Here is a 57,671-nt window from a genome sequence, read left to right on the forward strand (position 1 = left end):
TCCCATTCCGAACCCGGAAGCTAAGACCCAGCACGGCAATGGTACTGCACCCGGAAGAGTGTGGGAGAGTAGCACACCGCCGCCACAACACATTGAAAGGCCTCTGATGACAACAGTCACCAGAGGCCTTTCCTGTCTTGCCCGAATCACAGCCCCCAGGACACACGGAAACCCAAAACAGTCCGCCACACCCACCACTCAGGCTTGAAGATTGCGCCTCCTCGTAAAGGTAAGCGCCAAGTAATCGAATACGGTTGAGCAGAATATGAAAGGCAACCACGTACTTAAGCTGTCTGGCACTTAGCCAGTCTGCAATTTGATACTCGAAAGCACTGATTCGGACACTCTGGCCTAATATGCCGCCTGTTGCTTATGGCCCGGAAACGTAAAATGACAACAGACAAATCAGTCCCGTAAACACGTATGCGGAGAAAGCGGATGAGCATGGGCAAAAGAATCATTCTTATAGGAGCCACCGGCAGAGTAGGTGCATTGACCCTTGAGGACTTGGTCGAAGCCGGCCATGAGGTGGTAGCCTGCGCACGAGGAGCTTCGAAGATCCGGGCAAGCCGACAAGTGGAGTCCATGACCTTGGATCTACATGACCCGCTTGCCCAAGTAATAGATGCCTTCCGCGAGATGCATGCGGACGTTGTTGTCTTCACCGCAGGCTCGCGCGGCAAGGACATCAATCAGATTGATGCCCTGGGAGCCATGAAGACCATAGAGGCCGCCAAAGCAGTCGGCATCACCAGGTATGTCATGCTGGGAGCCATGTATGCAGCTGACTGGCTGCGTTGGGAGCAGCCCCAAGTCAAGCCTGCGATAGACGCCCTCGCCGATTATTACGTGACCAAGAACATGGCTGACCAGTACCTGATCAGTTCCGGACTGGACTACACCATCATCGAGCCAGGAAGCCTGACCGAACAGGACGGCACAGGAACCATTCATGCAGAGCCCGACGGCCCCGGACCCATACCGATTGCGGATGTTGCACAATCCCTTGCCGACTGCGTCGACCTTCCCCAGACCGTCGGCAGGATCTACAACATCATCGGAGGCAGCACGCCTATCAGACAGGCCCTGACCGCAAAGCAGTGACAGAACCCGCTAATTATTCAAGAACAGCTCTGACTTGAAACCACGGTGTGCACAGCAACGGGTAATTGCACCTTAGTTGGAATGCTTGCACTGCAGATCGCGCGCTGGCATGCTGCGTACCTGTAATCTTTGCGAGGATGAGGTGGCTTGGAGACAGGGCGAATCTTAAGGAGGTCGTTGATGAACATCACCAATTTTCGGGATCTGGGTGGCATGCGGACCATTCATGGCCGCCGGGTCCGCACCCACAGGTTCATCCGGTCAGGACAGCTGGTGGGTCTGGACGAAGATACGAAGAGGGAACTGGTCGACCGCTACCGGGTGACACAGGTCGTGGACTTCCGCCGGCCCTTTGAGAGACAGGAAAGTCCTGACGACAGGATCGATGGTGTGACCTTTATCAACATTGATCTGCTGGAGCAAAGTGGTACCAACGGCGCCAGCCTGGACGATTTCGCCTCGCTGGGTTTAGCGGATCAGGTGAACGGCCACATGTTGAATGTCTACCATGACCTGGTCATGAGTCCTGCGGCTCAGCGGGGATATGGGAAGTTCCTGCGCATCGTCGTGGACAACATCCAGGGGGCCACTCTTTTTCACTGCTTTGCCGGCAAGGATCGGACCGGGTTCGCCGCGGCTCTGGTGCTTTGGCTGCTGGAAGTGGACGACGACCAGATATTCGCGGACTATCTGAAGACCAACCAAGAGAGGGTCGCGGCCAACAATCAACTGCTGGACCAATTCCGCGCCAAAGGCTTCGACCAGGATTCACTGGATGCACTACAGATTGCGCTCTGCGTCAAGAAAGAATACCTAGCCCATGCCCAACAAACCATGGTCGAGTCCTACGGGGATGTCTTCACCTATGCCCAGCAGGCTCTAGGGTTCGGACCGGACCATGTGGAGGCACTGCGCAGCAACCTGCTGGAGTAGCCGCACAAGGCTGGAGGTAGCCGGTACGGGTAGACTCGAGCCTAGACGTCAATTGCGAGGAGGGCATTGTGCGATACATGAACTTAGGACGGTCAGGATTCCGGGCCTCCCGTGTGGCCCTGGGGGTCATGCGGATCGATCAGAAGAGCCGCGAGGAAGCGCGGACCATTGTGGAGACGGCCATGAACGCAGGAGTGGACTTCTTCGACACAGCAGACTGCTACCATGCCGGGGCCAGCAGCCGAGCCCTGGGACAGGCTCTGAAGGATCTGAGCGTAGACCGTGACAGCGTGGGCATTCAGACCAAGTTCGGCATTTTCCGCAACCCGGACAGCGATCAGATCACCCGCTACGACTTCTCCAAGGATCACCTGCTGAAGGCCCTGGATGAGGAGCTGGTCAACCTGCAGACCGACCATGTCGACTTCGTACTGCTGCATCGCCCCGACACCCTGGTCGACTTGGACGATCTGGCCGAAGCCTTCAATGAATTGCAATCCAGTGGAAAGGTTCGGCACTTCGGCGTCAGCAACGTCAACCCCATGCAGGTGGAGCTGCTGCAGAGCGCGGTAAGCCAGCGCCTGGAGGTCAACCAGCTGCAATTCGGCCTGGGACACACCGGCATGGTCGACCAGGAGATTCATGTCAATATGGGCGACGATCCCAGCCTGGACCATGATGGCGGTCTTTTGGCCTATTCACGGCTGAAGTCCATGACCATTCAGGCGTGGAGCCCCTTCCAGACCGGATACTTTGACGGAGTCTTCCTGGACAATCCCCGCTATCCCGAACTCAATGCAGAGTTGGACAAGTTGGCTCAACAGCATGGGGTAACCAAGAGTGCTATTGCTGTGGCTTGGATTCTGCGGCATCCGGCTGGCATACAGGTGCTTCTGGGATCCATGAACCCTGAGCGCATCACCCAGATGGCGGCTGGTGCGGATGTGGATCTGACAGCCCAGGAATGGTACGACCTCTACCTGAGCGCCGGTCACGACCTGCCTTGATCCGTGCTCTAGAGTCGCTCGCGTCCGCCCGGCTTTAACTGTTTCGGATTATGAGGGATTGCGCCCTGCCAGTCTGATCTTGTACCATTCGGATGTGTCATCTGGCAAGGCCTGCCCGATCGGGCATTGGGCGCTATGAGTGCAAAAGTGCACAGAAGGATAGTCAGATTGGTTTCGAGGTAGTCATACTCTGTCATGCATTATTTCACCCCACGACGTTGCGCTGCTACGTCCAAGATCATGTATCACGATCGGGCCAAGGCCCAGCAGGCCGCCGACCGCAGCATGGTTGAACGCAACGTTCTTCTGTGGGTCTACCGTTGTGATTACTGCGGAAACTGGCATCTGACCAGCCATGAGCCGGGCTCCTACCAGCGTATGAGGGCGGGCTCGCGAACTCTGAAACCGTATAGCCGCAAACGTGGGTATAAACCTCGTCGTCGGTAGGGGCAGTCATTGCCTCTGCAGCTCCAGCGTTCGACTTGGCATTCTTGATGATCGCCGAGTTGGTTCAGACGGCCCCAGGCAGCAAGATCGGATTCCGCTGATCTCGCTGCCTGGTGCCGATTGGGCTTTGTTTGTTCACCACTAGGCTGCTGAACTAGGCTGGTGAACTTCTCAGGTGAGCCTTACAGTTGTCTGGCCAGCAGGGACTTCATTGCCTAGCAGGCTGGGTCAAAGCCCTGCCGGCGGATCGAATCCAGCATGGGTTCATGGCCGGAGGCAGGGTTGCGAACCTTGTCAGTCATCATGGCGCTGAATGAACGGTGGGGATCATCCAGGTGCCGGATGTCGCGATAATAACGTGTGACCGTCTGGTCGAAGTCGGCCAAGGCATCCTTCATGTCTGCATCATCGTCGGCCCGCTGATAGGTGTTGGTGAAGATTTGCGCCTGACGAGGCATCCTGGGCTTGGGATCCGGATCCTGGGCCGGATGGCCAATGGCAAGACCCAGCACCGGGTAGACCAGCTTGGGCAACTTCAGCAGATCGATTAGTCTGTTCGTATCATTGATGACACTGCCCAGAATGACTCCGCCCAGGCCCAGGGCGTTGGCTGCGGTCTCCATGGCGTGCAGGGCCAGGACCGCATCATTCTGGGACTGCAGGAAGACATAACCGGAGTTGAGCAGGGTGGTATCCGGATCCAGATCATCGTCGAATCGTCGGACCAGATCGGCATTGCGGCGCTGGTCGGCGAGGAAGATGTAGAGTAACGGGGCTTCGGCGACGTAGCGCTGATGGGCCATATCCGCGATAGCCAGCGCCTCATCATGATCCGTGACCCTGATGGCCGACCATTCGTGGAAATACCGGCTTGTCGCTGCATGCTGGGCCGCCTGCTCCAGCAGGGCGACGGTCTGGACGTCTACCGGTTCGTCAGTGAATCCGCGGATGGAGCGCCGTTCAAGCAAGGTCCGTATGGTGGGATTGTCGGCCGGATTTGCGGTCGGGGTTTTCTGTGAATTTGATAAGGTCATTTTGACATTCTGGCCGTCAACGCCTGCCAATGCAAGACCTTGTCGTCAAAATCACGCAATCAGCGTTATCAGACCCAGCCTGGTTATCAGTCAGCGTCCCTTGCTTTCAGCGCTGGTGACGACGGTCGATCAGAGCCTGGGAACCCCGCTCGGACAGACCTGAGACCAGGGCGGTGACGGCTGCCGACAGAACGCCGAAGAGAAGACCGGCGGTAGCGCTCTCCTGATCCTCTTCGGGGCTGTCCACGCCTCCATTGCGCTTGCGGACCAGTCCGCTCCAAAAGGCCTGGAAGAGCTTGCCAGCCAGCAGTGCGGCGATGCTGGGAAGCACAAACTTGACCAGTTTGTCTATTAGCGATTCCGGGTCAGATTCAATCGAGTTACGCATGTCATTCACCTTGCTATCCACCTGATGAAGCATGCCGACCACTTGGTCGGCCATCCTGCCAGGTTCCCGTCCTGAGTCCGTCATAGGTTCATTATCCCACACGCAGGGAGCTTGGGGCGTGACCGGACCTGGGGTTAAACTGCCATCTATGTACATTGCGAATGATACGTCGGGCAATGATGCCTCGGCCAAAAGCGAAGGCTACGCTGTGCTGCTGCGGCATGGTCAGACAGTTTGGAGCGAAACCGGACAATATACGGGGCGCACTGATATCCCTCTGACTGACCAAGGGCGTGAACAGGCCAAAGAGGCAGGTCAAAGGCTGGCCAAGGCCTTCCCCAATGGGTTTGACCCCGACTGCATTTTTTCCAGCCCCCTGCAACGAGCCAGGCAGACAGCCGAGCTGGCCGGTTTCCCTGATCCGGCGCCGATGGATGAGATCCTGGAGTGGGATTACGGTCCGGCCGAAGGGCACCGTCCTCAGGATGTGGTGTCCAGCCTTGGACGTGATTGGAAACTGTGGATCGATGGTCCGCATGCTTTGGGCATCGATGAGCTGACTGGCGACCGGGTGGCCAATCTGTCCTCGGGCAGCCCAGTTTCTGTGCACGTAACTCAGGGCGAAAGTCTGGATCAGGTAGCTGCCCGTGCGCGGGGGGTCGTCGAATGGCTTGAGCCCCTGGTGTGTTCGGGGCGGCATGTGCTCCTGGTGGCGCACGCCCACATCCTGCGCATCCTGACAACGCAGTGGCTTGACTTGGATCCCCATAAGGCCCAGTTGTTCAGGATGAATACGGCGCATTACGGTGTTCTTGGCATCTACCAGGGCAAGCGCGTGCTTAGACAGTGGAACGTGTGATCAGGTTGAATATTAGTTTGTCTTAGTCGCGACTTGCTGTCGGCGCCCCAACGTGGCTCTTTTCCCGATACGAACATAAGAAATACTGCCATGCCTACTCCTGAGGCCTGGGAGACTATAGCCGTGGGAGAGGACTCAATGCTGAATATTTGATCTATCTGGCTTGGGCTTTGTGCCATCTTGACGACGGTGCGCTCCGCCTGGCTGGCTCGGCAGGCACAGCAAAAGCATTGACCAGTTTTTGCGCGCTGAGAATGGCGTGCAGAAACATGTATTTCAGTAATCGCGAGGGCAATGTTTCCAAGCCTCAAACAGAGGATATTGCGTTATCGATTTGAGGAAAGAGTGGCCTTGTCATAGCTCATGGGCGTATTTAGCGGATCATGATCGCATCGGATCTGCATAATGACGTGCCGTTTTTGCAGTCGATGATGACTGGGCGAGTCCCCCCGTCAAAATAACGTACCGATCTAGAGAGTTCTTTAAGATATTATGCAAACGTTTGTATAAAAGAACACATTTTTTCTTGTAAAATAGTGGAAGTGAATTATTAAGGGCAATTAATAAGCCTAATTGAGAGACAATATAAAATGCTAGCGTTTGCAATTCGATCGGAAAAGTGGGAAATTATGAGTACAGGCGGTTGATGAAGCTTAGCTTGATCTGTGCCGCCGCGTAAGTGATTGCGGGACACCTCGCGATCTAGAGGAAAGGTTCAAAGATGAATAATACGGTCAAGACGGCCATAACTGCGGCGGTGGCTACAGTCATGACTCTTGGAGCCGTTGCCGGGTGCGGGGCCTCCGGAACTGCTGCCAAAAGTGATCAAGGGAAGGTGTATTTCCTCAATTCCAAGCCTGAAGTTTCGGACAGTTGGAAGAAGATTGCCGATGAGTATACCAAGCAGACAGGTGTTCAGGTCACGGTGGAAACCGCGGCTTCGGGAACTTATCAGCAGTCACTGAAATCCGAGTTTGCCAAGTCTGAACCGCCTACACTCTTTCAGCTCTCTGGGCCGGTGGACATGGAGACTTGGAAGGATTACACGGCTGATCTGACTGACACGGCAATCTACAAGCAGATGAAGGATCAGACCCTCGCCTTGAAATCTGCAGAAACCGGTAAGCCAGTAGGCGTGCCCTTCGTTATAGAAAGCTATGGCTTGATTTATAACAAGGACATCCTGGACAAGTACACCAAGACCAGCGGCGCAGCGGTCAAATCCGTCAAAGACATTAACTCATTCGACAAGCTCAAGGCTGTTGCTGATGGGATGCAGAAGCACAAGGACGAACTGGGTATCAAGGGAGCATTTACTTCAGCCGGTTTTGACTCGAGCTCCATCTGGCGGTATGACACTCACTTGGCCAACATGGCGCTTGATAGAGAATTCAAAGATGATGGAATCACGCAGGAGCCGGCCAGCATTAAAGGCACCTACCTGCCTCAGTTCAAGGACATTTTTGACCTGTATCTAACGGATTCGACCACTCCGCGCACGCAGCTCAGTGGCAAGACGAATGATGATGCGAACTCTGAATTTGCCTTGGGGGACGCTGCATTCTATCAAAACGGCACTTGGGCCTGGACTGATCTGCAGAACGCTGGGATGGATGCCGACAAGGTCGGTATGATACCCATCTACATGGGTTTGCCCAACGAGCATGAGCAGGGATTGGCGACCGGTTCTGCGCAGTACTGGTGCTTGAATAAAAAAGCCGATGCCAAGAACATCAAGGCTACCGAGAAGTTCCTTGACTGGATGATTACTTCAGAACAGGGCAAGAATGCCATAGCCAAGGATATGGGTTTCACCACCCCGTTTAAGACTTTCAACAAGGTGAAGACCGATAACCCTCTGGTCGCCGCTATGCAGAAAGACTCTGATTCCAAGCATGAGCGTGTGGGCTGGAGCTTCACGGTTGCGCCTTCGGAGCGTTGGAAGGATGATCTCGGAAGCGCCATGCTTGAATATGCCCAGGGCACTGCCGGCTGGGATGGTGTCCAGAAGGCCTTCGTAGACAATTGGGCGAAGGAGTATCAGGCCAACAAACACTGATTCGTTGTAAGGAATGGTCTCAGCGCTGGAGCGGAGCGGTGGACGACCGGAGAATCAATGTGGGAAGGATCAGCTCATGCGGATTCTCCGGCTTCTTTCCCTCGATAAGCTGCAGGGTCTTCTTGGCAAGCGAAACAGCCATTTCATAAGGCTTCTGCCGAATGGTGGTCAGGCCGATATCCTCTGCGAATTTGCTGTCGTCATATCCTATGACGGACATGTCTGAGGGAACGGCGATGCCGAACCGCTGCAGCTGGAAGATGAGTGGTATGGCCAACGAATCTTCCTGACCCGCTATTGCGGTGGGTCTGGTTTTCAGGCTTTCCAGCTGTGCCAGCACAACACTGGTGGGGTTTTCGGTTGCCGGGGCTGCCAGGACCGTTGGTTTGATGTTGGCAGCTCTGCAGGCGCTCAGGAACCCTTCCAATCTGGCTTGAACGCTGAAACGAAGCGAAGCGACAGGAGTTGATCGTACATATGCAATATGAGTGTGACCTAGAGCTATCAGATGATTGGCCAACAGCATGCCACCATTGAAATCGTCAATGCGGACCGAGGCCATGAAGCCCTTCTCCTCCGTAACGTTGAGACTGAGAATCGGCACGTTGATGCTGGCAAGACGAGAAACCTCTGAGGCTTCAATGTCGAAGGAGGTGACGATGACGGCATCGACGTTGCGCTTCACTGGTAATGCTTCAAAGAATTCTCTTCGTGCATGGCCACTGGTGATCTGGCAGATGGAGATGTCATACCCATTGCGAGAAAAGACCGCGTTGAACCCTTCCATGATGGTCGAGTTGAACCAGGTGCTCAAGTGGTCGTTGATGAGCACCGCCACCCGTAGGGACTGGCCTGATTTGAGCGCGGTCGCGGAACGGGAAATCGAAAAGTTCAATTTTCGTGCAGTTGACAGCACCCTGGAACGCGTGCGCTCGGAGACCAGTTCCGGCCGAGTGAATGATCGAGAGACGGTGGAAACGGAGACATTTGCTTGTTTGGCCACGTCCTGGATTGTGGATTCCATGGATAACTCCTCGTCAAAGCTGAGCCAAGACCAGCTCCTGCAATTGAATGCTGTTGCGGTGCTCAGATATCTGATGATAGCGCGCTCGATTGAAATACTGTCTGTTCCGCTTATGTCGTCTTTGGTTGTTGCAAGGAGCTATCGATGTGTTGAAAACGATACTGGAGCTGTCAATTTGCAAAGGAGCAAGCGTATGTGTGCATCAATGGACGTGTCGTCCCGAATGAGAGGGCGGGAATGATGATTTCGATGGTTGGTCGGTCGATTCGTAGGTGGTGGGGGTTGTTTGTGTTGCCTACGTTGTTGGCGTTTGTGGTTGGTTTTGTGGTGCCGTTTGTGATGGGTGTGTATTTGAGTTTTTGCCGGTTCACGACGGTGGTGGATGCCCGGTTTGTGGGGTTGGGCAATTATGCGGCGGCGTTGTCGGATAGGGAGTTCTGGCATGCGATGGTGTATACGGTGGCGTTCACGGTGGTGACGACGGTGGTCATCAATGTGTGTGGTTTCGCGGTGGCGTATATGCTGACCAAGGCGATCCGTGGGGCGAATGTGTTCCGTTCGGTGTTCTTCATGCCGAATCTGATCGGTGGGATCATCCTGGGGTATATCTGGTTGCTGTTGTTGAACGGCGTGCTGCAGCATTGGGGTCGTTCGATCACGTATTCGGGGGTGTATGGCTTCTGGGGGATGGTGCTGTTGTATTGCTGGCAGCAGATCGGCTATATGATGATCATTTACATTGCCGGTCTTCAGGCGTTGCCTGGGGATGTGGTGGAGGCCGCTTCGGTTGACGGGGCCAGCGGCCGTCAGATCCTGTTCCGGATCACGTTGCCGTTGATGATGCCTTCGATCACGGTGTGCACGTTTTTGACGATGACCAACGGGTTCAAGATGTTCGATCAGAATCTGGCGTTGACCAACGGGGCGCCGTCGAACACGTCGGAGCTGTTGGCGTTGAACATCTACCGGACCTTCTACGGGCGTACGGGCTTCGAGGGTGTGGGCCAGGCGAAGGCGGTGGTGTTCTTCGTGATCGTGGCGGTGATCGCGGTGGTGCAGAACAGGCTGACGACCAGCAGGGAGGTGTCGGCATGAGCGGCAAGGTGAAGCATTCGGGGCTGTGGACTCTGTTCTTTGCTCTGGTGTCCTTGTTGTGGGTGTTCCCGATCGCGCTGGTGGTCGTGAACTCGTTCAAGAACAAGGCGTATATCTCGCGCAACGCGTTCTCGCTTCCCACGGGCAGGACGTTCGTGGGTCTGGAGAACTACCGCAGGGGTGTGGAGCGGACGAACCTGCTGGCCAGCTTCGGCTGGACGGTGGTGGTGACCGTGGGTTCGGTCCTGCTGATCCTGGTGTGCACGTCCATGTGCGCCTGGTGGATCGTCAGGGTCAACACGCGGGTGGCGAGGTTCCTGTATCTGCTGTTCCTGTTCAATATGATCGTGCCGTTCCAGATGGTGATGTTCACCCTGTCGAAGATGGCCGACATGCTGGGTCTGAACACGCCGTGGGGGCTGTGTGTGGTGTATCTGGGGTTCGGTGCCGGCCTGGCGGTGTTCATCTTCACGGGCGTGGTCAAGGGCATCCCCCAGGAGCTGGAGGAGTCGGCCATGATCGACGGGGCCAGCATCCCGCGCACCTTCTTCGGGATCGTGGTGCCGATCATGCGTCCCTCGATCGTGTCGGTGGCGATCCTGGAGGCCATGTGGATCTGGAACGACTTCCTGCTGCCCTACCTGACCCTGGACATGCGCCGGTTCAAGACCATGAGCATCGCCATCCAGTACCTGAAGGGCGGGTACGGCTCGGTGGACATGGGCGCCATGATGGGCTGCCTGGTCCTGGCCATCATTCCCATCATCGTCTTCTACCTGATCTGCCAGAAATACATCATCAAAGGCGTCCTCGCCGGCGCCGTCAAAGGATAAACCAAAATCTGGTACATACCAGATTTTAAAAGGGCCTCGCAGCAATATGTGGATTACTGCGAGGCCCTTTTGCTGACTTGTGCTCAGCGTCCTTTGTCCGTTATTCCTGCACTGTGCGAACTACCCAAGCGGTTGTGTCTTGGGGAAGCGAGCCGTCCTCGGCTAGGTCTCCCGATGTGAGCACAATTCGTCCTTGTGGAAGGGGAGTCGGCGTCTGCGAAAAATTAGTCAGACAGGTCAGTTCCGCAGGCTTAGAATCGACAAGTGCCTTGCGTGTGTAGGAAATCCGGCCGTCTGTGGCAGATAGGGCCGTGACTTCCACGTTGCCTGTGGGGGTCAGCAATGTGGCTCGTAGATTAAGGGCTTTCCGATAGAGGGAGAGCATCGAGGTCTTATTGCTCTCCTCTTGATCAACAGCAAAGTCTTTGAACCAGAGCGGCTGCGGAAGATGGGGGTCGCTGGCTGGCCCTCCATCCTTGGTATGAGAGGGGGAGAACCCGAAGGAGGCCCCTTCTCCAAAGGTAGGATTCCACTTTGCGGGGGCAGGTGTGTCTCCGGCGACCCAGGGCAAGGGGACTCGGCACCCATCACGGCCTTTTTCGCTGTATTTGCCGCGGGTTCGGTGCGCAGTCGGATCCTCCAGACGGTCCCAGGGAATATCAGGAACTTCGAACAGGCCAAGCTCCTCACCCTGATAGATGTATACAGAGCCAGGTAATGCTGCTTCCAGGGCGAATCCTGCGCGTGCCCTGCGCGTGCCCTTGGCCCGATCCTCGAAATAAGTCTGCCCGTCTCGAAGGATCCAGTCCTTGTCAAGCTGATGATAGGTGGAGCTGTCCACTTGGGGCAGCGCGTATCTGGTAGCTTGTCTGACCACATCGTGGTTGCTCATCACCCATGTTGTGGTCGATCCCGAGTCCTTGGCGGATTGCAGGCCTTCGGCAATGGCGGTGTACAGGGCCTGGCAGTCCCAATTAGCCTTGGCGAACTCGAAGTTGAAGACCTGCCCCAGTTCGTTCTCGGATGCGTACAGATGCTGGTGCTCAGGCACGACCCAGGCTTCTCCGACTGCGAAACGGTGAGGTTCAAATTCGTTGAAGACCTTTCGCCATTCCTTATAGATGTCATGTACTTCGGGTCTGTCCCATAGCGGATGCTCATAGTTGTGATAAGTGGACTGTTCCTGGACGGGCCATTTGTCCAGCTCGAACAGAGGGCGGCTGTCCAGATCCTTGGCCAGCCCATGGGCCACGTCAATTCGAAAACCGTCCGTGCCATGATTGGACCAGAAACGGAATATGTCCTTAAAGGCTTCGTGAACTTCCTTGTTCTTCCAGTTCAGATCAGGCTGCTCTTTGGCGAATATATGCAAGTACCATTCGCCGTCGTCAACCTGCTCCCAGGCAGGCCCTCCGAACAAGGACATCCATCCATTGGGTGGCAGTTCTCCATTCGTACCTCTGCCCCGGCGGAAGATGTATCTGTCTCGTTCAGGGGATCCCGGAGCTGCACGCAGGGCATCCTGGAACCATTCGTGCTTGTTTGACGTGTGATTGGGAACAATGTCCACGATGACCTTGAGTCCCATGGCATGAGCTTTGTTGGCCATTTCGTCGAAATCAGCCATGCTGCCCAGGCGTGGGTCGACGTTGCGGTAATCCATGACATCATAACCGCCGTCGGCCAATTCCGATGGGTAGAAGGGTGACAGCCAGATGGCGTCTACGCCCAGGTCTCGCAGATATTCCATTTTTTCGGTCACGCCTCGGAGGTCGCCAATGCCGTCGCCATTGACATCCTTGAAACTGCGCGGATATATCTGATATACAACTGCCTGCTTCCACCAATCATCGTTCATGTTGTTGTTGGTCATGCACATCTCCTCCTCGAAACAGGCCGTCTTATTGATCAGCTTTTATATGACAACGATAGCAAAACCATTGGTCATTGGTTTTCGGCTTTCGAACAGCATTTATGAGAGCTTATTTCAGCGCTAAGATGAGTCAAGGCGAGCTTTGAAAATGCGTAATTGCAAACGTTCTCATTACCATCAAATTGATCCATCTCGGTAATTTAGACGCAGTGGGAATAATATTTGCCAGAAGAAGTTGAGTGATGTAGGCTCAAGTTTCGGAGCGGTCATGATGGCTGCTTGCCCGGGCCGACGGGAGCCGGCCATCGGGACCACGAACGAAGCGCGAGCGGAGAACGTGAACGATGAGGTGCAGGGTCAGGCCCTACGCCCCGATTTCATCAGGAGGTAATGAGTATGGCACGTGCAGTTGGCATTGATCTGGGAACCACCAATTCCTGCATTGCAACCCTGGAGGGCGGCGAGCCCACCGTAATCGTCAACGCTGAGGGCGCGCGGACCACGCCGTCGGTGGTGGCGTTCAGCAAGTCCGGCGAGATTCTGGTCGGCGAGGTGGCCAAGCGTCAGGCAGTCACCAACGTTGACCGGACCATCAGCTCGGTCAAGCGCCACATGGGCACCGACTGGTCCGTCGAGATCGACGGCAAGAAGTGGACCCCTCAGGAGATTTCGGCCCAGATCCTCATGAAGCTCAAGAGGGATGCCGAGTCCTACCTGGGCGAACCCGTCACCGACGCGGTCATCACCTGCCCTGCATACTTCAACGACGCCCAGCGCCAGGCCACCAAGGATGCCGGTAAGATCGCCGGTCTGAACGTCCTGCGCATCATCAACGAGCCCACTGCTGCGGCTCTGGCCTACGGTCTGGAGAAGGGCAAGGAGGATGAGCGCATCCTGGTCTTCGATCTGGGTGGCGGCACCTTCGATGTCTCCTTGCTGGAGATCGGCAAGGACGACGACGGCTTCTCCACCATTCAGGTTCAGGCCACCAACGGCGACAACAAGCTGGGCGGCGATGACTGGGATCAGAAGATCATCGACTGGCTGGTCAGCGAGGTCAAGAACAAGTACAACGTGGATCTGTCCAAGGACAAGATCGCTCTGCAGCGGCTCAAGGAGGCTGCTGAGCAGGCCAAGAAGGAGCTGAGCTCCTCCTCGTCCACCAGCATTTCCATGCAGTACCTGGCCATGACTCCTGACGGGACCCCAGTCCACCTGGACGAGACCTTGACCCGGGCGCACTTCGAAGAAATGACCTCCGACCTGCTGGGCCGTTGCCGCACGCCTTTCAACAACGTGCTGCACGATGCCGGCATTTCGGTTCAGGACATCGATCACGTGGTGCTGGTCGGCGGCTCCACCCGTATGCCCGCCGTCAAGGACCTGGTCAAGGAACTGACCGGCGGCAAGGAAGCCAACCAGACCGTCAACCCCGATGAGGTCGTGGCCGTCGGCGCTGCCGTGCAGTCCGGCGTCATCAAGGGCGACCGCAAGGACGTGCTGCTCATCGACGTGACCCCGCTTTCCCTGGGCATCGAGACCAAGGGCGGCATTATGACCAAGCTGATCGACCGCAACACCGCTATCCCCACCAAGCGGTCCGAGGTCTTCTCGACCGCCGAGGACAACCAACCCTCCGTGCTGATCCAGGTCTACCAGGGCGAGCGTGAGTTCGCCCGCGACAACAAGCCTCTGGGGACCTTCGAGCTGACGGGCATCGCTCCGGCTCCGCGCGGCGTCCCTCAGATCGAGGTCACCTTCGACATCGACGCCAACGGCATCGTGCACGTCTCCGCCAAGGACAAGGGCACCGGCAAGGAGCAGTCCATGACCATCACCGGCGGTTCCGCCCTGCCCAAGGACGAGATCGACCGCATGGTCAAGGAGGCCGAGGCTCACGAGGCCGAGGACAAGCAGCGCCGTGAGGACGCCGACACCCGCAACGCCGCCGAGTCCGCCGCCTACCAGACCGAGAAGCTGGTCAACGACAACAAGGACAAGATCTCCGACGAGGTGGCCAAGGAGGTCACCGACAAGGTCAACGCTCTGAAAGAGGCTCTGAAGGGCGAAGATATGGACAAGATCAAGAACGCTCAGAGCGAGCTGATGACCTCTGCCCAGAAGATCGGCCAGGCCCTCTACGCCCAGCAGGGCTCCGCTGACGGTGCAGGCGCTCAGGGCGCTGCAGGTGCCGCCGGTGCTGCCTCGAGTGCAGGCTCCTCTTCGTCCGCCGATGACGACGTGGTGGATGCCGAGGTTGTGGATGACGACGACAAGAAGAAGGACGGCGAGTGACATGTCGGCCTTCGACAAGGATGATGCCGGGCCGCTGAAGGGCGACCTGGCCGCCGCCGGCGAACCGGACGGGAACGAGGCCAAGGCCTCTGACACCGCCTCGACGCCTGACCAGGAAGCGGCTCGCGGACGTCACGCCGACAAGAGCGCAGCAGACGAGAGCCAGGCGGCTGGCCAGACCTCGTCGGATTCCTCCGCCAAGGACGCTTCGTCCGCCGATGCTCAGGCTGACGACAAGACTGATTCTGATTCGGCCAAGGAAGACGGCACCGACAAGGAATCAGAGGGTCTGACCCCTCTGGGCCAGGCCAAGAAGGAGGCCGCCGATTATCTGGAGGCTCTCCAGCGCGAGCGGGCCGAGTTCGTCAACTTCCGCAACCGTGCCAAGAAGGAGCAGGACATCTTCCGCCAGCACGGCATCGTGGATGTACTGACCGCCCTTCTTCCGGCCCTTGATGACATTGACCGGATCAAGGAGCACGGGCAGATGGACGACTCCTTCCAGGCTGTGGCTAAGAAGATCGACAAGACCTTCGAGAAGTTCGGCGTTGAGAAGTTCGGTGAAAAAGGCGAGGACTTCGACCCCACCAAGCATGAGGCCATCCTGCACAAGCCGGACCCCGAGGCCACGAAAGAGACCGTTGACACGGTGGTTGAGGCGGGCTATCGGATCGGCGACCGGGTGATTCGGGCTGCCAGGGTAGTGGTGACTTCGCCAGGGCAGTAGCAGGGACGGTGATTGCGGACCTTCCGCAGGCTGAATCGACGCCTTCGCATGCGGCGGCTGGGTGGGTTATGGTCCCGCCTGCCGCCGCACGCGAAAGGGCGGATTCCAATTCCATATATTCGTAGCTTATGAGGAAAGGAGACATGGATGGCTGAGAATGAATGGCTGAGCAAGGACTATTACAAGGTCCTTGGTGTCTCCAAGGACGCCAGCGAAGCGGAGATCACCAAGGCCTACCGCAAGCTTGCCCGCAAATACCATCCCGATCTCAATAAGACCAAGGAGGCCGAGGAGAAGTTCAAGGATATCTCCGAGGCCTACGACGTGCTCAGCAACAAGGAGCAGCGTCAGAAGTACGATGCCATCCGCCAATTCGGCATGGGGGGAGCCCGGTTCGCCGGCGGCTCCGGCCAGGGTGGCTTCAACACCGATGCATTCTCGGACATCTTCGGCTCCATGTTCGGCGGGGCCGGGGCGCCGGGAGGCACCCGCATCCGGTTCGGCAACGGTTCAGGACAGCCCGATTTCGCTGATATCTTCTCCTCCTTCGGCGGAGGGGCCGGTGGTGGCGGCCGAACCACCTACCAGGAGACCAGGCCCAGGCCCGTCAAGGGCGAGGATCGCAACTCGAAAATTGGCCTGTCCTTCCGTCAGGCGGTCAAGGGGGCCACGGTCTCCCTGAGCGTGGGTGGCAAGCGCTTCAAGACGCATATCCCCGCTGGAGTTCACAACGGCCAGAGGATCAGGCTGGCCGGCAAGGGTCGGCCTGGCAGGGACGGGGGCGCCAATGGCGACCTCTACCTGCAGATCAGCGTTCAACCCAGCCAGCGGTTCACCATGGAGGACAGGGACCTGGTCATGACCCTGCCGGTGACGGTATCCGAGGCAGCCCTGGGAGCCAAGGTTCAGGCACGGGACATCGACGATCAGGTCGTCACCTTCAAGATTCCGGCTGGCTCCTCCAGCGGCGACGAGATTCGCATCGCCGGCAAGGGGGTTCAGGACCGGCGCGGCAAGGGCGACCTGGTGGGGCGGCTTGAGATCCGTATGCCCAGTCGGTTGGGTATGGCCCAGAAGAAGGCCATGCGTGACTTTGCCAAGTCCAGTGGCGACTTCGACGAGCAGATCGCCGGAGAACGCATGAAGATATGACGATCCGGATGCCGGACCAAGTCGGAACGAACAGCGGAGAGGAGTGATGATCATGGTCAGGGTGGATCCCGAGACCAGGCGGATCTATCTGGCCTGCGCTCGCGGTCTGGTGGCCGGGCGCATCAGCCTGGATGATGCCGACGATGCCGGCTTGGACATTGAGTTGCCGGTCTTCAGCGTCGGCCAGGTCGGGCAGTTGGCCAACATCCATCCGCAGACCCTGCGCCAATATGACCGGTTGGGTCTGATCGTGCCGGAACGGACCGAGGGGGGTGCGCGGCGATACTCCCTGCGGGATCTGGACCGGTTGGGTCAGGCCCAGCATCTGAGCCAGGACGAGTCCATCAACCTGGCCGGGGTGACCAGGATTCTGGCCCTGGCCGAGGAGAATCGTCAACTGAGGCGCCAGCTGCGCCGCTCCCACCAGTCACAGGGGTCCAGCATGTTCGCCGCCGCTGCCGACGGCCGGGTTGTCGAGGTCAGGCGGTCCAGCAGAGCTCGGCTCTGGCGGCAGGACACGACGCATGACGAGGCTGATCCGACTGATTCCAAATCGCTGATCGTCTGGAGCGTACGCTCCTCAGGTAGGTGAGGGGCCTGTGCTATGTTGTACAGGTTGGCCGCTCGCCCAAGAGCTGCGGCCGATCGTCGCCTGAATGCTTCGAGTACGGGGAAACCGCTTGCGCGAAATTCGTCATTCTCTGCTTTGCACGCGGCCTGCGAACTGTCGACCGACAGTACCGTTTCTTCCCTGTTGTGAAAGGTCATTGTGACTGATTCATCCATGTCCGATTCCGATTCGTCCAATTCCGATCATTCTGCCGTAGACCCTATGACTTTCGACCAGCTGGGGGTGCCTGAGCCCTTGGTTCGCGTCCTGCGCAAGGACGGCAAGACCAGTGCCTTCCCCATTCAACGGGACACCCTGCCTGATGCTCTGGCTGGCCGCGACATTCTGGGACGGGGTCGGACCGGTTCCGGCAAGACCCTGGCCTTCAGCATCCCTCTGGTGGGTCGACTGGCTGCCGGCGAGGGAGGACGTGCCCGTCATGGCCGCGGAGGTGGCGCTAGTCCAGGCAGTCTGCCCCACCCGCGCGGTCTTGTCTTGGCTCCTACCCGCGAGCTGGCCAATCAGATCGATGAGGTTCTCAATCCGCTGACTCAGGCCTACGGCATGCGGACCTGCACCGTTTACGGCGGTGTAGGTCAGGGCCGTCAGGTCGATGCCCTTCGGCGCGGGGCCAAGATTGTGGTGGCCTGCCCGGGTCGCTTGGAGGACTTGCTTCGCCAGCACAAGCTCAGCCTGGAGGATGTGGAGATCGCCGTGCTGGACGAGGCCGACGAGATGGCTGATATGGGCTTCCTGCCTGCTGTGGAGCGGATTCTGGCCCAGGTTCGCCCGGGCGGTCAGCGCATGCTCTTCTCAGCCACCCTGGATCACGGTGTGGATGCCGTGGTCAAGCGTTTCCTCAAGGATCCCAAGATTCACGAGGTGGATTCCGCCACCCAGCATGTGGATCTGATGACCCACCACATCTTCCGCACCACCCAGGCTGCCAAGCATGATCTCGTGCGCAAGTTGGCCTCGGGCACAGGACGGCGGATTCTCTTCACTCGGACCAAGTTCCAGGCCAAGAAGCTGGCCAAAAACCTGATCGACAATGGCATCCCGGCCGCACAGCTGCACGGCAACCTTTCTCAGAACCAGCGTGATCGCAACCTGGGGGCTTTCTCCCGGGGCGAGGTGAAGGTCCTGGTAGCTACCGATGTGGCTGCCCGCGGTGTGGACATCAGCGATGTGGACCTTGTGGTTCAGGTGGATCCACCAGCCGATCCCAAGTCCTTCCTGCATCGGTCAGGGCGTACGGCCCGGGCCGGCCGTTCCGGCGACGTGGTCACCCTGGTCCTGCCTGACCAGTGGCGCGACACCAGGCGGATGCTACGCATGGCCCATATCGATGCCAAACCGGTTCAGGTGACCGCCGATTCGCCCGAGGTTACCGAACTCGTAGGGCCCGTGGCCAAGCCGGTGCACGGCTGGTCCTTGCAAGCCGAGCAACCGCAGGCCTCGGGGGGCCGTTCTGCCCGTGGAGGCCGTGGCGGCCGAAGCGGACATCGGAATCGTTCCCGGTCAGACAGGCATTTCGATCGCGACGGCCAGGCTAGGGCTGCGGGCCGGGATCGGGACCGTCGGCCTTACCGTTCCCGGCGGTCAGGTGACCGACCGGTATTCGATCGTGAGGATGGTCCCTTGGACGGCCGGACCAGAGGCCATCGTCATTCCGGCAGCAGCGAGCGGACCCATGGTCACGACCATGGCCGTGGCAACGGCCGTGCTGGATCTCGTTTTGACGCAGACCGTCGCGGGTTCCGCCGCGGTCATCGTCATCATCGTCGCGATGACAACCCCTTCCGCTCTGCCTCCAAGCGTTGATCCACTGATGGGCGTGTTTTTAGTAATACGTCCATCGTGGTTGTCGGCTTCGATGAAGCCTCTCTGAGGTTTGACGAGGAATTGCAGTTCAATCTGACCCTGGCCGTGCGCCAGGGTTCTTGTTTTTAAAACTGCCTGATTGATCCTTGCAGAAGAGCGATTGCGATGTAGCGAAACAGCATAGAAAAGAAGAAAAAAGTATCTCGACACTGTGGAGCTGAGGGTAGTCGAAACCCCGACCTCTTCGATGCGAACGAAGCGCTCTACCAACTGAGCTACAGCCCCATTCGTTGCCCGACCGTAGCCGAACAACAGAAGCTTACTTTAACGCGTGCCCTGGCCAAACGCAAAATATCTCAGGCCAAGTATCAGTCTGCCTTGGCGCTGGTTTCTTCGGCGGAAGCCTTCTTGCGGCCGAACTTTGCCTTGAGCAGGCCAATGACCGTGGGCAGGACCGAGATGACCAGGATCAGGATGATGACCAGCTCGAAATGCTGCTGGACTGCGGGGATGCCGCCGAAGAAGTAGCCCAGGAGGGTGAAGAGACTTGACCATACCAAGCCGCCTAGCACACTGAAGGGGGTGAAGCGCCGCCACCGCATTCCGGAGATTCCCGAAATGAAAGGCATGAAGGTCCTGATGAAGGGGAGGAAGCGTCCCAGGACCACGGCCAGAGGGCCCCACTTGTCGATCAGGCCCTCGGTCTTGGCGATTCGTTCGGGGGTCAGTGACTTCACGCGCCCTGAACGGACGATGGCCCGGCCGAAGAAGTGCCCGATGAAGTAGTTGCTTTGATCGCCCAGGATGGGGGCCAGCCAGACGACGGGCAGGAGCACGTCCAGGGCCATACCGCTGGATGGGTCATGGGCGAAGACGCCGGCGGCGAAGAGCAGGGAGTCGCCCGGCAGAAAGGGCATGAAAACCACGCCTGTTTCGATGAAGATGATCAGGAAGATGAACCCGTAGGTCGGCACCAGCCCCATGGCGATCCAGCTCGCGATGGCGCTGCGCGGATCCTTGAGCAGGTGTATCAACCAGTTGACGAACCCCATGAATCGTGTTCCATTCCGTCGATGTGTGCTTTTCCGAAACCGAGACATACTTTAACAAGCTGGCCTTGGCACCCGGCACTCCCCGGTCTGATTCCTTGCGAGGACAACACAACCCATTGTTGCCGGACTTATCGGCAGTCGGCCACGGTCCTGTCGTCGGCCCACCTGTGCGAAGATAGGCGGGAAGGGTCACACAATTGAGGAGTGGACATATGGTCAATGACGAACGACTTGCCTTCCCTGAGGACTTTATCTGGGGCACGGCAACGGCATCCTTCCAGGTGGAGGGTGCGGCGCACGAGGATGGCAGGGAAGACTCCATCTGGGACGTTTACTGCAGGCAGCCAGGAAAAATAGCGGATGGATCCAATGGCGATGTCGCCTGTGACCAGTATCACCGCTACCCAGAGGACATTGCTCTGATGAAGCGGATGGGGGTGGGAGCCTACCGGCTGTCTGTGGCCTGGCCTCGTATTGTGCCCCAGGCAGGTGGCGCCATCAACCAGGCTGGCCTGGACCACTACCGGCGGGTGCTGGACATGCTGTTGGAAAATGACATCAAGCCTGTCGTCACCCTCTACCACTGGGATCTGCCCCAGTACCTGCAGGAGGCTGGAGGCTGGGCCAACCGCGACACCGCCCAACGATATGCCGACTATGCAGCCGTCCTGGCCAAGGCTCTGGGCGATCGGGTGCAGACCTGGACTACCCTGAACGAACCCTGGTGCTCGGCCTATCTGGGCTACGGCAATGGCGGCCATGCTCCAGGTATCTGCGACTACGGGCAGGCCCTGGCAGCGGTTCATCATCTGAATCTCGCGCATGGGCTGGGAGCCCAGGCCATCCGTGCTGAACTGGGTGACAGGGCTCACATATCGGTGACCCTGAACCTGCAGGTCAATCGGGCTGATAGCGACGATCCGGCGGATCTGGCGGCCAAGACCCGGGCTGACCTGTTCGCCAACGAGGTCTGGCTGGGCCCCATGCTTGCCGGCACCTATGATCAACGCATCCATGATGCCGCCGAGGGTCTCACTGACTGGAGCTTCGTCCGTGACGGTGATCTGGAACAGATCCATCAGCCCTTGGGCGTGCTGGGCATCAACTATTATTCAACCAACCACGTGCGGGGTCGAAGCGGCGCTGGTTCCGAGCGCAACCCAATGCCCGCCCAGGATATGGTCGAAACTCTGCCTCCCCAGGGACCGTTGACCGCCATGGGCTGGAACCAGGAGCCTCAGGGGCTGACCGACCTGCTTATGGAAGTCTCCGAGCGTTTTCCCAAGCTGGATCTTATGATCACCGAGAACGGGTCCGCCTGGGAGGACCAGGTTAGCTCGGATCCATCCTTCCCTGGAGACAAAGGGGTGCACGATCCCCAGCGGGTGGCCTATCTGGAGGAGCACCTGCGTGCTGTGGCCCGGGCCATCCATGAAGGGGCCCGGGTGACCGGTTACTTCGCCTGGTCCCTGCTGGACAACTTTGAGTGGGCCCTGGGCTACACCAAGCGTTTTGGGCTGATCAGGGTCGACTATGACACCCAGGAGAGGATCTGGAAGGATTCCGGTCTGCGGTACGCACAGATCATCCATGATCGTGCAGTCTGAGCAAGGCGGCATACAAAGGTTACTGCAAGGCGGTCGGGCATCCCTGTCCGGCTGCTTTCTTTGTCTTAGATCCAGCTGGACAGCCACATGTGCATGCGCCAGAAGTCATAGGGGATGGGCATGGCGGTCCACAGCGGGTAGAAGAAGACGGAGGTCAGGCCTAGCAGGGTCAGGCCCATGATCATGGTCTGCCGGTAGAGGATGCTGTCCGAATTCTGCCGTAGCCAGTTGACCACATAGCAGATTGCCAGGATCATCCAGGGCAGGATGACGATGGAATAGAAAGTGAAGGTGGTCCGGTTCATGTATTGGATCCAGGGCAACCAGCCGGCCAACATGCCTGCCAGCACTCCCCAGATTCGCCAATCTCCGTGCTTGACCACGACGGCGATGAAGATAGCCAGGATCATGCAGATGCTGCCCAACCACCAGGTCAGGGGATTGCCCAAGGATGTGACGGCGGCCACGCAAGGGGAGTCCTTGGCCAGTCCGCACAGGCCGGGGAAGCCTGTGATCTTCTGCCAGTAGAAGCTGGTGGGCCTGATCTGCAGGGGCCAGGTCAGGGGGTTGGCCATGTATGGGTGGCGGGTATGCAGGGTGGTGTGGAAGTGCCACATCTGCCGGTGGTATTCAGCCAGGGACCGCAGTCCCTCCGGCAGCCAGGTCAGGCCCTGGCCCGGGTGCTGGGCCGCCCAATTGTGCATGAAGGAATCGCTGTGCAGGAACCATCCCGTCCAGGAGGCCAGATAGGTGCCTGCCCAGACAGGGATCATAAGCAGGGCCGCCGGCAGTCCGTCCCTGAACACGGCGCTCTGCAACCAGGATCCGTATCCTGCCTGATGGCGCTCCCAGCCATCCCAGAGCACCGAAATCAGGGCGAAGACAGCGAAGAAGTAGGCGCCTGACCACTTGGTGCCGGTGGCCAGGCCCAGGAGCAGGGCGGCTCCTGTCCGCCACCAGGACCAGGCGATGAAGGGGCCGGTAGTGGCCACAGGCAGTTCAACGCGGCTGTTCTGTCCTTGCTGTCCCTGTGGCTGAATGATCTTCACCCGGTAGTGCAGGCGGAAATCAGCCTGATCCTTGGCCCAGGATTGTCGCAGCCTGGCTCGAGCCCAGTCCCGATGGCCCATCAGACACAGCCAGGCTCCCAGGACGAAGATCATGACGAAGTTGTCAAGCAGGCCGGTACGGCTCATAACGATGCCCAGACCATCGATAGCCATGAGAAAGCCGGCTGTCAGGGCGATGGGCAGGTTGTGGAAGAGGCGCAGGGCTACTCGGCAGAGCAGCAGGATGGCTATGGTGCCCGCCAGGGCAGTGGCCACCCGCCAGGCGAAGGGGTTCCCGGCTCCACCGAACAGTTTGAGACCCAAGGCGATGCACCACTTGCCCACCGGCGGATGAACCACATATTCGGCCTGGGGCAGCCAGTCGCTTGTATGCCCCTGGGCAAAGATCTGGTCAATGGGAAGGTCAAGGGGGCCGGCTTTTTTCGGCCAGTTGCGCGGCTCGCCGGTCATCAGCATAGTCCAGGCGTCTTTGACGTAATAGGTCTCGTCAAAGACGATGGCCCGAGGGCTGCCCAGCCGTACAAACCGCAGAAGCCCGCCCAGAAGCGCCATGAGTATGCAGGCTAGCCAGCTGCTCTGCCGTCGGGAGAACCGAGGTATCGAGATCCCTCGTTTAGTATGGTGACCTTTGGGCTTGCTGAAGATGGACAGCATGACAGGGCGACCGGACCGGTGGGCGGCGTGCCTGCCGTGTCTGGAGGAGCGATGCTGCGAAGAAAGCCCTGCCAAAGATGTCATCACCCCTAGATTAGGCCATACTGAAGGCATGAGCAGCATGAATGGCCGGAGCGATGGACATATACAGGGTGGAGAAAGCCATGCAGGGTCGATTTCACCCGGTGTTTCACGTGGAACAGTGGTGCTGGCGGCCACGCCTATAGGCAATGTCGCCGATGCCTCGACACGCTTGGTGGAGCTCCTGCAGTCGGCGGATCTGGTGGCAGCAGAGGACACGCGGCGGCTCTATGATCTGGCCAATCGTTTGGGGGTGCGCGTAGGCGGCAGGGTTATGGCCTATCACGATCATAACGAGCGGCGAATGGCCGATCCCATCCTGGATCAGGTGCGTGACGGAGCCTGCGCGCTGGTGGTCTCAGATGCGGGCATGCCCACCATTAACGATCCGGGCATGGCCATTGTCAGGCGGGCCATTGAGCGAGGCATACCGGTCACCTGTGCCCCTGGCCCCAGCGCCGTGCTGGATGCCCTGGCCCTCTCCGGACTGCCGACCGACCGCTTCTGCTATGAGGGGTTTCTTCCCCGTCGACGCCAGGAGCGGTTGCGGCATCTGCGCACCCTACGCAGCGAGGAGCGGACCATGGTCTTCTACGAGACGCCCCACCGCATTGATCAGGCTATGCAGGACCTTCAGGAGGTCTTCGGTCCCGACCGGCTCATGGCCCTCTGTCGGGAGCTGACCAAGGAGCATGAACAGATTCGGCGGGGCACAGTCGGTGAAATTGTGCGTTCCCTCCAGGAGGACCCTCCCCGGGGAGAGATGGTCCTGGTCGTGGCTGGTGCATCCGCCTTGGAGGCCAGGCGCAACGATCCTGAAGCCATGGATGATCGGAGGCTGGCGGTTCTGGCACGTGATCTGGCTCGCACCGAGGGCTTGCGGCTCAAGGAGGCCATCGCCAGGGTAACTGCCGAACACCCCCTGGCTGATGGCAGCCTGCCCAATCGCAAGCGGATCTATGCCTTGGCTGTTCAAGAGGATAAGGGGGACTGATGTCCATTGCCCTCATCCAGCAGTACCTCCAGTGCCCTGCGCACACCGGGCCCGCCCAACTGGGAGATGGTCTCCAGCAGTGCTGGTGAGGCGGCGGGATTGGCCACAAGCCATCGGCGCAGCTGAGGCTCTTCTCGGGCGATGGCCCAGAGGATGCTCGGGTCGGTCGCGGGGTCTGCGGCCATCAGTGCGGTGGGTACCAGGGGAGGCTCTGGTGGCGGGGCGCGCATCTCGGCCGTCGGTTGGATGCCATGGGGATCGTCTTGGCCCCAACCATCTTCTGCCAAGGATCGCGACCGGCTGCTGATGGCAGTCATGAGCCGGGACATGCGTTCAGTGGCGGAGGATCCACGATGGCCATGCGCACCTCGGCCACCCATCATTGGCAGACTCATAGGATCGCCTTGAGTCTTCTTATGGTCTCCAGCCCTTGAGCGTGGCCAGGCCAGCGGGGGTTGGAGGACAGAAGCGCCTCGCAGGATCCGCAGCTGACCTGGTATCGCTCCATGAGCTCATGCAGGACCGCCACGGTCTCTTCTCCGTTGCACCGGCCCGAGGGATCGCAGGCCAGATCGCAGGCCGTCCAGAGCGGTGAAGTCACCCAAAGTTTCCCCAGCTTCATCAGATAGCGGGCATCCAGCTGTCGCTGGTGGGGATGCAGAGGTCTGCCGTGAACCGGCGTGCGGAAGTGGGAGTTGGAGATGATGTCCAGAGTATCGGGGAAACGGCCGTTGATCCATATCCAGAGCGCCAGTCCGCCGCATGCTGCTGCGCCGTAAGGCACCATGGGCATGACGATGGAGGCGCGGCCGTAGAGGCCATCCGCCTGTTCGTTCAGGTAGCAGCAGGATCGGTCCAGACAGGTTACGATCCCCTCATTCACCAACAGACTGAGGCTGAGCGGGCCGGGCAGATCGCCGGTTTGGATCAGACTGGGCAGCGGTTTGGGTTCGGGGGTCAGGGCCCCAAGTTCGGTCGTAGGAGGACGGCCGCGGGTGCGCATCGGCGCTGCTCCGGCTGGTGGTCCGGGCCACTGTTGAGCGGCGTCGGCGTGCGGTGTTCGGCCTGGCGGCTTTGTTGTAGCTCTGAGGGTGCGGCTGGCGCCATGGATAGTAGTAGGCGTCCACGTCACTCCCCCGAGGATGTGTTCTCGATTCATGGTTCGACTGTAAATGGCTGGTTCCGGGTTTATCTGGGGGAAGGCCAAATTTGTGCACTTGTGGATAATCTGCTTGCTGGATGGCAGTCCTGTGGACGGGCGGGGGGATTGTAGGCCTGAGCCGATAATCTTGCTGGTATGAGTCATATCCTTGTTTCCGTCGCCTGGCCCTACGCGAATGGGCCCCGTCACATCGGCCACGTCGCTGGGTTCGGCGTTCCCTCGGACGTCTATGCACGCTACGAACGCATGAAGGGCAATGATGTCCTCATGGTTTCGGGGACTGATGAGCACGGCACCCCCATCCTGGTGGAGGCTGACGCCGAGGGTGTGGGCCCCCAGGAGATCGCCGACCGCTACAACCGGGTCATCGTCAAGGATCTGTGCGATCTGGGGCTCAGCTATGACCTCTTTACCAGGACCACGACCGGCAATCACGAGAAGGTGGTACAGGAACTCTTCCGCCAGTGCCGGGCCAACGGCTACATCTATGAGGGCCAGCAAAAGGTGGCCATATCACCCTCCACCGGACGGACTCTGCCCGATCGCTACATCGAGGGGACCTGCCCCATCTGTGGCGCCGATGGCGCTCGCGGCGACCAATGCGACAACTGCGGCAACGAGCTGGATCCGGACGAGCTGATCAACCCCGTATCCAAGATCAACGGGGAGACGCCCCGGTTTGAGGAGTCCAAGCACTTCTTCCTGGATCTGCCCGCCCTGGCCGAGGCCAACCTGGCCTGGCTGAAGACCCGCAAGGGCTGGCGCAGCAACGTGCTCAACTTCTCCCTGGGACTCTTCAAGGAGGTCAAGCCGCGGGCCATCACCCGTGACATTGACTGGGGCATTCCCGTGCCTGTGGACGGCTGGGTGGATGACCCCAACAAGAAGCTCTATGTTTGGTTCGACGCCGTCATCGGCTACCTGTCGGCATCCATCGAATGGGCCCGCCGTCAGGGCGACCCTGAGGCCTGGCGCAAATGGTGGAATGACCCCAAGGCCCTGGGCTACTACTTCATGGGCAAGGACAACATCACCTTCCACTCGCAGATCTGGCCCTCGGAGATTCTGGCATACAACGGCAAGGGGTCCAAGGGCGGACAGCCGGGACCTTACGGCGAGCTCAACCTGCCTGAGCAGGTGGTGGCCAGCGAGTTCATGACTATGGAGGGCAAGAAGTTCAGCTCCTCCAGGGGCATCGTCATCTACGTCAAGGACATCCTGGCACGCTACCCAGTCGATGCAGTCCGCTACTACATCTCCATCGCCGGACCGGAAACTTCGGACTCTGACTTCACCTGGGCGGAGTTCGTCCGGCACAACAACGAGGAGCTGGCCGCCTCCTGGGGCAACCTGGTCAACCGCGTGGCCAACCTGCTCAACAAGGACTTTGGCAGCATCCCCGCCGTCGAGCAATCCTGGCTGACCGAGGAGGATACTGCCCTGCTGGATCGCAGCCTTCAGGCCTTCGATACTGTGGGATCCTTGATTGAGAATCACCGTCAGAAGGCCGCCCTGGTCGAGGCCATGGCCTTTGTGGGCGATATCAACAAGTACATCTCCGCCCAGGAGCCTTGGAAAATTAAGGACGACCGAAATCGTCTGGCTGCCGTTCTGCATACTGCCGCCCAGGCAGTGCTGGATGCCAACACCATGCTGGCCCCCTTCCTGCCCCATGCTTCTCAGCGGGTTTGGGAGACCATGGGCGGCGAGGGCACCTTCTCACCCCTGCCTCGTATCGAGGAGGTTGACGACCTGGATCGGTCCGACTTCCACTATCCCATCATCACCGGCGACTACCGGCTGGGGGAGACGGTCCATCCTTGGGCGCGCGAGCCTCTCAGGGACGGCACCCCAATCGATCGGCCCACACCTATATTCCCGCGTATTCCCAAGGAAGCCGTGCAGGAGGAGCTGGATCGTTTCCAGGAGCAACTGGATCGCCGCAAGGCCAAAGAGCGCGCCAGATTCGAGGCGGAACAGGCCAAGCTGGGCGACCAGGGCAAGTGACGGTCGACGCGCCCGGGACGGTATTCGTGATTCACAGAGAACTTTGAGGTTTTCGGGCACTTCCTCCAAGGTAGTGCTGGTTATATTTGTTCTGTCGGTTGAAGTACTGGCCGATGGGGGTCATGCGGCCCCGATAACTGAACCCCTTCTTCTCTCTCTTCTCGCCCGGCGGTTCTTCGAACCGCCGGGTTCTTTCGTCATGGAAGACCCATAGGATGAGTAACCATGAAGGTTGCCCAATTCGCCTGTGTGCTCTTCGATCTGGACGGGGTACTGGTGCCCACGACCGTCCTGCACAAGGCCGCCTGGAAGGCGTTGTTCGATCAGGTCCTGCCCGGAGACGTCCCGGCCTATACGGAGCAGGATTACTACGCCTATGTGGATGGTCGGCCCCGCTATGACGGTGTCGACGCCCTGCTGCGCAGCAGGGGCATTGAACTGGACTGGGGCAGCCCCGATGATGATCCGAAACTGGACACCATTTGCGGATACGGCAATCGCAAGAACCTGACCTTTGAGCGGATGCTGAAGCAGAAGGGCATCGATCCCTACCCGGACACCGTGGATCTGCTTCGGCACCTGCGCTCCGATAAGAAGCGTCTGGCTGTGGTGTCCAGCTCGCGCAACACGGCCCAGGTCCTCCAGGCCGCTGGAATCGCCGGATACTTCGACACAGTGGTGGACGGCAACCTCAAGGACGAGATGGGTCTTCAGGGCAAGCCGGCCCCGGACACCTACGCCTATGCGGCCAAGGTTCTCGGACTGCATCATGAGGATGCCGTTGTGGTCGAGGATGCTCTCTCCGGCGTAGCCGCCGGCCATGCCGGCAGGTTCGGCCTGGTTGTGGGCGTGAACAGGGGCGCCGGCCGTGAGCAGCTGTTCAAGGCCGGCGCGGACTTGGTGGTGGACCAGCTGATCGAGCTGATCGACGACGATGCGGGCGAGCGTGCGCAGGGGAAGGACCCCAGTCTGGATGAGGGCCGCTTCCCCGTGGAAGACTGGGGTCTCAGCGAGGTCGGGCGGCCTGGAGACATCAGCGCCACGGTCTTTTCCGTCACCAACGGCTCCGTCGGCGTCAGGGGCGAAGGCGGCGGGGAACGTTGCTTGGGCAACGGCACCTTCCTGAGTGGCTTCCATGACACCTTCCGGATTGCCCATCCCGAAAGCGCTTACGGGTATGCCAAGGTAGGACAGTTGATCCAAGGAGTGCCCGATGCTTCGGACTTCACCCTCAAGGTGGAGGGGCTGCCCCTGGGCCGGCCTGAGAAGACCACTCAGCGTCTGGACTTCCGAACCGGGATCGCGACTACCACCAATTTGTACGATCTGGACCATGGCATCCATCTGAAGACCGTGCTTACACGCATGGTCTGTCTGTATGACCGCAACCTGAGCGTCTGCACGTTGACTGTAGAGTCGCCCGACCGTGACATGGCTGTGGTGGTCGAGGGGCCGGTCAATGCTGACAACCCCCGCCATGTCAACTCCAGCGACCCCCGCAAGTCGACCTTTGTGGACGGTTGCGGAATCCACGAGGTGCTGGACAATGCGGTCTATGGTGAGCTGAGTGCGGATTGCAGGGTATTTCGTTGCAACAATTCACGGCTCAGCCTGGCTCTGGGCGTCCGGCAGTTCAGGGACGGCCGGCCCGTTGAAGGCTCCGGCTGGCGCATGGACGTGCCCAAGGGCGGTTCCACCCGCCTGGTCCGTTACGCCGTCTACCGCAGCCATCCCATCCTTCCGGCCGGCACCAGCGGCAACGGCCTGGTCGTGCAGACCCGGGGGGAGGGGACCAGGCGTCTGGTCGAGGACTGCCGCGATCGGCTGGAGGAGGTCAGCGCCCTCTCTCTGGAAGAGCTGGAGCAGCGTCAGAGGGCATGGCTGGACCGGTTCTGGGAGCGTCAGGATATCCGCATCCAGGCCGACGATGGCGGCCGTACCCAGCAGATGGTGCGCTGGGAACTCTTCCAGCTGGCCCAGTCCACGGCCCAGATCGAGAACGGCGTGGGCGCCAAGGGCCTGAGCGGATCCGGCTACAGCGGCCACTACTTCTGGGATACCGAGATCTACATTCTCCCCTTCCTGATTTATTCGGCGCCTGCTCGAGCAAGAGCCGTCCTCCACTACCGCTACCTGATGCTGCCGGCGGCCAGGCGCAGGGCCTGCGCGCTCAACCTGAACGGCGCCCTCTTCCCATGGCGGACCATCGACGGCGAGGAGGCCTCCGCCTACTTCCCCACCGGCACGGCCCAATACCACATCGATGCCGACATCGCCTACGCGGCGGCCCAATATGTGCAGGTCACCGGCGATGAAGACTTCCTGCAGGCTGAGGGCGTAGACATCCTGGTGGAGACGGCCCGTCTTTGGATGAGCCTGGGGCGCTATAAGGAGGACGGCCGCTTCCACATCCACTGCGTGACCGGCCCGGACGAGTACACGGTCCTGGTCGACGACAACCTCTACACCAACCAGATGGCTCGGTTCAATCTCTTAGCCGCTTACAAGGCCTACCAGCACCTGCGCGAGAAGCACCCGGATCTGATCGGCGGCATACGCGAAAGGCTGCACTTCGACGACGATGAGGCCGCCAAATGGTCTCATGCGGCTGAAGCCATGTTCGCCCCCTTCGACGATCAGGAGGGGGTCCATGCCCAGGATGCCCAGTTCATGCAACGCCCTCGCTGGCACTTCGACCAGTTCACGGCCAGGCCCCTGCTGCTGCACTACCATCCGTTGGTCATTTACCGGCACAAGGTGCTCAAGCAGACCGATGTGGTTATGGCCCTCTACCTGCTCAGCTCCTGGTTCACTCCGGAGCAGAAGCTGGCTGACTTCGACTACTACGATCCGCTGACCACCGGGGATTCGACCCTGTCTGCAGCCTCCCAGTCCATCCTCGCCGCCGAGGTGGGGCATGACAAGCTGGCCATGCAGTACTTCCGTCGGTCCTTGTTCACGGACGTGGACGACCTGCACGCCAACACGACTGACGGCATTCACTTGGCCGCCTGCGGAGGCGTCTGGTCCAGCCTGGTCTGCGGCTTCGGCGGCCTACGGGACACCGGCGGGACCATGCTGAGCATTGACCCCCGCCTGCCCTCATCCTGGCGCTCGCTGACCTACGAGTTGGAGGTGCGAGGCACCAGGTTCCAGGTTGCCGTAACAACAGGCGGTGTCGATCTGAAGCGCTTGTCAGGACCTGAGCTGGACCTTCTGGTCCAGGGGCATCCTCGCCACATATGATCTCCGGACTCTGGGCCTAGACACGCCGAGATCCGGGGTTGCATCTGGTGCAGGCTCCAATAAAATAGGCCACGCTTAGACGAATCCAGGGCGGACGCGCGCGGCCTTGCAGAGGCGAAGAACACAGCCGGGCGTCATCATTGGTCAGTCACACTCCCGGACGGTCACGGCAATGAGAAGAGACCAGATCAGAGAAGTTCAACAGGGAACGTGAGGGTGTCCTCCAATGTACGTCGATTCTGCGAAGAATCAGCACAGCAGCAACCTTCGATGGATCCTACCCTACTGCAGACCGGACGCCGGTAGAATCGCCGCCGCTCTCCTGCTCTTTGCGGCGGACAAGGTCCTGGTCATGCTTATGCCTATTTTGGCGGGCATGATTGTGGACCAGGTGATTGGTCAGGGGCATGAGGATCGGTTGCCCAAGCTTTGTTTCGCCATGATAGCCGTCACCTTTGGGCGTAGCTTCTGCCGCTATGGCTATCAGATGTTCATGGAGCGTTTCGGCCAGAACACCATTTATCGGCTGGTCAGTGACGAATACGAGAAGCTCCACGACATGGACTTCACCTACTTCAACCACACCCGCAACGGCGACATCATGAGCCGGATGACCTCGGACACCGATGCTATCCGCCACTTCGTCTCCTGGGTCTCATACAACATTCTGGATGCCATCTGCCTCTTCATCGGGTCTCTGGCCGTCATGTTCACCATCGAATGGCGGCTGGCCCTGGCCCTGCTGGCCGTGACTCCATTCCTCTTCTGCTTCACCTGGCAGCTTTCCAAGCACGCCCACCCGCTCTTCTATGCCATCCGCAACTCGCTGGCATCCCTCAACTCCATGGTCGAGGAGAACATCGAGGGCAACCGGGTGGTCAAGGCCTTCGTCCGCGAGCCCTATGAGACCGAGAAGTTCGATCAGCATAACGATGACTACATGCAGCGCAACATGGACTCCGCCCGCAACAGCCGCACCTACATGCCCTGGCTGGACGGCTGCTCCTACATGCTCCAGCTGATCACCCTGATCCTGGGCGGCTGGCTGGTCATCCGCCAGCAGATGACCCTGGGCGCCCTGGTCTCTTTCAACAGCTTCCTGTGGATGATCGACGGCCCGGTGCGCCAATCCGGCTGGCTGATCAACGATGTGGAGCGCTTCAACGCCTCCTGCGTCAAAATCCGTCGGCTGCTGACGGCCGAGCCCAGGATCGTCGAGCGCAAGAACGCCCAGGCCGGCGTGGTCCAGGCGGCCACAGTCCGCGCCAAGGTCAACGGCGAGCAGGCCGGCGACCCGGTCAGAATCCGTGGGGACATCCGCTTCGACCACGTCAGCTTCGCCTTCCCTGACGACCCGGAGACCCCCATCCTCAAGGACATCAACTTCCATGCGGCGGCTGGCACCCGGCTGGGCATACTGGGGGAGACCGGCTCGGGCAAGTCCACCCTGGTCAGCCTGGTGGCCCGCTTCTACGACCCCACCGTGGGACATGTGCTCATCGACGGGATCGATGCCAGGCAGTGGCCCCTGGACCTGCTGCGGCGGCAGGTCAACATCGTGGCCCAGGACACCTTCCTCTTCTCGGACACCATCGGCGACAACATCGCCTTCGGAGCCCAACGCGACGACGAGCAGTACGTCAGGACCATGGCCTCCATGGCCGGCGCCGACTCCTTCATCAACCGGATGCCCGAGGGCTATGACACCGTGGTGGGCGAGCGCGGGGTTGGCCTGTCGGGCGGCCAGAAGCAGCGGCTCAGCCTGGCCCGGGCCTTGGCTGACGACCCGGCCATCCTGATCATGGACGACACCACATCGGCCGTCGACATGGAGACCGAGGCCACCATCCAGCGGCATCTGCAGGAGATGGAGGGCACCAGGACCATGGTCACCATCGCCCACAGGATCTCCTCCATCAAGGATTCCGACCTGATTCTGGTCCTGGACCACGGCAGGATTGTGGAACGCGGGTCCCATGAAGAGCTGGTCCACGCCCACGGCCGCTACTACCGGATCTACCGCAAGCAGCTGGGGCTGCAATCCGGACAGTCGGCAGGGTTCTGACGCATCAGCAGGCATGGCAAGGTGAGACGATGAAGCAGCAAGAGCAACGTTCGGCAGGCACCACGCGCAGGAACACCTTTCGCGAGGACGAGGACCTGGAGGAGCAGATCAACTTCGGTGATATCAAGCGCATAGGGGCCTATCTGAAACCCTACCTGCGCCATGGGGTGATCATCCTGGCGGCGGTTCTGTCCATGAGCGCCATCGCCGTGGCCATTCCCTACATGACCAAGACCATGATCGACGCGGTCATCCCCTCCAAGGACCCGGTCCGGCTCTTCGCCCTGGGGGCGGTCTTTCTGTTGGCTATCGTCATCTACGAGCTCCTCCTGCGGTACCGGACGGTGGCCATCACCCAGGTGGGCCAGCTCATGCTCAAGGACATGCGCCGTGACCTCTTCACCCACATCCAGACCTTGCCTTTCTCATACTTCGACTCCAGGCCCCACGGCAAGATCCTGATCAGGGTGGTCAACTACGTCAACACGCTCTCGGATACCCTGAGCTCGGGTCTGATCAACGTGATCGCGGACATCTTCACCTTTTCGCTGACCCTGGTTGTCATGTTCGTCATCGACTGGAGGCTGACCCTCTGGTCCCTGGTCCTCATGCCCCTGCTGGTGCTCTATGTGCTGATTCTCCAGCGCTTCCAGCGGCGGGCCTACCAGCGCCTGTCCAACAAACAGAGCAATCTGAACGCCTACATCCATGAGTCCATCGCAGGGGTCAAGACCACGCAGACCTTCGTCAGGGAGCGCGAGCAGTTCCATACTTTCCAGGAGCAGCAGGGCCAGGTTCGCAGCGCCTGGATGCGGGCCGTGCACATCCAGTACCTGATGTGGCCAGGAGTGCAGAACATCTCCACCATCACCATCGCTCTGATCTACTATCTGGGGATCACCGGCCTGGGTGGCGTGCAGGTCACCACGGGCATGCTGATCGCTTTCGTCGGCTATGCCAACAACTTCTGGAACCCCATCATCAACATCGGCAACTTCTACAACCAGCTGATCACATGCTCGGCCTACCTGGAGCGCATCTTCGAGACCCTCGACGTCCGCCCTGGGATCGAGGACCGTCCAGGGGCCATAGAGCTGCCGCCGGTCAAGGGCAGGGTGGACTTCAACGACGTGGTCTTCAAGTACGAGCCCGGAGGCCGCAACATCCTCAACCTGGTGGACTTCCATGTGCCGGCAGGCAGCACGGTCGCCCTGGTGGGGCCTACGGGCGCCGGCAAGACCACCATCGTCAACCTTCTCTCGCGCTTCTACGACGTGACCGAGGGCAGCGTCTGCGTGGACGGGCATGACGTGCGCGACGTGACCCTGGACTCCCTGCGTCGGCAAATGGGGGTCATGCTTCAAGACACCTTCATCTTCACTGGCAACGTGCGCGAGAACATTCGCTACGGTCGCCTGGAGGCCACCGACCAGCAAGTCGAGGAGGCCGCAAAGGCCGTCCATGCCCACGAGTTCATCATGGAGCTGCCCGACGGCTACGATACCAAGGTCGAGGAGCGCGGATCCACCCTCTCCGCAGGTCAGCGGCAGCTGATCGCCTTTGCCAGGGTTCTGCTGGCCGACCCCCGAATCCTGATCCTGGACGAGGCGACCAGCAGCATCGACACCCGCACCGAGGAGGCCCTCCAGGCCGGACTGGCCCATCTGCTCAAGGGGCGGACCTCCTTCGTCATCGCCCACCGGCTGTCCACCATCGAGAATGCGGATCAGATCTTCTATATCGATCATGGGCAGATCGTGGAGCACGGCACCCACCAGGAGCTCCTGGCCAAGAGGGGCGCCTACTATCGGCTGCACGAGTCCCAGTACGCCATGATCCGCACAGCCAACGGTGACCAGGCGCAATCGACACAGCCTGGCGATGATGCCGGACAAAGCGGCAGCCGGGTTCCGCAGGATTCGACTGTCTCTGCCCAATAGCAGGCTGACCCATGTGTCGCCGTTGGTCCCCGACTAGCAGCATTACATCGTTATAAAATAAATAGTGACAAGGCAAAGCCGACAGGCTCGGCAGCCAGAGCAAAGGAGCAGACGTTGAGCGATACGGTTCACAAGGATGTCGAAGGAGCCGACCCCTACGGGTATCTGATGGTGCACTTCATCGAAGACCCCCAGGGGTATGCCGAGCGCCTCTACTTCGACCTGTCACGAGGCGACGACCCTCTGAGCTGGGATCCGCTGTACGGGGGCAGGCCGCTGCTGACCTCGCATCTGGGCACTACCGGCCTGCGGGATCCCTACATGGTGCGTGACCCGCGCAACGGCCGGGTCTATGTCATGGCTACCGATCTGCGGGTGTTCGGCGGCGATCAGTCAAAGGGCAGCGGCTGGGAGCACTGGTCCCGCCACGGCAGCACCAAGTTGATGATCTGGTCCACTGACGACCTGATTCATTGGTCAGGTCCCTGGCCGCTGGATGTGTCCTTGCAACAGGACGGCAGCAGGGTTCCGCTGGGCATGGCCTGGGCGCCGGAGTGCCTATGGGTGCCTGACTATGAGGGGCCGCGGCAGGGGGCCTTCGTCCTCTACTGGTCATCCAAGCTCTTTGACCAGGATGATCCTGACCATGCCGACCCGTCGGTATATGACCGGGTGCTCTGGGGGTCGACCACCGACTTCGCACAGGAGCACTTCCGCTATGGGGGAGTCTTTATCGATACCGGCCGCAATGCCATCGACACCACCATGGTCCAGCGTCCTCTGCCTGGGGGCGGCCTACGCACCTACCGGGCCACCAAGGACAACGGCTTTGGCCGGGGCATCTGGCTGGACAGCACTGACGATCCTCGATGGTGGCTGCCGCAGGCCCGGTGGACCACCGTCCAGGAGCAGATCGGCGCCGGCTGGTGCGCCGACGGCAACCCCTCGGGCGTAGAGGGTCCGGCCCTCTATGCCGACCATGCCCGGAACCGTTGGTACCTGCTGGTGGATGTGATTCCTTCAGTGGGCTACAGGCCCATGGTCAGCGATGATCCGGACGCCGGGTTCGACTACGCCCGGGAGCAGGACTTCCGCCTGCGCCCCCATACCAAGCACGGCGGGGTCCTATCCCTGACCCGGCAGGAATACGAACGTCTGCGCCCTCTGGCGCGACAGGACTGAAACAAAGCACTGAGAAAGGAGCAAGACATGGACAAGGCCTGGAGACCGCCTATGGGGTGGAACAGCTGGGACAGCTACGGGACCACCGTCACCGAGCAGGAGGTGCTGGACAATGCGCAGGTCATGCGCGACAGGCTGCTCCCGGCGGGCTGGGACACGGTCGTCATAGACATCGCCTGGTACGACCCGACCGCCAGGGCCCATGGCTACAACGCCAAGGCGCCTCTGGTCCTGGACGGCTATGGCCGGCAGCTGCCCGACCCGGTCCGGTTCCCTTCGGCGGCCGACGGCCAAGGGTTCGCTCCGTTGGCTGCTCGGATCCACGATCTAGGGCTGCGCTTCGGCATTCATGTCATGCGGGGCATCCCCAGGCTGGCGGTCGAGCGGGACCTGCCCGTCCTCGGCACCTCCTATACCGCCGCCCAGGTGGTTGACACCACCCATGTCTGTGCCTGGAATCTCGACAATTACGGTCTGGACCATTCCCATCCGGGAGCCCAGGCCTGGTATGACGCCCAGGTTGACCAGTTCGCACGTTGGGGGGTGGACTACCTGAAGGTGGACGATATGCAGGTCCCTTTCATGGACCGGGAAATCGACGCCTACGCCTGTGCCATCAGCAAGGCCGAGCAGGCCCATGGCCATCCCATGACCCTCTCCCTGTCCCCGGGCACCCGGGTGCCCACCACCCATCTTGGCTTCCTGCGGGATCACGCCCAGCTCTGGCGGATTTCGGACGACCTCTGGGATCGTTGGCAGGACCTTTACGCCCAGTTCGCCCGTCTGGCCCGCTGGGCACCTTTGCAGAGCACAGGCCACTGGGCCGATGCGGACATGCTGCCTCTGGGGCATATCGGACTGCGGGCCGAGCGGGGCGGGGACCGGTCCAGCCTCCTGACGGCCGACGAGCAACGCACCATGCTGACCCTTTGGGCCATGGGGCGCTCGCCGCTGACGGTGGGCGGCGACCTCCCCAGCAGCGATGAGGCCATTCTGTCGCTGCTGGATAACCCAGCCTTGGAGGAGGTCACCGCCGGTTCGGCCGACAATGGTGAGATCATCCGAGAGCCGGTCGAGAGTGGGGACGGCCAAGACAAGAAGATCCTAGGCGAGGAGATCGTCTGGAGGGCCCTGGCCAGCGACTGGGCCGACGGAACCCCCTCGGGCCATGACGGCGGGGTCTATGCAGCTGTCTTCTGGACCGGGGATCGCCCCCGGCGAGTCAGGACGGCCCTGTCCTCCCTTGTGGGCCTGGACGGGGCGAACGAGGCCTGGACCCCGGTCGACCTGTGGGGGAACCGGACCACTGAGCCCGCCCAAATCAGCCTGGAAGGACAGGGTGCCGACCGTGAGCTGGCGGCTCTTGTGCCTGCACACGGCGTGGTCTGGGTGGCTCTGGATCCACGCTGAGGCTGATCAGCGCTTGGAGCCCCAGATGCAGACGTTGTTGCCCAGGGCGCTGAAGGTCATGGCCATGCGGTGATCCTTGTCCCTGGGCAGCCGGGCGAAGACCCCCTGGTAGCTCACGGTCCCGTCCTCCTCCTTGAGGTCCATGGACAGCCGTTCCCGGTCGTCGACCTGCCAGTGGCCCTGGCGTGCTCCGGTCACCTTGCCGCCGGGCTCCAGACGGATGTCCACAGCCTTGACCACGCCCCGGTATTGGGTGCTGTGAGTGTCGGTCACCTTGCGCGGTCCCTTGAAGAAGATGGTCGGATCATGCTCCACTAGCTCATAGGTGCCGGCCTCGTCCTTGGCGCTGTATGGGCCGCCGGCCTTGGTGCCCAGATACTCATAGGGGGCCGCCACCAGCCACCCGTCTGCTGTGGGCATCAGCTGCCGGACGCGGATCTGATGCTCCTCCTTGCGGTCGGAGAATCTGGTGTGATAGATCACGTAGTCTCGGCCGTCCTTGTCGTGCAGAGCCGTGTTCCCGCCCTGCGAGACCTCGATGTCGCCCTGCTTGTCTCCGCTCCACTGGTAGGAGCCCATCAGGCGGATGCCTGTCTCGCTGGTCCAGTTGTCGGCCTCGCCGCTGGTGGCGATGGCCGGGTTGCCCTGCTGGTCCAGATAGGGGCCGGTGATGGAGTCCGAGCGGAACATCCGCATCTGGTAGCCTCCGGTCTGCACCAGCTTGCCGTAGGAGAGGAAGAGGTACCAGTGGCCGTTGGTGTGCAGCAGCGCCGATCCTTCGCCTGAGTTGCCGAAGCCTCCGGCGAGTTTGTGTCCGTAGTAGGCGTCGGACTGGTTGGCCTGGGTGGGGTAGGTGGTGGAGTAGTCGCGCAGACCGGTCTTGGGGTCCAGCCGGATCATCCAGATGCCGCCGAACCAGGAGCCGAAGCTCATCCACAGCCCCCCCCCCCCCTGCCCGTCATCCTTGACACAGGCGTCAATCGCATTGATGCCCGTATCCGTGTAGGACTGATAGCGGTCCAGCTTCGGGTCCGGGCCCAGCACCTTGGGAACGTCGGTGTGCATGTAATTGGCCCGTGTGAAGCCGGAGTAGACCACTGGTCCTGCATAAGTCCAGTCGCCGTCCACCCGGTCGGCGGTCAGCAGGACGATGACCGAACGATGCTCGGCCCCGTTCAGGCTCAAGTACATGCACCACTTCTTCATGGTGGCGTTGTAGTAGACGTCAGGCGCCCACATGTTGCCGGTCACGTCCGGGTTGGAGGACTGCTTGGGCCAGTCCTTCCAGATCTGGGCAAAGATCTTCTTGTAATCGCGGCTCAGGTTGTTGGTGAATGGGGTCCAGTTGACCAGATCTGTGCTGCGGGCATAGGCCCGGTGCGAGCCGAAGACGTAGTAGCTCTTGCCGGAGCGAACCAGGGAGGGGTCGTGGACCGAGACGCGCTTGGGTTCCTGGGTGGCGGCGGCTTTTGTGCCGCTGGCTGACGGCTGCTGGTTCGAGCAGGCGCCCAGTGCCCCTGTCAGCAGCACCGCCAGACCCGCCGTCAGGGCAGTCAGGGCCTTGATGGCCCGTCCGATGCGTTTGGGTCTTCTCATGGTTCCTCGCTTTCCGTGAAGGCAGCCCGATCGACATCGATGACGACCCGCGGCGCATGGCCGACCTTGCGAAGTCGGTTCGGATGAGCAAACAGCCCGGCCTCATCCATGCGGTCATCAGGCGTCGTGGACTGATCTCCATGTATAATTTCTATCGTTAGAAACGATAGTCGTCGGCGTTGAAGCCGGCAAGCCGGATGGAAGGAATCGTCATGGGTGAGGATGTTCTGGACGGTGGACGAGAATCTGGGGATGGGGTTGCGCTCATGTGCTACACCCGGCGTCCCACTGATCGGCAGGAGGCCAACAACGAAGATGTCGCTCTGAGCATGCACCTGGCCCTGCGATCGCGGGCGACCGGCCGTTGGGAGCCCCTGAACGGCGGCTACGGCATCTTCTTCGCTGCTGCTGTGCCCACCAAGTCTGTGCCGGATAGTGCCCGTGGGGCCTGCACGGCCGGGGCTGCCCTGCCAGGCGAGGCAGCACCGCAAGAGGGCGGGCACAACCCTGGACTGGACGCTCAGCAAGGCGAAGGGTCCAATGCTGATGCTGATGGCGACGACAATGTCGACGATGGCCAGGCATCCCAGGCGGCCCAGGAACTGGCGGTGGTCCCAGGGCAGGATCTGGTCCTCAAGAGCCTGATCGACCCCTTCCTGCTGCCCCTGAGGGACGGCGCCTTCGTCATTCTGGCCACCAGGGTGGCCAGGGGCGGCCAGTCGGACGGCTCCCAGGCCGACTCCTTCCTGACGGCTCTTTCGCCGGACCTGCTGACCTACCGACGGCTGCCACAGGTCCATATCCTGGGCGCTCATGGGATCCACCGGCCCAGGGCGCGGCTTCTGGACGATGGCCAGGGCTGCCGGCTTTACTGGGACGACGACCGCGGGCGGCTGTGCACGGCCACGGTGGACGATCCGACGCGGATGGGCATGGTGGCCGACATGAAGATCCTGGAGGATGACGATTCTCTGGTCCAGGGCGACCCCCTGTCCATGGACCGGCGGCGCGCCCTGGAGGAGGACTGCGGCATGAAGGGCATTCTGGCCGGCAATGTGGTGCTGATCCGCGCCGATTGCGAGCGCGGCCTGCTGGAACGGTTCGGCCGCATCTATAACACCGGCGTGAAAGTGGATCCGGTTCAGGTGTTCCGAGGCGACGGTCTGGAGTCGGCCCGGCAGGCCCAGGCACGGCTCCTCTACAGCGATGGGTCTGCCGCCTTGCGCGGGGTGGACTGGGATCAGAGCCAATTGGATCGTCTGGCCAGTGACCTGGCCCTGGGTCGTCTGAATCATGGAGAGACCAGGCTGATAGGCGGACGGGTCCGGCAGACGGCTTACCCGGTCCCCTTCGCTCGGCAACGTGCCGATCCCTCCATTTTCCGCTGGTCCTGGAGGGGCCGGCGCCTGTTCATGTTCATCGCCACCGAGGATGCGGATGGCAATTGCGTCGACCCCTTGAACGGGCACACGCACATGCCCCTACGGGTCGCTGACACCATCGAAGGCCTGAGCGATCAGGCCGGCGGTCATGAAAAGGAGGTGGACCTGCTGCGCAGGGGCGATCGCAACAGCGAAGGCCGAGTCATGACCGGCTGTTTCTGGGCCCCGGAGATCCATCTGATCGGAGGCAGGCTCTCCATCCTCTTCATGCCTTGCTTCGATGGTCCGCGGACCAACCCTGACGGGACCGCCAACGATCGGGCCGGGAAGCCGGACATGTGGACGGGCTGCTGCCATATCATGCAGCTGCGCCGCGACGACCAGGGCCGGGATCTGGACCCTCGCCAGCCTGAGAACTGGGACAGCCCCCGACCCATTCTGCGGGCCGAAGGCACCCCTCTCAACCCCATCCAGCGCATCAGCCTGGACATGACGGTCCTGCACGATACCGGCCGCTGGTATTACGCCTGGCAGCAGCTGGGCTCGGTCTGGATCGCCGCCTTCGACCCTGCCCGCCCCGACCGTCTGACCAGCACGCCACGCCAGATCATCGTCCCCGAGTTCGCCTGGGACAACATGATTGCTGAGGGGCCCAATGCCGTGATCCACGACGGCCTGATCTTCCTAATTTATTCCGGCTCCCTGGTGGGCATCGACTACACCACCGGACTGGTGACCGCGCCGGCCGGTGTTGGGGCCGATCTATGCGATCCCGGCGTGTGGAAGAAGCTGGACTACCCATTGCAGAAGTCCGGGAAGTACAATGGCTATTGGCAGCTGGGCACCGGCCACGGTATGTGGTCCCAGGACGAAGACGGCACCATGATCTACGTTTTCCACAATGCCGAGCATGACCAGGACCGCTACCTTGGCCGCGACAGTCAGGTACGACGGGTACATTGGTCCGCTGAGGGGATGCCCGTATTGGATATGCAAACGGATGAGGAGCTCGACCCCACCCGTGCCACGGTAACCTTGGAGGTTAGGGTCTTATGAGTTTAGCCGATTCCCCCGGCACAGGACGTGGTTCCACCCCGACTATGAAGGATGTGGCCCAGGCCGCAGGAGTGTCGGTCAAGACCGTCTCCAATGTGGTCAATGACTATGAATTCGTCTCCAAGGCTACTAGAGGCAAGGTCAACAAGGCCATAGAGGAGCTGGGCTACCGGGTCAATGTGCCGGCCAGAAACCTGCGGCTGGGCTTCACGGGGATGATCTCTTTGGCCATACCTGATCTGGCAATGCCTTACTTCGCTCAGCTCTCCTCCTTGGTCATCGAGGAGGCCAAGAAGCTGGGCATGCGGGTTCTGGTGGAGCCCACCCTCTACTCGCGCGAGGGTGAAATCGAGGCTCTGCACGGCTCCCAGCGATCCATGATCGACGGCCTCATCTACAGCCCGCTGGAGCTGGGCATGGACGATCTGGACCAGCTGCGGGTGGACTATCCTCTGGTGGTTGTGGGGGAGCGGATCTTCAGCGATCAGTTTGATCATGTGGCCACGGAGAACGTGGAGGGCGCCAAGCACGCCACCGCCTATCTGATTAACACTGGTTGCCGTCGGGTGGCGGTCATCGGCACCCATCCCGGCGAGAAGCTTGGTTCGGCTGCTCTTCGCTTGGAAGGGTACAGACAGGGTCTTGAGGAGGCCGGCCTGGACTACGATCCCCGGTTGGTGGCCCCATCGCGCATGTGGCATCGCATCGACGGGGTCAACGCCATGAATGCCCTGCTGGACCAGGGCATTGTCCCCGACGGGGTGGTGGCCCTGAACGACATGCTGGCGGCAGGGGTTCTGCATTCCATACAAATGCATGGCATGTCGGTGCCGGACGACATCTCGGTAATCGGTTTCGACAATTCCGATGATTCCCAGTATCTGTCGCCCTCGTTGACCAGTATCTCGCCCGGGCTCAAGGCCGTGGCCAGGCTCTCGGTCCGTGTTCTCAAGGACAGGATCAATGGGGTCCAGCCGCTGAACACCAAAGAGGGCGAGCACGTCTTCCGCAAGGTATCCTCCTCGCTGGTGGTCCGCAATTCAACCCGTGCCCTACCCGGAAACGAGATCGCCGTCTGATCGCTGATGTGCTTTTTCGGGTGTCTTGGATTTCTGAATTTCTAACGTTATAATATACTGAAGACGTTCTCAAATGATTTGATGCGGCACCGGCGGGCCATGGAGGCCTGCCGGTCGGAGCGCGGCCGCTCCGATGCCGATGCGGAAAGGTGTGAACATGCGTCATCAATCGTCATCAGACGCAGGACGACGGAGCCGAGGAGGGGTTGCAGCGGCGGCCCTCGTGGGCATGATACTGGCGGGCGGCACAGTCGCGTCTCCAGCCTGGGCTGATCAGTCCCCAGCAGATGGCAGCGCTACAACCAGGATGTCCGCCAGTCAGCCGCAGCCCCTGCTCGGCTACGATTTTTCAGCCCTTGCCGCAGGAGCCAAGGAGGCAAACAATACTGTCACAGGCTCATCCTTTGGCCCGGCCCGCATCCTGGATGCCAATGGCCGGCCGACAGGGGCGGCCAAGAACGACGATGCGCTCCTGTTCGATGGATCCACTTATGTCAAGCTTCCCGATGACATACTGAGCGGACACGCCAGCGCCACGGTGTCCATCCGCGTGCGCAACGACCGGTTCAACGCCTCAGGCCCCTGGACCTATCTCTGGTCGCTAGGGGGGACCGGCCAGCAGGCTGTCGGCTCCTGGACCGCCTCCACCCATACCTCCCTGTACACCTCCATCACTTCCAAGGCCAACGGCCAAGGCGAGACATATCTGCCGGCATCCAAGAACCTGCCCAATGACCGCTTCTCCACGTTGACCGCCACCATCGACGGCAAGAACAACATGGTTCGGCTCTATATCAACGGTTTGCAGGTGGCTGAGGGCAAGGCCACGGTCAATCCCGCCGCCTTTGGAGACCACCACCACAACGTAATCGGCCAGTCCCGATACCCCGGCATAGGCGACGCCCTCTTCCATGGCGCAGTGCAGTCATTTGCCGTCTATCCGCAGGCCCTGAATGCCGACCAGATCGTCGCCACCCTGCCCTCGGAGGACCTTGGAGATCTGATCAACCAGCAGGCCGCATCACTGGCGGTTCCCGCAGCCGTAGACGGTGATTTCAACCTGCCGGTCTCAACTACTGTCGCCTCGGTGGGGTGGACCTCTTCTGCGCCTGGAACAGTCAGTGTCAATGCTGCCACCGGGAGGGCCCATGTGGTCCCCGGCAAGCGGGATGTCCCAATCACGCTGACGGCCCGGCTGCAAGCGAGCAAGGCCTCGAGGTCCTCCCGAGACGCTAAAGCCATCCAGCAGGACTACCGGCTTATTGTCAGGGGTACATCCAAGGACGGTCAGAACGCCTACTCGCGCGTCTCTGTGCATGACCCTTCCGTGGTCAAGGCCGGAGGGCGCTACTATGTCTTCGGCTCGCATCGGGCCTGGGCCCGCAGCACCGACCTCAAGCATTGGGAGCCATTCACCAACAATCTGAGCCGGGATTACCAGCGCATTCTGGATCCTATCTGGAAGGCATGGCCCAAGCAGTCCTCCAACCCGGACGTGACCGGCAACATGTGGGCGCCCGAGGTCTACTACAACGCCACCATGAAGAAGTGGTGCATGTACCTGAGCCTGAACGGGGGAGGGTTCCCCTTCCAGAAGTCGGTCATCGTCCTGCTGACGGCCGACGACATCGAGGGGGACTGGAGCCTGGTGGGCCCAGTGGTCTACTCCGGCTTCCAGAAGTCCAACGTGGAGGCTACTGACGTTCCCAAGGTGCTGGGCCCCAATGCCGATTTGTCGCGTTATGCCAGCCTCACGGATACGGGCATCAATGCGATTGACGCCTGTGTCAAGGATGACGGGCAGGGGGGCCTGTGGATGAGCTTCGGCTCCTGGTTCGGCGGCATCTGGATGATCCGGCTGGACCCCAAGACCGGCCTGCGCGACTACTCCACCACCTACCCCACCCAGGCCAACCAGTCCGACGCCTACTACGGGCACAAACTCGCCGGAGGCTTCGGCAACTCAGGCGAAGGCACCGCCCTGGTCCGTCAGGGTGACTGGTGGTATCTGATGCTTTCTTACGGCGGACTCGGGCAGACCGGGGGCTACCAGATGCGTGAATTCCGCTCCCGTTCCATTACCGGCCCCTACATGGACCAGAACGGCAAGCCGGCCGTCTATGGGCGTGCAATGAACGATCTGGATGCCAACCGGGGTCTGCGGATCGACTCCTCCTTCGCCCAGCCTGGACAGGACCAGGTGCTGACCTCCCAGGGAGGCAATGCGCTGTTGATTGACGAGGATCGCGTCTTTAACGTTTACCATACTCGCTTCGTGCGCGCTGCGGGCAACTTGGAGGAACATCAGGTCCGGGTCAAGCAGATGGTCCAGACCCCTGACGGATGGCTGGTCATGACGCCCTTCGAATACCGGAATCCGGTGGGCAGGGTCTCCTCCAGCCAGGTGGTCGGCGACTACCAGGTGGTGGTCCATGATCCGGTCCGTTACTATGCGGGATCCGGCCTGCTCAGCCCGGCAATCTACCGGTCCGTGTCAGTGAGCCTGCTGGCTGGCGGTCGGCTGGGCGGCCAGGTGCAGGGCTCTTGGACGGCGACTGGTGGCGATCTGACCATCAAGGTGGACTCGGCGGATCCGGGCACTCTGTTGCACGGCGTCTATCGGGCCAGGCTGGGCCGACAGCTTGATGAGCAGGGCCATCCGGTCGTCTTCTTCTCAGGATTGGGCGGCGATGTCTTCACCGATGCCGGTGCCGATGTCTCCCAGGCAGCAGGTGCCGCGGCCATCTGGGGCTCGCGTCCCCTGGCCGGTCCCAAGGTTCAAGAGGAGGCCGATGGCGATAGCGGTCATGCGACTGTTCCCGCCGCGGACTCCACTCGTGCACCTGCAGGTCGGTCCGGCAAGGAAGGCAAGGCTGGTCGTCTTCCCTCGGCCGGATCGGCCCTGTCGGCTCCCGTCGCAGCCGCATCCGCGGCCCTTGTCTTGGGTCTGGGCGCACTGGTGTTCACTGCCATTCGCCGAGCCCAAGGCTGAACCCGACCGGGCCCACTGCCCAAGCCGCCCTCCGCCTTCGAATTCGAGCGCCCGGCGGAGGGTGGGCAGCTCGCTGATATTCAACGTTGTATATTGGTCATATAGACCAGTACCTCCGTCTTCGTGATAGGAACACATGATGAGCGCATACCACAATCCCCTGGTACTCCAGCGGGCCGATCCCTGGGTCATCAGGCATAGGAACCTCTACTATTTCACCGCCTCCTACCCGGCCTACGACAGAATCATCCTGCGCGCCGCCGCCAGGCTGGACGACCTGCAGGCCGCCCCTGAGCGCACCATCTGGCACAAGCACGAGTCCGGCCCCATGAGCAGGTATATATGGGCGCCCGAACTCCACCGGATCAGTGGGGCTTGGTATATCTACTTCGCGGCTGCCGAGGAGGACTTCGGCTCCGCCGATCTGCCCACCCATCGCATGTATGTGCTGGAGAATACCGGCAAAGACCCCATGGATGACGAGTGGATCGAGAAGGGGCAAATCCACACCCCGATCGACTCCTTCTCCCTGGATGCCACCACAGCGGTGATCGGGGGCAGCCAGTACCTGATTTGGGCCCAGAAGGATCCAGCCATCGAGGGCAATTCCAATCTCTACATCGCCCGCATGGCCAATCCCTGGACCCTGGCCACTGATCCTGTCCTGCTCTCCAAGCCCGAATACGACTGGGAATGCATTGATTTCAAGGTCAACGAGGGCCCGGCTGTCATGCTTCACCAGGGCATGATCTACCTGACCTACTCGGCCTCGGGCACCGGGGTCCCTTACGCGGTGGGCATGCTGACCGCCTGTGAGGATGCCGACCTGCTGGATCCTGCCAGTTGGACCAAGAGCGATCACCCCGTCTTCAAAACGGCTGAGGAGAACCATCAGTATGGGCCCGGCCACAACTGCTTCACAGTCAGCGAGGATGGCAGCCAGGACCTGATGATCTATCATGCTCGCAACTACACACATATCGAGGGTGATCCCCTCTTCGATCCCAACCGCCATGCCAGGGTTGGACTGGTCACTTGGACCGACCATGGCCCGGACTTCGGACGACCGCTGCCTGATGATCGGTGGACCCCGACGAGCCGCCAGATCCTGCCTCCCGATGGCAGCCATTGAGCGGTATAACCGGGCTATGCCCGACACGCTTGTACATCGTTGGAGAAGAGAGTAATATATCATTTGCAACGTTAGAAAGATGTCGGTTTACAAAGGCGTGGGCTACGTTCACGTATCTGGGAGCGTGACCAGGCGATGCAAGCCATTGGACCAGATGGGCAGGACATGGTTGTTTCGGCCGTCATCGGTTCCTTTGTAACCGTTGCTTGATGTCGAAAGGACAGAGACAATGAAGGCAATCAGAAAGGCTGCGGTAGCCGCGATCGCGCTCGCCACGCTCAGCACCGTGGGGCTCTCGGCCTGCGGTTCCGGCAGTGGTGGCAAGGATGCCAAGGGCAAGGACGGCGTTACCAACATCGTCATGTGGCACGGATTCTCCGAGGCCGATGGCAAGACTCTGAAAAAGATCGTCGAGAACTTTAACAAGTCCCAGAAGAAGTACCACATCGACGCCCAGCTGCAGCCCTGGAGCACCATCGGCGAGACCATGGTCACCAAGGTCACCTCGGGCGACGGCCCGGACTTCGTCACCACCGGCGCCGACAACGGCCAGGGCTGGTCCATAGACGGCACCTTCCAGTGCGTGCAGGACTTCTATGACGATCCCTCCAACGAGACCAAGAACTACCTGCCCAACGTGACCAAGCAGACCGAGTTCACCATCGACGGCAAGAAGCAGCAGTGCGCGGTTCCCATGGGCTACGCGCCCACTACCGTCTGGTACAACACCGATATGTGGAAGGCTGCCGGCCTGACCGACCAGGATTATCCCAAGACTTGGGACCAGCTCCTGGATGTGGCCAAGAAGTTGACCAAGGGTGACGGTTCCCAGTACGGCATGGCCCTGTCCGACTCGGGATGGGCGGCCTTCATGAAGGGCAACGGCACCGGCCTGTACAGCACCAAGGGCAAGGTCACCATCAACTCCGAGCAGAACAAGGCCTTCCTGCAGAAGATGCGCGAGTTCTACAAGGGTGGTTACTCCAAGACCGGCATGGATGACACCGCTGCACGCGAGTCCTTCGAGTCCGGCCAGTCGGCCATGGTCATCGTCGGCCCCTGGGAGGACCAGGCAGCTACCGACAAGGGCATCAAGCACGATCTGTTCCCCGTGCCCAACGGAGACGGCACCTATGTCTACCCCGACGGCAAGAAGGGCTCCAACACCGGTTCCACCGGTCTGTATTGGTGGGTCACCTCGCAGGTCAAGGACGAGGCCAAGAAGAAGGGCATCTACGCCTTCTTCAAGTACTACAACAACCATGACAACCAGGTCATGTGGTCGCTGGGCTCCGCCTATCCGCCCAACAACAAGACCGTGACCACCGACGAGCTCTCCAAGCGCCCCCTGATCGCCAAGGTCTCCGAGAATACGGACAACTCCTACATCGGCATTGCCGGCCTCAAGGGCGGCTTCGCGGATATCTCGTCCACCCTGGATTCGGTGACCCAGAACACCGCCCGCACTGACGATGACATTTCCGCCTCGCTATCCAAAGCCTCCAACAAAATCCAGAAGTATCTGGATGAGTACAAGGCTGAGGACTGATTGAACATCCGCCCCTGAGGAGTCGGCCTGGCGGCCTGCAGCGCCGTCGGCCGGTCCCTCATGGCTGACCGTCGCCCGGGCCCGGCGTCCGGGCGGCACTTTGGAGTACCTATGTCCACTACCACTGGGATCCCATCCGCGCAGGGCGCCGACGCGGTCATCAAGGACAACAAGAAGACCCTTTCCAGGCGCAATATCCGGATCGGGCTTAGCTTCATAGCCCCGGCCCTGATCGTCCTGTCGGTCTTCGTCTTTTACCCGACCATCAAGACCTTCTTCACCTCGCTGACTACCGACCGCATCAACCGCAAGGGCATCTTCGTCGGTCTGCACAACTACGTCGAGCTTTTCACCAACGCGGACTTCTGGACCGACTTCCGCAACACGGTCATCTACGCGGTCGTCTACGCGCCGTTGGTGGTCATCGTGGCCCTGGCCTTCGCCCTGTTGCTCAACCGCAAGGACATCAAGGGGGTCGGCTTCTTCCGCACCTGCCTGTTCATGCCCTACATCATCTCGCTGACTGTGGCCTCCATCGCCTGGAGCTTCCTTCTCTCGCCATCACTGGGTCTCATACCCTACTGGGGCAAGGTGCTCTTCGGCATCCAGCACATGGATCTGCTGGGAACCAAGTCCACGGCCCTGGCCACCATCATTTTCATCACCGTATGGAAGAACTTCGGCTATTTCATGGTCATCTTCCTGGCCGGCCTGCAGGGGATCAACCCGGACCTGTACGAGGCGGCCTCCCTGGATGGAGCCAACGCCTGGCAGCGCTTCCTGCACATCACCCTGCCAGGGCTGATGCCCACCTTTAACTACGTGGTCATCTTCGGACTGATCGGATCCTTCCAGGTCTTCGACCAGGTCTTCATCCTGACATCCGGAGGCCCCGACCGCGCCACGGAGACCATCGTCTACCGCATCTACACCGAGGCCTTCGGCAACGGCAAGATGGGCTATGCATCGGCCCTGTCCTATGTCCTGCTGATCATGACGCTGATCATCGGCGTTATCCAGCTGGTCTGGAACAACAAGCATGAGAAGGAGGAAATCGGATGAGCCAGTCGACTCCTACCGCAATCGAGCACGATAAGCTGCTCAGGAGGGCCCATGCCCGACACATGGTGGCCAGGGTCCTGACCTACTTCCTGCTGATCCTGATGACGGTGATCATCATCTTCCCCTTGCTGATCGTGCTGATCACCTCCTTTACGCCCAACAAGCTGACCCAGACCTGGCCGCCCAAGGTGATTCCCTCCTCATTCACCCTGGACAACTACACCTCGCTCTTCCAGCGGATGCCCATCGGCAAGCAACTGATGAACACAGTGATTTTCGCCGGTGCTGTGACGGTCTTCTCGGTCTTCTTCGACTCCCTGGCCGCCTACGGGCTCTCTAGGATCGACTTCAAGGGGCGCGGCTTCCTGCTGGGAATCCTGATCGCCACCATGATGATCCCTGGCATGGCCCTGCTGATCCCGGTCTACAAGCTGCTGGCAAGCATGGGTCTGGTCAACTCTTACTGGGGCATCATCATCCCCAGGCTGGCTGATGTGGGCGGCATCTTCCTGATGCGGCAGTTCTTCATCTCCCTGCCCAAAGATCTGGACAACGCGGCTCGCATCGATGGTGCCGGCGAGTTCCGCATCTTCTGGCAGATTATCCTGCCCAACGCCAAGTCCTCGGTGCTGGTAGTGACCATGTTCAACTTCATGGGCAACTGGAACGACCTGCTCTGGCCATTGATCATGACCAGCCGCCCGGAGACAAGGACCATCACTGCCGGTCTGGCCATGCTGACCGGCCATGGCTCCTCGGTCACGCCCTATGGCGTGGTCATGGCAGGCGCCCTGATCTCGGCACTGCCCTTGCTGGTCATCTTCTTCTTCATCCAGAAGAGCTTCGTGCAAGGCATCGCCATGACCGGCATCAAGTGATCGACGAGGCTATCATTATCGGCACCGGGCCCAGGGCCCTTTGAGGGGTGGGCCACTGCGCCTGGTGTCCAAGGGGTTGACGGGGATGACCAACCCCCATCGGCCCCTTGTTCGTTCTGGATCTAGACTGGGCTGGTAAGCGTCGCGGACGGGGAGGTCAGGCATGGATGAGCGTCAGAGCGATCAATATGGGCTGAGCTCCGACCAGCAGGATGCCTTGGGGGTTCTGGCATCGGAGGATCCCCACGCCGGACAGTCCAAGTGGACCATCTTCAGGCACTTGCCGCCGAATGAGCGTTGGTCATACCTCGCCCAGCACTTTCTTCCTGGTATTCTGGCCGCCGGTCTGGTACTGGCCCTGCTGGTCGGCCTGGTCGTCACCAGACTGACCAGGCTGCCGGACCCGCTTCTTTTCAGTTCAGGGCTTCAACATGAGCGCCCATGAGGAGGGGTTTGACCGCATCAAACAGGGATTCATGCGCGACCGGGGAATCAAGGATGGGCGGCTGGTGGACATGGAGGCGACCCTGACGCTGAATGGCCAGGGCTACGACGATTCGGCCAAGGCCATGACCCGGGTCACTGAAGGCCAGATCAACATGGTGATCGCCCCGACGGGCCTCTTTCCGATCTGTGTAAGCGCGGGCTGGTGGCTAAGCCCTCGCAAGGATTGAAGGGCGGTGACCTGCGGCGGTTAGCCAGCCAAGGCGTTCTGGTGGACTCCAAGGGACGGCGGGTATCGAATCCGTCCCATGCCATGGGACTGGATCTTTCCCGCTCATCGCGCTGGAGGCAGGTGCCCGGCCTGTCTGATCACGCCATCCTGGGGTTGAGCAACGTAGCCGACACCATAACCTACGTCCGGGCCTGCATCGACTATATGGATTTCGGCTGAGTTCCCGGGTCCCTTTGAACCGTGTCTGCAGCATGGATTCCCAGGGTGGATTCCCGCTCCAGCAGATGGTAGCCCACGATCGCTCTGCGAGGGGTTCGGCCCGGATCTTCCTGACCCTCCTGCTGACCCACATGATCCAGCATCATGGAAATGGCCATCCGCGCCATCTCAGTGAAATCCACTGCCACGGTGGTCAGGGTGGGGACGGAGTAGGCTCCCGGTTCAATCCCCTCGAAGCCGGTGATTGCGACATCCTTGGCCACCTGCTGGATTGTTAGGGCGCTGTTGTGGCTGGAACGTACGAAGAGCCTGTCAAACTTGTAGGAGTGCAGTTCCTGGATCTGGCGGAGCTCATTGGTATTGTCATACCGGCTGATCAGGATAAGCAACTTCAGATTCCTGGCGTAGTAGCCGTTCTCCAGGTTCGGCACGATCATGTAAAGATGCCGGACCGACCCGAGCGCAGGGCACGTGCGATACCTTGGTGGAGTAGTGGAGCGGCCCCGCGTTGCGCCGCCGGTCATCGGGATCTATGTCATGTACCTGCATGTGGACGGAGAGGAATTGTCGTCACGCTCATGTGGGCATTGCTGACAGGTATGGGCCTACGCGTGCTCGAACCTGCCAAGAAGCGAGTCAGCGGGTCAGAGTCCGCTTCAAAATCCGATACTCGCTCTCGGTGATGGGCATGATGGAGCCATGGCGCTTGGTCAGTCGGCCGAAGTCCATGTCGTTGACCAAGGTCCAGTCCTGAGGCTCTCTGGAGGACAGGTCGGCCGAGCGGAAGGGCAGATAGCCCCGGCCCTCGGCAAACTGGTCGCAAATCAGGCCGAAAGGCATGGCCCGTCCGTCAGGCCCAGCGGCATCGGCATCGTTGTAGAGGAAGAGCTCAGGGCCCTCCAAATAGCGTGAGGAGTAGCGTCCCTGGCCGAAGATGTCGGTCAGGTTGGACAGGTAGGACCAGGCTTGGTCATCGTCCGTGCGCACCAGCTCATGGGTGGCCGCATAGGGATTGAGGGTGCATTCCAAGGTGATTTGATCATCCTTGGAGGCCCGGTACCACCAGCCGTCGGGCGCCTTGAGCATGGTTGTGTCGATGATCCCGTTGCTGCGGTCGATCCACTTGACCGGGCGGGAGAAGGTGATCAGGTCAGTGCTGATGGCGTAGTACATGTTGATGCCGTTGCCCAGCTCGTTGGCCAGGTCGGCCGCAGCCGGGTCTTTGGCGCTGTCGGCTGCAGCCGTGGCCCAGAAGACTATCCATTGCTCCCTGTCGGCATCCCAGCAGGCCTCCGGCGCCCAGGCCATGCCGGCCTTGGGAATGGCTGAGGCCACATCCACCAGGCGCGGCCTGCCCCAGTGGGCCAGGTCAGGCGAATCCCAGATGACCAGGCCGGTGGATCCGTCCACGGTGGCCCGGCCCTCCTGCCAGCCGCCCCTGTGGAAGACGGACAGATCGGTGGCGATGATGTGGAAGAGGCCGTCTGGTCCCCGGACGACATAGGGGTCGCGCACGCCGCCCTCGCCCTCGCTCCAGGTCAGCACCGGGTCTCCCCGGGCCCGCAGGTCATGCCAGTGCAGGCCATCGCGACTGAGGGCGAAGTAGAGCTGCTCGTCCGTCTCGGTCTGTTCGTGTCCGGTGAAGTGAACGAAGAGGTAGGCACTGGTCGCCTCGAACGAGGGTTGCCAATCCGTAGACATGTTCCACCTTTCCTGCTTACGGCAACGGTACCGCGGCGGCGGGCGCTTCTTCGCCCCTTCGTTCCGGCCGTTCCAGGGCCGTCATGGGCGATTCTAGCTGCCGCCCTTCCTTTTGGCAGAGCCGGTCGTCCGGGCGGGTCGCGGTTTGGGCCGCACGGGTTCCTAGACTGTGGACCATGAGCAGGCATCATCGCGACCGCAGCTGGGCTCCCGACCCCGAGCCGCTGCCCGAAGGCATTGAAGTCATCGACGATCATACCCACATGGCCTCCGTGGTCCCCTTCGCCCAGGAGATGGATCGGCAGGCCAGGGAGCGCGGGCAAAATCCGGTCCCCGTTCGCACGGTCGACCAGCAGCTGGAAAGGGCCCGGGCTGTGGGCGTGGTCGGGGCCATCGACGTAGGCTGCGAGCTGCCCCATCTGCAGACGGCTGTGGACCTGGCCCTGGCCCATCCCGGGGTGGTTCACGCGGCCCTGGCCATCCATCCCAATGAGGCCGTCCTGCACGGCCATCGAGGGGTGCCGGGGCCGGATGGACTGCCACTGCAATATCAGCCCTGGCATGAGGTTTCTTTCGAGCAGGCGCTTGAGGAGGTCGCCCGTCTGGCTCGCGCATATCCCGACCAGGTGGTGGCCATCGGGGAGACGGGCATGGACCTCTTCCGAACAGGACAGGGGGCCGAAGAAATCCAACGCCAGGCCTTCCGCGAACACATCGCCCTGGCCAAGGAGCTGGACCTGCCTGTGCAGATCCACGACCGCGACGCTCACCGCCAGGTCGTCGAGACCCTGCTGGAGGACGGCGCTCCCGAGCGCACGATCTTCCACTCTTATTCGGGGGATGCGAAGATGGCTCAGGTCGCTGCCGAGCATGGCTGGTATTTGAGTTTCTCGGGGACAGTCTCCTACAAAGGCAACGAGGGAATCCGCCAGGCCCTGTCTGTGGTCGGCATGGACCACATCATGGTGGAGACCGATGCGCCCTATCTGAGTCCCATGCCCTACCGGGGGCGCACTAACTCCCCATACATGATTCCCTACACCCTGCGTGCCATGGCCGATGCCTTGGACTGCCCCCTGGCTCAGGTGGCCAAAGCGACGGCAGCCACCACGCGCCGGGTTTACGGGCTGTGAGGGGTGTCCGATGGACGGTGCCGGACCGGGACTAAGCTAATGGTGTGTCGCGGTCTGAATCGTCCCTGCAGAGTGTGGGGGGAGAGTGCTACGGTTGTCGTCGCACGTGTGCGCGAACAGCAACATACGGCACCCGGAAGTAGATGAGTGAAGGCATTGGCCGATGGAGGGCTCTATGGCGGATGAGCGGCATGAGTTGGCGGCTCAGGATGATGGCAGGGGCGCTGACGAACCACCCCGGTTATCCGGTGAAAAAGCGGCGAAGCCGACGACGGCCCGCCGTAAAGGTCGGCCGACGAAAGAATCGATACTTCCTCAGGAGAGCTTCACCAAGGCTCCCAAGATCTCGGCCAAGTCCCGCACCCGGGAGGAGGAGAACGAGCTCAAGCGGGTTCGGCGCGAGGCCCAACGGGCGGCCCAGCGTCGCCGCAACCCGCCGAAGGGTCCTCTGGGCCGCTGGTGGCGGCGGGTGCAGTCCTCGCCAGACAGAATCAGCCTGGGCATGTGCATCGTGGCCCTGGGCGTGGTATACGGCGACATCGGCACCTCGCCCCTGTACACTATGCAGGCCTTCGTGGCCGGCCAGGGCGGCATGGCCCGTGTGGACAGGCCGGCCGTGCTGGGTATGCTCTCCCTGGTCTTCTGGTCCATCACGCTGATCACCACGGTCAAATATGTCCTGGTGGCCATGCGCATCGACAACAAGGGCGAGGGCGGCATCTTCGCCCTATACACCCTGGTTCGGCACTACGGCAAATGGCTGGCCATTCCGGCCATGGTCGGTGGTGCAGCCTTCCTGGCTGATTCGGTGCTGACTCCTGCGGTCTCCATCTCCTCGGCAGTCGAAGGCCTTAAGACCATCCCCATCCTGACTCCGATCTTCCGTGAAAACGGGAACCTGACCATGGTCATCACTTTCGTGATCATCCTGATCCTGTTTGCCGTCCAATCGCGCGGAACCGAGCGGATCGGCAAGGTCTTCGGCAGCGTGGTCATGGTCTGGTTCGCCTTCCTGGCCCTGATCGGCATCTACTGCATCGGCAACGACTGGTCCATCTTCGAGGCCCTGAACCCGGTCTACGGGATTCGCTTCCTCTTCAGCCCGCAGAACCCGGTGGGCCTGACCATCATGGGCACGGTTTTCCTGTCGACTACGGGAGCCGAGGCCCTCTACTCCGACATGGGCCACGTGGGCCGTGGCAACATCTACGCCACCTGGCCCTTCATCAACATCGCCTTGGTCTTCAATTACTTCGGCCAGGGGGCGTGGATTCTGCGCAACACCGACAATCAGGCCCTGCAGGGCGTGGACGGACTCAACCCCTTCTTCCAGATGATGCCCACCACCGTGCGCTACGTGGCGGTTCTTCTGTCGGTGACGGCCGGTGTCATCGCTTCGCAGGCCCTGATCACGGGCGCCTTCACCATGGTCTCGGAGGCCACCGGCCTCAACTGGATGCCCCACCTGCAGGTACGCTACCCGGCGCGTACTCGCGGCCAGCTCTACATCCCTACCATCAACTGGGTCCTGTGCGCGGCCACGCTGACGGTGCTGGCCATCTTCAAGGATTCCGAGCACATCTCGGCCGCCTATGGACTGGCCCTGACGGTGACCATGATCACCACGACCGTCCTGCTGGCCGACTACATCTGGCACGATGGCAAGCGCGTGTTCTCTCTGCTCTTCGCCTTGGTCTTCCTGGCCATCCAGATCCTCTTCTTCATGGCCTCCATGGCCAAGTTCATGCACGGCGGCTGGTTCACCATGCTGCTGACCGCGGCCATCCTCTACATCATGTACACCTGGGATGTGGGTACCAAGGTGGAGCGCTCGCAACGGCGGCATATGACGGCCAAGGAGTGTCTGCCCGCCCTGGAGATGCTCCACAATGACTTCCGCGTTCCCTACTACGCAGACAACCTGGTCTATCTGACCTCGGATGCGGAGATGCGACGGCTGGACACCGACATCTTCTTCTCCATCTTCGCCAACCGGCCCAAGCGGGCTCGCGCCTGGTGGGCCGTCTCGGTCCAGACCACGGACGCCCCCTACACCCGCAAGTATTCGGTGGAGAACTTCGGCACCAACTACCTCTTCCGTGTGCGTATGAGGCTGGGCTTCAAGGTGGACCAGAATGTGGCCACCTACCTGCACCAGATCATGCACGAGCTGATTGACAGCGGCGAGCTACCCAAGCAGCCTTCCATCTATCCCAAGGTGGACGAGGATCCGCAGATCGGCACGGTCACCTATGTGCTGGTTCATAAGGCCCTGATGCCCGAGTCCAAGATCGACTCCCGCGGTGCCTTCTCGCTGAAGGTCAAGTACGCCATCCGCAAGGTGGCGGGCTCGCCGATCAAGTGGTTCGGCCTGGCTCCCTACAACCCCATCGTGGAGGTGCAGCCCCTGTTCGTCTCCACCAGGGCGGTTCCCAAGCTGACGCGCGTGGTCCTGCCCTCCCGCAAGATCAAGGGCGGCAAGCACCACAAGGGCTGAATGAGTGGAATCTCACCCCGGGGAGCCTGGCTCAAATCGAGTCCGGGCCATAGAATTGACGGCATGGAACCTGGTGCCCGGCCTTTCCGGGCTACCGTCGAAAGGTGATGTGATGACACAAGCTCAAGCCAATATCGGAGTCGTGGGTCTGGCCGCCATGGGTGCCAGCCTGTCCAGGAACCTGGCACGGCACGGCAATACCGTAGCGGTCTACAACCGCCACTATTCGCGCACCGAGACCCTGATCAACGATCATGGCCAGGAGGGCCGGTTCGTTCCGGCCAAGACCCTGCAGGAGTTCGTGGCCTCGCTGACCAAGCCCCGTACGGCCATCATCATGGTCAAGGCCGGGGATCCCACCGACCAGATGATCAATGACCTGGCCGATCTGATGGAGCCTGGCGACATCATCGTCGATGCCGGCAACGCCTACTTCAAGGACACCATCCGCCGCGAGAAGGCCATCCGGGCCCGTGGGCTGCACTTCGTGGGCTGCGGCGTCTCCGGAGGCGAGCAGGGCGCCCTCTTGGGGCCCTCCATGATGCCCGGCGGGACCGATGAGTCCTGGGAGACCCTGGGGCCCATTCTGGAGTCCATCGCCGCCAAGGTTGATGGCGAACCCTGCGTCACCCACATCGGCACCGACGGGGCGGGCCACTTCGTCAAGATGGTCCACAACGGCATCGAGTACTCGGACATGCAGGTGATCGCCGAGTCCTATGACCTGATGCGTCGGGGTCTGGGCATGGAGCCCGAGGCCATCGCCCAGGTCTTCGAAGAGTGGAACCAGGGGGATCTGAACTCCTACCTGGTGCAGATTACCGCCGAGGTGCTCCATCACACTGATGCAGCCACCGGCAAGCCCTTCATCGACATCGTCACCGATCAGGCCGGCATGAAGGGCACCGGCACCTGGACCGTGCAGACCGCGTTGGATCTTGCCGTGCCCGTGACCGGCATTGGCGAGGCCGTCTTCGCCCGGGGA

The 57,671-nt window shown here is 60.8% G+C and carries 44 protein-coding genes, 1 tRNA gene and 1 pseudogene (1 of these 46 running past the window's edge); 34 read left to right on the top strand and 12 right to left on the bottom strand.

Annotation, left to right across the window (positions count from 1 at the left end):
• Positions 1–438 precede the first annotated feature (438 nt).
• From J3T92_RS05725 to J3T92_RS05740, 4 genes are all read left to right on the top strand, one after another.
• Positions 439–1,104 carry an SDR family oxidoreductase gene (locus J3T92_RS05725; protein WP_267400302.1) on the top strand — a complete coding sequence of 222 codons (666 nt, stop codon included), beginning with the start codon at positions 439–441 and terminating at the stop codon, positions 1,102–1,104.
• A gap of 180 nt (positions 1,105–1,284) precedes the next feature.
• Entirely contained in the window at positions 1,285–2,037 is a 753-nt protein-coding gene (locus tag J3T92_RS05730) for a tyrosine-protein phosphatase (protein ID WP_267400303.1), read from the top strand.
• 68 nt (positions 2,038–2,105) lie between these two features.
• Entirely contained in the window at positions 2,106–3,044 is a 939-nt protein-coding gene (locus tag J3T92_RS05735; protein ID WP_267400304.1) for an aldo/keto reductase, read from the top strand.
• Between the two features lie 195 nt (positions 3,045–3,239).
• Positions 3,240–3,491, top strand: coding sequence for a hypothetical protein (locus J3T92_RS05740; protein ID WP_267400305.1), 252 nt, complete (start codon positions 3,240–3,242; stop codon positions 3,489–3,491).
• Positions 3,492–3,706: 215 nt separating this feature from the next.
• On the opposite strand, the gene J3T92_RS05745 is transcribed toward J3T92_RS05740, so the two are convergent.
• Positions 3,707–4,525, bottom strand: coding sequence for a nitroreductase family protein (locus J3T92_RS05745; protein ID WP_267400306.1), 819 nt, complete (start codon positions 4,523–4,525; stop codon positions 3,707–3,709).
• 106 nt (positions 4,526–4,631) lie between these two features.
• Positions 4,632–4,997, bottom strand: a complete 366-nt coding sequence (locus tag J3T92_RS05750) for a DUF4235 domain-containing protein (protein ID WP_267400307.1) — start codon at positions 4,995–4,997, stop codon at positions 4,632–4,634.
• A 64-nt stretch (positions 4,998–5,061) separates the two neighbouring features.
• Here J3T92_RS05750 and J3T92_RS05755 point away from each other — a divergent pair, with 64 nt between their 5' ends.
• Together J3T92_RS05755 and J3T92_RS05760 are read left to right on the top strand one after the other, a co-directional pair.
• Positions 5,062–5,772: a histidine phosphatase family protein gene (locus J3T92_RS05755; protein WP_267400309.1), complete on the top strand. Its 711-nt coding sequence runs from the start codon at positions 5,062–5,064 to the stop codon at positions 5,770–5,772.
• A gap of 721 nt (positions 5,773–6,493) precedes the next feature.
• Positions 6,494–7,831, top strand: coding sequence for an ABC transporter substrate-binding protein (locus tag J3T92_RS05760; protein ID WP_267400313.1), 1,338 nt, complete (start codon positions 6,494–6,496; stop codon positions 7,829–7,831).
• Positions 7,832–7,850: 19 nt separating this feature from the next.
• On the opposite strand, the gene J3T92_RS05765 is transcribed toward J3T92_RS05760, so the two are convergent.
• Complete coding sequence (locus J3T92_RS05765; RefSeq protein WP_267400316.1) at positions 7,851–8,855, bottom strand: LacI family DNA-binding transcriptional regulator; 1,005 nt, start codon at positions 8,853–8,855, stop codon at positions 7,851–7,853.
• Positions 8,856–9,095: 240 nt separating this feature from the next.
• Here J3T92_RS05765 and J3T92_RS05770 point away from each other — a divergent pair, with 240 nt between their 5' ends.
• The gene (locus J3T92_RS05770) at positions 9,096–9,950 is read left to right on the top strand and encodes a carbohydrate ABC transporter permease (protein WP_267400608.1); all 855 of its coding nucleotides are present in this window, start codon (positions 9,096–9,098) and stop codon (positions 9,948–9,950) included.
• Positions 9,947–10,783: a carbohydrate ABC transporter permease gene (locus J3T92_RS05775; RefSeq protein ID WP_267400318.1), complete on the top strand. Its 837-nt coding sequence runs from the start codon at positions 9,947–9,949 to the stop codon at positions 10,781–10,783. Before J3T92_RS05770 ends, J3T92_RS05775 begins: the two co-directional genes overlap by 4 nt.
• Positions 10,784–10,883: 100 nt before the next feature.
• Here the strand turns inward: J3T92_RS05775 and J3T92_RS05780 are convergent, their stop codons facing one another.
• Positions 10,884–12,656 (bottom strand): glycoside hydrolase family 13 protein, encoded by a 1,773-nt coding sequence (locus tag J3T92_RS05780; protein WP_267400320.1) that lies wholly within the window; start codon positions 12,654–12,656, stop codon positions 10,884–10,886.
• Positions 12,657–13,052: 396 nt separating this feature from the next.
• On the opposite strand from J3T92_RS05780, the gene dnaK reads away from it, so the two are divergent.
• The 5 genes and pseudogenes from dnaK to J3T92_RS05805 all read left to right on the top strand — a co-directional run.
• The gene (dnaK, locus tag J3T92_RS05785) at positions 13,053–14,951 is read left to right on the top strand and encodes a molecular chaperone DnaK (protein ID WP_121913956.1); all 1,899 of its coding nucleotides are present in this window, start codon (positions 13,053–13,055) and stop codon (positions 14,949–14,951) included.
• A 1-nt stretch (position 14,952) separates the two neighbouring features.
• Entirely contained in the window at positions 14,953–15,678 is a 726-nt protein-coding gene (gene grpE / locus J3T92_RS05790; RefSeq protein WP_267400331.1) for a nucleotide exchange factor GrpE, read from the top strand.
• Positions 15,679–15,825: 147 nt separating this feature from the next.
• Complete coding sequence (locus J3T92_RS05795; protein ID WP_267400333.1) at positions 15,826–16,830, top strand: J domain-containing protein; 1,005 nt, start codon at positions 15,826–15,828, stop codon at positions 16,828–16,830.
• A 52-nt stretch (positions 16,831–16,882) separates the two neighbouring features.
• The gene (locus J3T92_RS05800; RefSeq protein ID WP_267400335.1) at positions 16,883–17,422 is read left to right on the top strand and encodes a heat shock protein transcriptional repressor HspR; all 540 of its coding nucleotides are present in this window, start codon (positions 16,883–16,885) and stop codon (positions 17,420–17,422) included.
• Between the two features lie 192 nt (positions 17,423–17,614).
• Positions 17,615–19,123: pseudogene (locus J3T92_RS05805) on the top strand (DEAD/DEAH box helicase); the annotation flags it as partial.
• 353 nt (positions 19,124–19,476) lie between these two features.
• Here J3T92_RS05805 and J3T92_RS05810 read toward each other — a convergent pair.
• Together J3T92_RS05810 and J3T92_RS05815 are read right to left on the bottom strand one after the other, a co-directional pair.
• Positions 19,477–19,549, bottom strand: a tRNA-Ala gene (locus tag J3T92_RS05810).
• 83 nt (positions 19,550–19,632) lie between these two features.
• Positions 19,633–20,316: a VTT domain-containing protein gene (locus J3T92_RS05815; protein ID WP_229133457.1), complete on the bottom strand. Its 684-nt coding sequence runs from the start codon at positions 20,314–20,316 to the stop codon at positions 19,633–19,635.
• Positions 20,317–20,528: 212 nt separating this feature from the next.
• On the opposite strand from J3T92_RS05815, the gene J3T92_RS05820 reads away from it, so the two are divergent.
• Complete coding sequence (locus tag J3T92_RS05820; protein WP_267400342.1) at positions 20,529–21,923, top strand: GH1 family beta-glucosidase; 1,395 nt, start codon at positions 20,529–20,531, stop codon at positions 21,921–21,923.
• Between the two features lie 65 nt (positions 21,924–21,988).
• On the opposite strand, the gene J3T92_RS05825 is transcribed toward J3T92_RS05820, so the two are convergent.
• Complete coding sequence (locus tag J3T92_RS05825; protein ID WP_229133473.1) at positions 21,989–23,545, bottom strand: dolichyl-phosphate-mannose--protein mannosyltransferase; 1,557 nt, start codon at positions 23,543–23,545, stop codon at positions 21,989–21,991.
• Between the two features lie 223 nt (positions 23,546–23,768).
• Here J3T92_RS05825 and rsmI point away from each other — a divergent pair, with 223 nt between their 5' ends.
• Positions 23,769–24,722 (top strand): 16S rRNA (cytidine(1402)-2'-O)-methyltransferase, encoded by a 954-nt coding sequence (gene rsmI, locus J3T92_RS05830; RefSeq protein ID WP_267400610.1) that lies wholly within the window; start codon positions 23,769–23,771, stop codon positions 24,720–24,722.
• Here rsmI and J3T92_RS05835 read toward each other — a convergent pair.
• Both J3T92_RS05835 and J3T92_RS05840 read right to left on the bottom strand, forming a co-directional pair.
• Positions 24,701–25,117, bottom strand: a complete 417-nt coding sequence (locus J3T92_RS05835) for a hypothetical protein (RefSeq protein ID WP_267400348.1) — start codon at positions 25,115–25,117, stop codon at positions 24,701–24,703. The genes rsmI and J3T92_RS05835 overlap by 22 nt on opposite strands.
• A complete protein-coding gene (locus tag J3T92_RS05840) occupies positions 25,114–25,725 on the bottom strand; it encodes a hypothetical protein (protein ID WP_267400351.1) in 612 nt (203 codons plus the stop codon). Before J3T92_RS05840 ends, J3T92_RS05835 begins: the two co-directional genes overlap by 4 nt.
• Positions 25,726–26,019: 294 nt before the next feature.
• Here J3T92_RS05840 and metG point away from each other — a divergent pair, with 294 nt between their 5' ends.
• From metG to J3T92_RS05870, 6 genes are all read left to right on the top strand, one after another.
• The gene (metG, locus tag J3T92_RS05845) at positions 26,020–27,891 is read left to right on the top strand and encodes a methionine--tRNA ligase (RefSeq protein WP_267400354.1); all 1,872 of its coding nucleotides are present in this window, start codon (positions 26,020–26,022) and stop codon (positions 27,889–27,891) included.
• Between the two features lie 225 nt (positions 27,892–28,116).
• Positions 28,117–31,137 (top strand): HAD-IA family hydrolase, encoded by a 3,021-nt coding sequence (locus J3T92_RS05850; protein ID WP_267400357.1) that lies wholly within the window; start codon positions 28,117–28,119, stop codon positions 31,135–31,137.
• A gap of 226 nt (positions 31,138–31,363) precedes the next feature.
• Positions 31,364–33,202, top strand: a complete 1,839-nt coding sequence (locus J3T92_RS05855; protein ID WP_267400360.1) for an ABC transporter ATP-binding protein — start codon at positions 31,364–31,366, stop codon at positions 33,200–33,202.
• 29 nt (positions 33,203–33,231) lie between these two features.
• Positions 33,232–35,142 (top strand): ABC transporter ATP-binding protein, encoded by a 1,911-nt coding sequence (locus J3T92_RS05860; protein ID WP_267400362.1) that lies wholly within the window; start codon positions 33,232–33,234, stop codon positions 35,140–35,142.
• A gap of 114 nt (positions 35,143–35,256) precedes the next feature.
• Complete coding sequence (locus tag J3T92_RS05865; protein ID WP_267400365.1) at positions 35,257–36,324, top strand: glycoside hydrolase family 43 protein; 1,068 nt, start codon at positions 35,257–35,259, stop codon at positions 36,322–36,324.
• 51 nt (positions 36,325–36,375) lie between these two features.
• Positions 36,376–37,734: a glycoside hydrolase family 27 protein gene (locus J3T92_RS05870; RefSeq protein WP_324123917.1), complete on the top strand. Its 1,359-nt coding sequence runs from the start codon at positions 36,376–36,378 to the stop codon at positions 37,732–37,734.
• 6 nt (positions 37,735–37,740) lie between these two features.
• Here J3T92_RS05870 and J3T92_RS05875 read toward each other — a convergent pair whose 3' ends face one another.
• Positions 37,741–39,330 (bottom strand): glycoside hydrolase family 43 protein, encoded by a 1,590-nt coding sequence (locus J3T92_RS05875; RefSeq protein ID WP_267400369.1) that lies wholly within the window; start codon positions 39,328–39,330, stop codon positions 37,741–37,743.
• Positions 39,331–39,542: 212 nt separating this feature from the next.
• On the opposite strand from J3T92_RS05875, the gene J3T92_RS05880 reads away from it, so the two are divergent.
• The 10 genes from J3T92_RS05880 (at position 39,543) to J3T92_RS05925 (ending at position 51,355) form a co-directional block, all read left to right on the top strand.
• Positions 39,543–41,768, top strand: a complete 2,226-nt coding sequence (locus J3T92_RS05880; RefSeq protein ID WP_267400371.1) for a family 43 glycosylhydrolase — start codon at positions 39,543–39,545, stop codon at positions 41,766–41,768.
• Positions 41,765–42,847, top strand: a complete 1,083-nt coding sequence (locus J3T92_RS05885; protein WP_220236737.1) for a LacI family DNA-binding transcriptional regulator — start codon at positions 41,765–41,767, stop codon at positions 42,845–42,847. The genes J3T92_RS05880 and J3T92_RS05885 overlap by 4 nt, the downstream gene beginning before the upstream one ends.
• A gap of 157 nt (positions 42,848–43,004) precedes the next feature.
• Complete coding sequence (locus J3T92_RS05890) at positions 43,005–45,839, top strand: family 43 glycosylhydrolase (protein WP_267400383.1); 2,835 nt, start codon at positions 43,005–43,007, stop codon at positions 45,837–45,839.
• A 139-nt stretch (positions 45,840–45,978) separates the two neighbouring features.
• On the top strand, positions 45,979–46,971 hold the full coding sequence (locus J3T92_RS05895; RefSeq protein WP_267400611.1) for a family 43 glycosylhydrolase: 993 nt from the start codon (positions 45,979–45,981) through the stop codon (positions 46,969–46,971).
• A 229-nt stretch (positions 46,972–47,200) separates the two neighbouring features.
• Positions 47,201–48,520: an ABC transporter substrate-binding protein gene (locus J3T92_RS05900; protein ID WP_267400385.1), complete on the top strand. Its 1,320-nt coding sequence runs from the start codon at positions 47,201–47,203 to the stop codon at positions 48,518–48,520.
• 111 nt (positions 48,521–48,631) lie between these two features.
• Positions 48,632–49,582 carry a carbohydrate ABC transporter permease gene (locus tag J3T92_RS05905; protein WP_267400387.1) on the top strand — a complete coding sequence of 317 codons (951 nt, stop codon included), beginning with the start codon at positions 48,632–48,634 and terminating at the stop codon, positions 49,580–49,582.
• Positions 49,579–50,460, top strand: coding sequence for a carbohydrate ABC transporter permease (locus tag J3T92_RS05910; protein ID WP_267400389.1), 882 nt, complete (start codon positions 49,579–49,581; stop codon positions 50,458–50,460). Before J3T92_RS05905 ends, J3T92_RS05910 begins: the two co-directional genes overlap by 4 nt.
• 163 nt (positions 50,461–50,623) lie before the next feature.
• Positions 50,624–50,905: a hypothetical protein gene (locus J3T92_RS05915; RefSeq protein WP_267400390.1), complete on the top strand. Its 282-nt coding sequence runs from the start codon at positions 50,624–50,626 to the stop codon at positions 50,903–50,905.
• Positions 50,892–51,134 (top strand): hypothetical protein, encoded by a 243-nt coding sequence (locus J3T92_RS05920; RefSeq protein ID WP_267400391.1) that lies wholly within the window; start codon positions 50,892–50,894, stop codon positions 51,132–51,134. Before J3T92_RS05915 ends, J3T92_RS05920 begins: the two co-directional genes overlap by 14 nt.
• Positions 51,110–51,355, top strand: a complete 246-nt coding sequence (locus tag J3T92_RS05925) for a hypothetical protein (RefSeq protein WP_267400392.1) — start codon at positions 51,110–51,112, stop codon at positions 51,353–51,355. The genes J3T92_RS05920 and J3T92_RS05925 overlap by 25 nt, the downstream gene beginning before the upstream one ends.
• On the opposite strand, the gene J3T92_RS05930 is transcribed toward J3T92_RS05925, so the two are convergent.
• Entirely contained in the window at positions 51,337–51,792 is a 456-nt protein-coding gene (locus J3T92_RS05930; protein WP_267400393.1) for a substrate-binding domain-containing protein, read from the bottom strand. The two genes, J3T92_RS05925 and J3T92_RS05930, sit on opposite strands and share 19 nt — an antisense overlap.
• A gap of 199 nt (positions 51,793–51,991) precedes the next feature.
• The gene (locus J3T92_RS05935) at positions 51,992–53,056 is read right to left on the bottom strand and encodes a glycoside hydrolase family 43 protein (protein WP_267400394.1); all 1,065 of its coding nucleotides are present in this window, start codon (positions 53,054–53,056) and stop codon (positions 51,992–51,994) included.
• Between the two features lie 176 nt (positions 53,057–53,232).
• Here J3T92_RS05935 and J3T92_RS05940 point away from each other — a divergent pair, with 176 nt between their 5' ends.
• From J3T92_RS05940 to gndA, 3 genes are all read left to right on the top strand, one after another.
• A complete protein-coding gene (locus J3T92_RS05940) occupies positions 53,233–54,189 on the top strand; it encodes a TatD family hydrolase (protein WP_267400395.1) in 957 nt (318 codons plus the stop codon).
• 175 nt (positions 54,190–54,364) lie between these two features.
• Entirely contained in the window at positions 54,365–56,686 is a 2,322-nt protein-coding gene (locus J3T92_RS05945) for a KUP/HAK/KT family potassium transporter (protein ID WP_267400396.1), read from the top strand.
• Between the two features lie 112 nt (positions 56,687–56,798).
• Positions 56,799–57,671 carry the 5' portion of an NADP-dependent phosphogluconate dehydrogenase gene (gene gndA / locus J3T92_RS05950; RefSeq protein ID WP_267400399.1) on the top strand. It continues 594 nt past the right edge of the window, so only the first 873 of its 1,467 coding nucleotides appear in the window; the start codon lies at positions 56,799–56,801; its stop codon lies beyond the right edge, outside the window.

The organism is Bifidobacterium sp. B4081 (genome assembly GCF_026537335.1).
Lineage (GTDB): Bacteria > Actinomycetota > Actinomycetes > Actinomycetales > Bifidobacteriaceae > Bombiscardovia.

What these genes read in the sequence shown, in the direction of transcription:
- J3T92_RS05725 (WP_267400302.1), top strand. Translation starts at nt 439, where the DNA reads ATGAGCATGGGCAAAAGAATCATTCTTATAGGAGCCACCGGCAGAGTA.
- J3T92_RS05730 (WP_267400303.1), top strand. Translation starts at nt 1,285, where the DNA reads ATGAACATCACCAATTTTCGGGATCTGGGTGGCATGCGGACCATTCAT.
- J3T92_RS05740 (WP_267400305.1), top strand. Translation starts at nt 3,240, where the DNA reads ATGCATTATTTCACCCCACGACGTTGCGCTGCTACGTCCAAGATCATG.
- J3T92_RS05745 (WP_267400306.1), bottom strand. Translation starts at nt 4,525, where the DNA reads ATGACCTTATCAAATTCACAGAAAACCCCGACCGCAAATCCGGCCGAC.
- J3T92_RS05750 (WP_267400307.1), bottom strand. Translation starts at nt 4,997, where the DNA reads ATGACGGACTCAGGACGGGAACCTGGCAGGATGGCCGACCAAGTGGTC.
- J3T92_RS05755 (WP_267400309.1), top strand. Translation starts at nt 5,062, where the DNA reads ATGTACATTGCGAATGATACGTCGGGCAATGATGCCTCGGCCAAAAGC.
- J3T92_RS05760 (WP_267400313.1), top strand. Translation starts at nt 6,494, where the DNA reads ATGAATAATACGGTCAAGACGGCCATAACTGCGGCGGTGGCTACAGTC.
- J3T92_RS05765 (WP_267400316.1), bottom strand. Translation starts at nt 8,855, where the DNA reads ATGGAATCCACAATCCAGGACGTGGCCAAACAAGCAAATGTCTCCGTT.
- J3T92_RS05770 (WP_267400608.1), top strand. Translation starts at nt 9,096, where the DNA reads ATGATTTCGATGGTTGGTCGGTCGATTCGTAGGTGGTGGGGGTTGTTT.
- J3T92_RS05775 (WP_267400318.1), top strand. Translation starts at nt 9,947, where the DNA reads ATGAGCGGCAAGGTGAAGCATTCGGGGCTGTGGACTCTGTTCTTTGCT.
- J3T92_RS05780 (WP_267400320.1), bottom strand. Translation starts at nt 12,656, where the DNA reads ATGACCAACAACAACATGAACGATGATTGGTGGAAGCAGGCAGTTGTA.
- dnaK (WP_121913956.1), top strand. Translation starts at nt 13,053, where the DNA reads ATGGCACGTGCAGTTGGCATTGATCTGGGAACCACCAATTCCTGCATT.
- grpE (WP_267400331.1), top strand. Translation starts at nt 14,953, where the DNA reads ATGTCGGCCTTCGACAAGGATGATGCCGGGCCGCTGAAGGGCGACCTG.
- J3T92_RS05795 (WP_267400333.1), top strand. Translation starts at nt 15,826, where the DNA reads ATGGCTGAGAATGAATGGCTGAGCAAGGACTATTACAAGGTCCTTGGT.
- J3T92_RS05800 (WP_267400335.1), top strand. Translation starts at nt 16,883, where the DNA reads ATGGTCAGGGTGGATCCCGAGACCAGGCGGATCTATCTGGCCTGCGCT.
- J3T92_RS05815 (WP_229133457.1), bottom strand. Translation starts at nt 20,316, where the DNA reads ATGGGGTTCGTCAACTGGTTGATACACCTGCTCAAGGATCCGCGCAGC.
- J3T92_RS05820 (WP_267400342.1), top strand. Translation starts at nt 20,529, where the DNA reads ATGGTCAATGACGAACGACTTGCCTTCCCTGAGGACTTTATCTGGGGC.
- J3T92_RS05825 (WP_229133473.1), bottom strand. Translation starts at nt 23,545, where the DNA reads ATGGCGCTTCTGGGCGGGCTTCTGCGGTTTGTACGGCTGGGCAGCCCT.
- rsmI (WP_267400610.1), top strand. Translation starts at nt 23,769, where the DNA reads ATGAATGGCCGGAGCGATGGACATATACAGGGTGGAGAAAGCCATGCA.
- J3T92_RS05835 (WP_267400348.1), bottom strand. Translation starts at nt 25,117, where the DNA reads ATGAGTCTGCCAATGATGGGTGGCCGAGGTGCGCATGGCCATCGTGGA.
- J3T92_RS05840 (WP_267400351.1), bottom strand. Translation starts at nt 25,725, where the DNA reads ATGCGCACCCGCGGCCGTCCTCCTACGACCGAACTTGGGGCCCTGACC.
- metG (WP_267400354.1), top strand. Translation starts at nt 26,020, where the DNA reads ATGAGTCATATCCTTGTTTCCGTCGCCTGGCCCTACGCGAATGGGCCC.
- J3T92_RS05850 (WP_267400357.1), top strand. Translation starts at nt 28,117, where the DNA reads ATGAAGGTTGCCCAATTCGCCTGTGTGCTCTTCGATCTGGACGGGGTA.
- J3T92_RS05855 (WP_267400360.1), top strand. Translation starts at nt 31,364, where the DNA reads ATGTACGTCGATTCTGCGAAGAATCAGCACAGCAGCAACCTTCGATGG.
- J3T92_RS05860 (WP_267400362.1), top strand. Translation starts at nt 33,232, where the DNA reads ATGAAGCAGCAAGAGCAACGTTCGGCAGGCACCACGCGCAGGAACACC.
- J3T92_RS05870 (WP_324123917.1), top strand. Translation starts at nt 36,376, where the DNA reads ATGGGGTGGAACAGCTGGGACAGCTACGGGACCACCGTCACCGAGCAG.
- J3T92_RS05875 (WP_267400369.1), bottom strand. Translation starts at nt 39,330, where the DNA reads ATGAGAAGACCCAAACGCATCGGACGGGCCATCAAGGCCCTGACTGCC.
- J3T92_RS05880 (WP_267400371.1), top strand. Translation starts at nt 39,543, where the DNA reads ATGGGTGAGGATGTTCTGGACGGTGGACGAGAATCTGGGGATGGGGTT.
- J3T92_RS05885 (WP_220236737.1), top strand. Translation starts at nt 41,765, where the DNA reads ATGAGTTTAGCCGATTCCCCCGGCACAGGACGTGGTTCCACCCCGACT.
- J3T92_RS05890 (WP_267400383.1), top strand. Translation starts at nt 43,005, where the DNA reads ATGCGTCATCAATCGTCATCAGACGCAGGACGACGGAGCCGAGGAGGG.
- J3T92_RS05895 (WP_267400611.1), top strand. Translation starts at nt 45,979, where the DNA reads ATGAGCGCATACCACAATCCCCTGGTACTCCAGCGGGCCGATCCCTGG.
- J3T92_RS05900 (WP_267400385.1), top strand. Translation starts at nt 47,201, where the DNA reads ATGAAGGCAATCAGAAAGGCTGCGGTAGCCGCGATCGCGCTCGCCACG.
- J3T92_RS05905 (WP_267400387.1), top strand. Translation starts at nt 48,632, where the DNA reads ATGTCCACTACCACTGGGATCCCATCCGCGCAGGGCGCCGACGCGGTC.
- J3T92_RS05910 (WP_267400389.1), top strand. Translation starts at nt 49,579, where the DNA reads ATGAGCCAGTCGACTCCTACCGCAATCGAGCACGATAAGCTGCTCAGG.
- J3T92_RS05915 (WP_267400390.1), top strand. Translation starts at nt 50,624, where the DNA reads ATGGATGAGCGTCAGAGCGATCAATATGGGCTGAGCTCCGACCAGCAG.
- J3T92_RS05920 (WP_267400391.1), top strand. Translation starts at nt 50,892, where the DNA reads ATGAGCGCCCATGAGGAGGGGTTTGACCGCATCAAACAGGGATTCATG.
- J3T92_RS05930 (WP_267400393.1), bottom strand. Translation starts at nt 51,792, where the DNA reads ATGATCGTGCCGAACCTGGAGAACGGCTACTACGCCAGGAATCTGAAG.
- J3T92_RS05935 (WP_267400394.1), bottom strand. Translation starts at nt 53,056, where the DNA reads ATGTCTACGGATTGGCAACCCTCGTTCGAGGCGACCAGTGCCTACCTC.
- J3T92_RS05940 (WP_267400395.1), top strand. Translation starts at nt 53,233, where the DNA reads ATGAGCAGGCATCATCGCGACCGCAGCTGGGCTCCCGACCCCGAGCCG.
- J3T92_RS05945 (WP_267400396.1), top strand. Translation starts at nt 54,365, where the DNA reads ATGGCGGATGAGCGGCATGAGTTGGCGGCTCAGGATGATGGCAGGGGC.